Genomic DNA, 56,637 nt, shown 5'->3' on the forward strand with positions numbered 1-56,637 from the left:
CTGCTTGGACCGATGCCGCAGGACATGTCGGTGCCGTTCGGGCTCGGCGGAGCATTTTGTATGGGCCTGTGCTCGTTGCTTGCGCAGGATCGCCGTGCGCAGGTTTGATCCGTCCGGCGTCCGCCTTTCGCTTTGCGGGGCGTACAGGCGCTCGACCAGTGACGCTACCAGGCAAAGCAATTCAAAGGGAATGCTCATGCCTTCCACGCATCCCCCTGAAAGCGATGACGGCCGTGGGCATCCGGCGTCGCCGCGAAGAGCGCTCATGTTTGTGTTGCTGGGCCCCGTGTTCGGCGTCCTCCTGGCGTTTTACCTTGTGGGCGAGGGATACCGCGACCTCTACGGCGTCCCATTAGCGTTTTTCTTCACCCTGATGGTATGCATGATCAGCGGACCTGTTGATGGCATGCTGGCCCATGGCGTACCCGTTTGGTTGAGGGTGCCCACGATCGCCATCGTCGGTGCAGCCGCCTCTGTGGGAGTTGTCCTTGGGCTTGAGCTCTATGTGTCGAACCATCTGGGAAGAAGCATAGTGCTGCCGTCGCTGCATCGACTGATCGCGATCGCTGCCTTCGGCGCCTGCTGCACAGGCGTATGCTCCGTGCTGTCGCACGAATATGGCCGTAGCCATCTGCAATGAAGGGCTGACTTCAATGAATCGAACGCTGGTGTTCCTGCTATTGGGTCCGCTGTCGGTCGTCCTCACGACCTGGGTCGCGGTTGGAATGCCCTTTGAGAGCTTCGTCCTCTTCTTCGCGGTGCTGTTGATTCTTGTCACCTTTCCGGTATCGGCGATCGTGGGGGTCCTAGACGGACAGCTGGCTCGGGCGATCCCACTTCTGCTGAGAGCGCCCTTGACGGCGCTGGTCGGCACGACGGCGGCCATGGTGCTGCCGCGCGCGCTGCTTGGACCGATGCCGCAGGACATGTCGGTGCCGTTCGGGCTCGGCGGAGCATTTTGTATGGGCCTGTGCTCGTTGCTTGCGCACGACTATAACGCTCAAAAAACCCGGCCCGGCGACGTCAGCGGTTCCCGGTCGTGAATCATTTGAAATGGCCGCTCAATGTATCGTTTACCCTTGCGCAACCTGAGGGTGCTTTGATCATATCTCCTTAACTGGCGCGGGCGCAGGAGTCGGTGGCGGAGGTTCCGCAACGGGATTCACGTCACCGGGCCGGGACCGGTCCTTCATTTCAACCGCATCAGCAGGATGGCGCCATGAACCAGAATGTCCAACACCACAGCAACGCGTGGGTCACCTTCACCTACGTCTCGTTCGCGGCCTCGGCCTTCATGGTCGCCGTCGGCGTCTACTTCCTGCCCGTCGATCTCTGGATCAAGGGCTATCTAACGATGGGCATCCTGATGCTCGTGCAGTGCTGCATCACCCTGACCAAGACCGTGCGCGACATGCACGAAAGCGACCGGATGGTGAACCGTCTCGAAGACGCCAAGGCCGAGCGGCTGCTGATGGAAGTTTCCAAATCCACGTAATCGGTCCACGTAACCTGAGCGCCGTGGCTGGCGAAGGCAGACGGCGGGTGCCTCGGCATCCGCCGTTTGTCTGTCCGGCACGATGTCTGCCTCGATGTCTGCCTTGATGTCTTCCTTGCGGATTGTTTGACGCCGCGAACACATCGTTTACCCTCTCGCCACCGCAACGTGCGGCGCTCATGGCTCCTTAACGGGCTTGTTAATGGGCTTTGGCGCACAAACCGGTCGGGTGCGGGCAGGTGGCATGGCGTCTTTCTGGAGCGGCAATTCGGCGATCCGTCATGGTTTCGGGCAGCTCCGCGCTGCAGCCGGACGTCTGCCCGGCTACGCGGCGTTCTGGCTGAAGGCGTTCTCGCAGGAAACCATCGATCTCACCTTGCGCACCCATACCGGCCTGCAGACGCGGATCGTCGAAAGCCCCGGGCTTTCACTGTCGCAGCAAGACCTCGACGCACTGGTCGCAGATCTGCGCACCATCGCCGGCAAGACCCTGCCGGCCGGCAGCCTCACCTACGGCATCTTCTCCGGCGAACGCGAACGCCTGTCGCGCGCCATCGTCACGTTGATCCGCGAAGAAGCCACCGGTCGCCCGATCGCCTTCAACGCGCTGTCGGTGATGTCCGTCGAGCTCGACGGCGAGCCGCAGGAGGTCACCCATCTCGGCCTCGTGATGGTCGACCCCGACGTGCAGGGGCAGGGGCTGTCCTGGGTTCTGTACGGCCTGACCACGCTGGTGCTGTTCGCCCGCGACGGTTTTCGTCCCAAATGGATATCGAACGTCACGCAGGTGCCTTCCGTGTTCGGCATGGTCTGCGACACGTTTTCGGATGTGTACCCCGCGGCCGATGCCAGCGCGCGGCAGAGCTTTGCCCATCTGCAACTGGCGCGCGGCATCATGCGGCACCATCGCGCGGTGTTCGGCGTCGGCGACGAGGCCGGCTTCGACGAGGGGCGCTTCGTCATCACTGACGCCTATACCGGTGGATCGGACGCGCTCAAGAAGACCTACGACGTCGCGCCAAAGCATCGCGATGAGAGATACAACGCGTTCTGCCTGCGCGAACTCGATTACGCCAGGGGCGACGACGTGCTTCAGCTCGGCCGCGTCGATCTCGCCGGCGCGCGGCGTTATCTGCAGCGCGAGGTGCCGGCCGGCTCGATGCCGGCGCTGCTGGCGGCATCCGCCGTGCTGGCGCTGCAACGCCTGGTGCTGCCTGTGATGCACTGGATGGACGACACGCGCGCATTCGGCACCCTGCGGCCGCGAGGGAGCGGCCGATGAGCCCGATGTCATCAGGCGTGATCGCCGATTCCATCGTCAATCTCTGCGGCGCGCTCGGGCTTTGCGTCGCGATGTTCGCGCTCTACCGGCGCGATCCCAGGAGCCCACTGACCCTGCGCCTGCTCTTGCTGCTCGGCGTGGTCGCGCTGTTGTTCTTCACACGCGGCGTTGCATGGTGGACCGGCAGCGCGCTGCTTGATCGGCTGTCGCTTATTCCGGCAGCCCTGCTGCCGCTCGGCGCGCTCATTGTCACCGAAGGCATTTTGCGGCGTCACGCGCCGCGGGCGGCCAAGATCGCGGCATTGGCGGGCGCCGTCGTGATCGGTCTCGGCGGCGTGTTCGGGCTGGAGAGCTACACGAGGCCTTATGCGATCGCGCTGGCGATATTCCAGCTTGCGGGATTTGCCATTTGCGCGTGGCTGTTGGCGACGCGGGACCGTACCTCGCTGCTGGCTTCCGAAAACCGCAGCATCGGCCGGCTCGCGGCCGGCGCGCTGATCGTGATCCCCTTCATCGTCACGGATTATCAGGCGCTGGCGCCTTATATGCCGGTCCGGCTAGGTGCGCTCGGCGCGCTATTGGTCGTCACCGCCGTGCTGATCGCAGGCGGCGGCACCGAGACGCGGCGGCAGGGTATCCTGATGACGGCGCTGCGGCTGGTGAGTTCCGCATTGCTTGGTGCGGCAGCCGCTTGCGTGTCGCCGGATGTCGATGCCGCGCAAATCATGCGCTTTTGCGCGATCGCGATTGCGGGCGTGCTGACGATCGGCCTGATGACCGACACGTTGCGTGCGTTGTTCGAAGCCCAGGTGCCGGGTGTTTTGAATTCCGTGGCGGCGTCAAGTGCCCGTACCCGCGACGAATTGATCGCGGAACTGGCGCGCCATCCGATGTTCGAAAGCGCCCGGCGCCTTCGCGAAAGCGATCTTGCCGCCTACGATCCGCCATTGTTGCGGAACCTGCTGTCGACGCGCCGGGTGTTGCGCCGTCCCGAAGCGCCATGGGGCCTTGCCGCGGCGGATCCCGCGGTCGAACGGTTGATGTCGCTGATGAAGGCCGGCAATGCCACGCATGTGATTATTTTGTCGCACGAACCGGTCGATCTGCTGGTGCTGGCCGTTCCCGTCATTTCCGCCGATCCCGCCACCGAAACCGCGCTCGCGCTGGTGCGGCGCATCCTCGCATTGACGCCGGAAGCGGCGTGACGGCCGACATCTAAATGTGTTAGGTGCCTGACATCTTACGCGGCAAGCGTTCTTCATGACAGGTGCGGCTGATGGACAAGCAAGCGATGCGCGAGGAGGCCGAGCGCCTGATCCGCGAGACCATGGAAAAGAGAAACCTGACCATCAAGCAGGGCAATACGCGGATCGAGACGACTTGCGGCAAATGTGGCGCGCCAAACCGCCTGCAGGCCGAAAAGGGCGCCACCCGCGTCAAATTCGCCTGCAAGCAATGCGGCCACAAGCAAGAGACGCTTTGAGCGTCGTCGTTCTTCTCTGACAACGCGAACGGCCCGCCGGGCCATCGGCAGGCCGTTCCGACTGATGCATGGCGCGTTCGCTCGTCTGGCTCAGAACAGGCCCGGCAGCAGCATGGCGACCTGGTCGCGATATTTGCGATATTCGTCGCCGAAGAATGCGACCAGGTCGCGCTCTTCCAGCCAGATGCCGACGAAGATGTAGGCCGTCGTCACTGACGCGAACAGCAAGTGCCCCAGCGTCATGACAGGCGTTGACCAGAAGGCGATGATAAAGCCGAGATAGATCGGATGCCGGATCAGGCGATACAGCCCCGGCGTCCTGAACGCGATGGGCGCGGTCATGCGTCCGGCGAAATGCGCCACCACCTGCGTCAATCCGAACAGCTCGAAATGGCTGATCAGGAAGGTGCTGTAGAGCACGATAAGCCAGCCCATAAAGCCGATCGCGATCACGACGCCGGCGAAGACGGGCCCTTCGATGTTCCAGACCACCGCCGGCATCGGCTGCCATTGCCAGAACAGCAGGATCAGGCTGAGGCTGGCGAGCAGGACGTAGGTAGAGCGCTCGATCGCCGGTGAGGCGAAGCGCGCGAACAGTCTTTTGAAGCCCTGCCGCGCCATCCCGCTGTGCTGCACGGCGAAGATCGACATCAGGATCAGGTTGATCAGCAACGCCGTCGACAGCGAAGAGGTCGGGCCGGTGTTGATGGTCTTGGGGACGATCAGTCGCGAGACGAAGCCGACTGCGTACAGGAAAGTGCCGAGGAAAATCAGATAGGCGAAGCCGCCGTAACAGAGGGCGAGCATTCTCATCGCAAAGGAAGGGATGGCGGGAGGCATACCCGTTTGCATCGTAATCGACATCTTCAGTCTCCTCAAAATATGCAGTTGCTCGGAAATCGCTTCGTTCAAGCCGGTTCAGGCGGCGCGCTTGCGCTGCCTCGCTGCTGCCAGGACCTGGTCGATCGGGCCGCAGTAGATGCGCGTCTGGTCCGGTCGGCGTTGATCGAGCTTTCGCTGCGCGAATGACGCGGCCTCTCGCTCATGGTGGGCGATCGCGGCCGCCACCTGGCCATTGAGGAATCGCCTCAGGCGCGCGGCCAGGACGAGGATCTTCCTCAGCAGGGTTGGCGCCGTCGTGGACTGGAACGGCGCAAGCGCCCGCATTGCATGATGCTGGCCGCGTTGCCGTACGGCAACGGGCCGTCTGGCGGAATATCCGTAAGCGTGGAAATCAGACGAGCCGATCATGTGGCATCTCCGGTTGTATGATCATTGACCCGTCTGTAAATTGAGATGCGCCCTCACGCTTGGCGGACTCCTTCAGGAGACGTTGGTTTTTCCTCCGCCAGAGGTTGATTTCGATCTGCAACGCTGAGGATTGTGGCGTGGCCTCCGCCGAGGTGGTAATGAGATACCGATTTTCCAATTTCGAGATCGACCTTGGCCAACACGAGCTGCGCCGCGAGGGCGTGTCCGTCCACATCGAGCCTCAGGTCTTCGATGTCATCGTCCATCTGGTGCGCAACCATGACCGGGTCGTCAGCAAGGATGAGTTGATCGACACGGTCTGGAATGGCCGGGTGATCTCGGAAGCCGCGTTCTCCAGCCGCATCAATGGCGCCAGGCGCGTGCTTGGCGACAACGGAACGGATCAGCTTTTTATCAGGACGCTGCACCGGCGTGGCTTCCGGTTCGTCGGCGATGTTCAGGCGGTCGCAGCGTCGGATGCCGATGCGGTCCGGCTTGCGCCTGACGATACCGCTGCGGCGGGTGTCGTTCCCGCGCGGGTCTCGATTTCCACCGACGTGTCTCATCTCGACGATGTCGTCTCGGAAGCGGTGAAGGCGGAAGCCGTCACGCGATCGTCGATCGCGGTGCTGCCGTTTGGCAACATGTCGAATGACCCGGAGAACGACTATTTCAGCTACGGCTTGACCGAAGACATCATCCGCCTGCTGGCCCGCAATCGCTGGCTTTCCGTGATCTCGCGCCACTCCACGGTCGGATTCGGGGGGCGCGTGGTCGATGCCCGTGAGGTCGGTGCCCAGCTCGGCGTCAGTTATGTGATGTCCGGCAGCGTTCGCAAGAGTCGCGACGCGGTCAGGATCACGGCGGAACTGGCCCGGGCTGCGGACGGAAAACAGCTTTGGTCCGACAAATACGACCTTCAGCTCGAGAATATTTTCGATATCCAGGAGGAGATGGCGCGGCAGATCGCGGCCACGATTGAACCGGAGCTGTCGAAGGTGGAGCAGCAACTGGCTGCCCGCAAGGCGCCGGAAAGCCTGGATGCCTGGGATTGCTACCAGCGCGGCTTATGGAATCTATGGCGATTTACCACACCGGGGTTTGACCAGGCGGAGGCCTATTTTAGGCGCGCGCTCGAAGCCGATCCGGATTTCGCCCGCGGCCATGGCGCGCTCGCTTACGTCAATGTTCAGCGCTCGCTGTATGACGATCCCAGGGATCGCAAGGCGCGGCTGGAGACGGCGTTGCGCCAGGCGCGTGTCTCCGTGGCGCTCGACGACCTTGATTGTTTTTGTCACTGCGCCCTCGGCCGCGCGCTGTGCCTGACCCGTCAGAATGATGAAGCGCTGGCGGCGATCGACCTGTCGCTGGAACTCAATCCAAGCTTTGCGCAAGGATATTTTGCGCAAGGGTTCAATCTACTGTGGTACGGGCGGGAGATCGAAGCGGAAACGCTGCTCGATCGAGCGACCATGCTCAGTCCGCGCGACAGCCATCTATGGAGTTTCCACCACGTGCGCTCCTGGGCGCATTTCTCGCTCGGTGAATACGACATCGCCGTCGAGTTTGCCCGCAGGGCAACCCGGCAGCCCAATGCCACGTATCGGGCGTTTGCAACACTGGCGGCCTCGCTCGGCCGTCTCGGCGAGAAGGCGCAGGCCGAAGCGGTGGCCGCTGAACTGCTGCAACGCAAGCCGGGCTACAGAACGGATACCGCGCGGCAGGAACTCTTCTTCTGCAATGATCAGGGCTTCATCGACCGGTTCACCGCAGGCCTGCGTGTCGCCGGCATAACCGGCGGCTAAGGCAGTGGCGTCCGCCTTGATTATTTCACCCGCAACCTGAGCGGAATGATCTGCTTATCGGAGCAGGTCATGGTGCCGGTGTAGCCATCGGACAATGGTCCGCTGGCCGTGCATTCGGTGCCCGGCATCGACAATGTCGCGTTCAATTGCGACGAAGCCGAAATCTGCAGGCGCATTTCGCCCTTTTTCTCCACCGGGCCATCCTGGGTGCACAGCCCAATATGCTTCAGCACGAGCGGGCCACGGTAGTCCCTGATGCGGCCGGATGCCGTTTCCGTGACGGTGGCAGTCACTTCCCATTCCCCGAGAAAGCCGGAAGTGCCGCTCACCTCAAGCGCGCGCGCTGGCGACAGCGTCACCATGACGCCCAGCATGACAGCCAGACCGAATGCTTTCACAACCTGCTCCCGTGCGAGTTGGCCCGTCATGCTTACCACTTAAGGCTTGGTCAGGTAAGTGCGCGACGTCCCAACTCGTGATTCCGGGTTCTCGCTTCGCGAGCCCTCAGATGCGCAATTGCGCATCGGGGAATGACAGTTTAATTTGGATGTCCTCCTCCTCGTCATTGCGAGCCAACGGGTCGCGCGAATGCGCGCCCGATGACAGGCTCCGCGAAGCAATCCATACTTCCTCAGCGGCGCTATGGATTGCTTCGCTTCGCTCGCAATGACGGTTAAGTGCGACAAAACGACCCGACGGGCAAATCAATTCTGATTTACAGAAATGGCGTCAAGCCCCGAAACAAAAAATATTTCGCTTTTCCAGAAGCCAAATCAGGGGCATATATCTGCCCATCCCGTCCCACTCAGAAGGGCGTCGGCCGTCGTCACGGACGTTGGACGGGTTGCGGTGGACGCCGATGTTGCGAAGACGTAACGCGACAGAGGCGTACGGCGAAGTCGTGTGGTCCTGGCGCCCCGTTGCTGGCGTCAAGTTCCTGAGAAGCCAAACGCTGATCAGGGATGATGGTGGCAAGAAAGCCCGTTCACCAGGGAGAGCTCGATATAAGCCGTAAAGCCATTGCGCAGGGAAGGCCGGATGCTCTCCGCTGCCCTGTATGCTCGTGTGCACCTTGTTTTGTGCAAACCGCACACGAGACCGCGGGTGCAGCGCGCACCCGGTCTTCCCTGCGCCCTCTGTTTTCGAGGGCGGGAAATTTCTGGCAAAGCTCGGGCGCCATGCGTCGCGAGAATGCAAAAGTGCGTTTGGGTGATGGTGCAACGACAAACACTACCGTCGTCCCGGCCTTGAGCCGGGACCCATACGCCGCGGCTCATCGGTGAGAACGCAAGTGTCAAATACCTTCTGCAACAATGAGTATCACGCGGTATGGGTCCCGGCTCAAGGCCGGGACGACGGCGGAGGTCGCATTAACTGCCCTTCACAAACCGCGCAAACGCTTCCGCATAATCCTTGTGCCAGCGCGACAGCGCCGGGCGGTTTTCGACGATGTCGCCGGCGGCCCACAGCATGCGCCGTTCGTCGAGTTGCCGCGGCACGTCATTGTCAGGGCAGAGGATATAGAAGTCGCCGGCATCGATGCGTTCAATCATGAAGTCGATGGTCTGCTCGGGCGTCCAGGCGCCATCAGGTTTCTCGGTGCGGCCGCGGGAGGTGAGGGCGGTGAAGACGTGACCGGGGATCATCAGGTGCGCGCTGATCTGGCAGCCCTCGGTGTTGCGCAGCTCATGCTGCAACGCCTCGGTCAGCGCCTTCACGCCGGCTTTGGAGACATTGTAAGCGGGATTGCCGGGCGGCGTTGTAATGCCTTGCTTGGAGCCGGTGTTGATGATGAGCCCGGGCCGGCCGCGTTCGATCATGTGCGGCGCGAAAACCTGGGTGCCATGGATGATGCCCCAGAGGTTGACGTTCAGAATGCGCTGCCAGTTCTCCAGCGGCCCGAAGCTGTTACTGTCGGGGCCGATGCCGGCATTGTTCATCAGGATGTCGGTGCCGCCGAACCGTTTCTGGACCGCAGCTTCGAGCTTGGCGACGTCCTCAAACCGGCTGACATCGACCTCGGCGGTCATGACATCTGCGTCGCCACCCTTGGCGGCAGACGACAGTTTTGTGGCAGCCTCCACCAGCCGCGCGGCGCCGATATCGGCGATACAAACCTTCATGCCGAGGCCAGCGAACCGCATCGCGGCCGCAAGGCCGATGCCGGACGCGCCTCCGGTGATCACGGCGACATGATTGGTGGACATGGCAGGGTGGGGCATGCGGACTTCCTCCGGACACAAATCGGGTTAGACTACTTATCAGCGCTAATCTTCATCAGGACAATATCGACCATGCACGAACCGGCATGGCAGGTCTTCATTTCCCGTCCCGCTTCCGGAGGCTCGTTCCGCTTTACGGTTCGGCGCCAAACGATATAGTTATCCAGATATAACGATCTCACGCATCACAAGAACGGCTATCGATCCAAGGGAGTAAATACATGGCTGTATCACAGGCAATTCCGATCACGCGCCACCCCTATGCGGATGGTTCCTACAAGAAGATGCTGATCGACGGCCAATGGGTTGATGCGGCCTCCGGCAAGAAGTTCGAGACCCATAATCCCGCGACCGGCGAACTGCTCGCCACGGTGGCCGAGGGCGACGCCGAGGACATCAACCGCGCGGTGGCGGCAGCCCGCCGCGCCTTCGAGGGTCCGTGGAGCAAGGTCAAGCCGTTCGAACGGCAGAACCTGCTGCTGAAGCTCGCCGATCTCGTCGAGAAGAATTTCGAGGAGCTGTCGCAGCTCGATACGCTCGACATGGGCGCGCCGATCAGCCGCACCCGCGGCAACCGGCTGCGCGTGCTCGGCATGCTCAGGTACTATGCGGGCCAGGCGACCGCGCTCCATGGCGAGACCATCGAGAACTCGCTGCCCGGCGACATCTTCTCCTACACGCTGAAGGAGCCGGTCGGCGTCGTCGGTGCGATCATTCCCTGGAACGGCCCGCTCAGCGCCAGCGTCTGGAAGATCGGTCCGGCGATCGCGACCGGCTGCACCGTGATCCTGAAGCCGGCCGAGGAATCGCCGCTGACCTCGCTGCGGCTGGCCGAACTTTGCATGGAGGCCGGCATCCCGCCCGGCGTCGTCAACGTGGTGCCTGGGTATGGCGAGACCGCGGGCGCGGCACTGTCCTCGCATTCCGGCGTCGACAAGGTCGCCTTCACCGGCTCGCATGTGACCGGGCAGGCCATCGTCAGGGCCTCCGCCGGCAACCTCAAGCGCGTGTCGCTGGAGCTCGGCGGCAAATCGCCTGATATCGTGTTCGCCGACGCCGACCTCGATGCGGCGGTGCCGGGTGCGGCGATGGCGGTGTTCGCCAATTCCGGCCAGATCTGCAGCGCGGGGACGCGGCTGTTCGTCGAGCACAAGATCTATGACGAGTTCGTCGGCCGCGTCGCCGAATTCGGCAGGAAGCTGCAGGTCGGCAACGGCCTCGATCCGAATACCCAGATTGGACCCCTGGTGTCGGCGGAACAGATGAAGCGCGTCTCCGGCTATCTCTCGATCGGCCAGCAGGAAGGTGCCAAGGCGCTGACCGGCGGTGCGCCGCTGACCGAGGGCGCGCTGTCAAAGGGCTATTTCGTGGCGCCGACGGTGTTCGCCAACGTGCAGGACAATATGCGGATCGCGCAGGAGGAAATCTTCGGCCCGGTGATCTCGGCGATCTCGTTCAAGGACACCGACGAGCTGATCGCGCGCGCCAACGCCACCACGTTTGGATTGGGCAGCGGCGTCTGGACCACCAATGTCAGCAAGGCGCATCAAATTGCAAAATCGCTGCGCGCCGGCTCGGTCTGGGTCAATTGCTACCAGGCGATGGATCCGGCGGTGCCGTTCGGCGGCTACAAGATGAGCGGCTACGGCCGCGAGTCAGGCAAGCAGCACCTTGAGGAGTATCTCAACGTCAAGGCGGTCTGGATCAAGACGGGGTAGTGAAGATCGTCGTCGTCCCGGCGAAGGCCGGGACCCATACGCCGCGGCCTATCGGTGAGAGCGTCGGTGCTAGATGCCTTCTATAACAATGAGCGTCACGGAGTATGGGTCCCGGCTCAAGGCCGGGACGACGGCTGGAGCGAACTGCGCTCACCCCGCCCGCTTCTTCCGGCCGATCTCGCTGCGCAGGGCCTGCAATTCCTTGCGCGCCGCGCTCGCGGCGTTGCGTTCGATCTTGCGGTAGCGCTTGACCAGCGAGATGCCGAACGACGTCAGCACCGCGCCGCCGCCGTTCTTGCCGCCGGTCTGCCGTTCGACGGCGGCCTGCCGGCAGATGCGGTTGATCTCGTCGACCAGATCCCACGCCCGCTTGTACGACATCTCCATCGCGCGGCCGGCGGCCGAAATCGAGCCGCATGTGTGGATGTTCTCCAGCAGCTGGATCTTGCCCGGCCCGATCCGGGCGTTTGCATCCAGATCGATGCGAACGCTGAGCGAAGGAAGCGATTTGGCACTCGATTTCGGCATGAAATGCTTGCTCACTACATCGGTTCGAGCGGGCTACCGCTTCGCTTTCAAAACAAAAGCTGCTCCAGTCTTTTACGGGCAAGCGGAACCGGTTACATACTCGTATGAATACGGATAAGTTGGAGTTCCACACCGGCATGAATTACCCATCATTGTTTTCCCCGCTGCAGATCGGTCCCTACCAGCTCAAACATCGTCTCGCCCTGGCGCCGCTGACCCGGATGCGGGCGGAAAAGCCCAGCCTCGCGCCGCGGCCGCTGAACGCGGAATATTACGCCCAGCGCGCGACGCCGGGCGGATTGCTGATTGCGGAAGCCTCGCCCGTGATGGCGACGGGTTTTGGCAGTCCCGGCGTCCCCGGAATTTATACCGAGCAGCAGATCGCAGGTTGGCGAAAGGTCGTCGATGCCGTTCACGCCAAGGGTGGCGTGATCTTCCTGCAGCTCTGGCATGTCGGCCGCGTTTCGCATTCCTCGTTCCAACCCGGTGGCGTGCTGCCGGTGGCGCCTTCGGCGGTTGCGATCCCGCCCGATCTGAAGACCGGGACGGCCGACGGTAAAGCCGTGACCTACGAGACGCCGCGCGCGCTCGAGACATCCGAAATCCCTGGCGTGGTCGATGCCTACCGGCAGGCGGCGAAGAATGCGCTTGCCGCCGGCTTCGACGGCGTCGAGATCCATGGCGCCAACGGTTATCTGATCGAGCAGTTCCTGCAGTCGCACACCAATCTTCGCACCGATCAATATGGCGGCGGAATCGAAAACCGCACGCGCTTCCTCATGGAAGTGACAGAGGCCGTGGTCGAGGTCTGGGGCGCGAGCCGCGTCGGCGTGCGGTTGTCGCCGTACGGCATCGCCAATGGCAGCGGCGAGCCCGACCCGATGCCACTCTATACGCATGTCGTGCAATCGCTCAATCCGCTCGGGCTCGCCTATCTGCATTTCATCGAGCCGCGCTCCAGCGGCGCCGGCCGCGCCGAGGTCAACCATCAGAACGTGCCTGCGGCGATGGTGCTGTTCCGCCCCATCTGGAAAGGCGTGCTGATCACGGCCGGCGGCTTCACCGGCGAGACCGCAAATGCCGCGATCGCGGCCGGCCATGCCGACGCGATCGCGTTCGGACGGATATTCATCTCCAATCCGGATCTGCCGCGCCGCCTGCAACGCGGCTTCCCGCTGACGCCTTATAACCGCGCGACCTTCTATGGCGGCGATGTCGTCGGCTACACCGATTACCCCGCGCACGACGAGTTGGCGCAGGCGTGACCGTCATTGCGAGCGAGGCGACCTGTCCGCCGTAGCTCGAAGAGCGAAGGCGGAAGCAATCCACCTCGCCGCGTAAAGAAAGAATGGATTGCTTCGTCGCTTCGCTCCTCGCAATGACGAAATATGGGGACTTGATATGTTTCCCGAGCTCGACGCACCGGAAAAGAAAAAAGCAAAACCAGTGGCGGTGGGCAAACCCGCCGCCGGCCAATGCCTGTGCGGCAAAGTCTGCTTCGAGATCGACGTGCCGGCGCGCTGGGCCTGGCACGATCATACGCCGTCGAGCCGCCGCGCGCATGGCGCGGCCTACGCGACCTATGTCGGAAGCTGGCGCAAGCGCTTCCGCATCACCAAGGGCAAGACGTCAATCACGCGCTATGAAGACAAGGCGACCAGGACCGCGCGCAGCTTCTGCAGCAGTTGCGGCACGCCGATCGCCTATGAACGCCCGCGCTCGCCGCACATGGTCAACATTCCGCGCGCGCTGTTCACCGGCCGCACCGGCCGCCAGCCGCTCTACCACATCGCGATCGAGGAGCTGCAGGAGTGGGCCTACACCGGCGAGCCCTTGGTGCCGCTGAAAGGTTATCCGGGCGTGGTCTGGCAGCGCTCGAAAAAGAAAAAGCGGATTGATCGCGAGGGGATGTTCTGATCTGCAACGCTTCGCGCGATGCCGAGTCCAGTAACTCGGGGTGCGTCTTACGACTGATGTTCTAGAGGGCAAGATGTATGAAAAGTATACCTCCCATCCAATTGGTCCCCGAGCCGTTAACTGATGAGGCTCGAAACCTGCCAAAATTCAAATGGGCTTCCAAAGAAATCGGGACGCGGCATCGGCTTGGCGGCGAGCCGCAATTCCTCCAAAACGAACAATGGCCAGATTGTCCGGCCGGGCACGGAAGGATGACATTTTATGGCCAACTGGATTCCATAAATGACGACATCTGCATTGCTGACTGTGGCATGATTTACGTCTTCATGTGTTTCGATTGTTATGAAGCGACTTCGATAGTTCATTCAAATTGAGACCGGGGCACTGGCCGCGCAGGGCAGCTATGATCTGCCTCCATTGCGCGCCTCTCTCAAGTTTGGTCATCTGTCTTCACCCCGCAGGCCAACGAACCAGCGGGCAGGAGGGAATATGAAAAACAAGATCACCGGGCGCTCGGCCTTTCTCGCGCTGCTGAAGGACGAGGGCATCACGCATCTGTTCGGCAATCCGGGCACCACCGAACTGCCGATCATGCACGCCCTGAAGGATCATCCTGACCTCACCTATGTGATGGCGATGCAGGAGAGCCTGGTGGTCGCGATCGCCGACGGTTACAGCCGCGCCTCGGGCAAGCTTGTCGCCTGCAACGTCCACGTCGCGCCCGGGCTCGGCAACGCAATGGGCTCGCTGTTCAACGCGGCCTTCACCGGCACGCCGATGATCCTGACCGCGGGCCAGCAGGAGCAGGGCCACGGGCTGATGGAGCCGGTGCTGTATGGCCCGCTGGTGCAGATGGCGGAGCCGCTGGTGAAATGGGCCGTCGAGGTGACGCGGCTGGAGGATCTGCCGCGCATCGTGCGCCGCGCCGCCAAGATCGCGACCACGCCGCCGACCGGGCCGGTGTTCATCTCGCTGCCGGGCGACATCCTCAACGCCGAGGCCGGCATCGAGCTCGGCCGCTCCACCCGCGTCGATACCCGCGTCAAACCATCGGACGAAGCGCTGCAGGCGCTGGTCGCGCGCATCCTCAAAGCCGAGCGGCCGGTCATCATCACCGGCGACGAGATCGTCAAGAGCGACGCGCTGAAGGAAGCCGCGCAGTTCGCGGAGGCGCTGGGCGCGCCGGCCTATCAGTGTTCGACGCCCTACGGCGCGCACTTCCTGTCGGAAAGCCCGTGCTTCATGGGCGCGCTGTCGCGCCTGCAAAAGCAGGTTCGCGAAGTGCTGTCGCCGTACGACCTGATGATCGTGCTCGGCGCCGATCCGCTGCGGATGTCGGTCTACAGCGAAGTCGATCCGCTGCCCGATGGGCTTGGCATTGTGCAGATCGGCCTGGTCGACTGGGATCTCGCCAAGAACTACGGCGCCGAGATCGCGCTCAAGGCTGATGTGAAGGAAACCCTGCGCGCGCTGGTGCCGGCGCTGAAAGCGGCCGGTGGCGGCGCGCTTGAGACACGTGCGAAGCAGGGTGTGGCCGCGCTGGCGCCAAAGAACTGGACCGCGAAACGGAAGCCGCTGATCGAACAGATATCGAAGACCAGCACCAAATCGCCGATCGATCCGGACTGGCTGGCGCTGCAGGTGGTTGAGGCGATGCCGGACAACGCGATCCTGGTCGACGAAGGCCTGACGTCGTCGAGGCAAATCCTGGCGCTGCGGCCGCACCGCGACCGCTACGGCTATCACGCGCTGGCCTCGGGCGGCATCGGCTGGGGCCTGCCGGCTTCCGTCGGCGTCAGCCTCGCCAATCCGGAGCGCCCGGTGGTGTGCTATTCCGGCGACGGCAGCTCGATGTATTCGATCCAGTCGCTATGGACCGCGGCGAACCACAAGCTGCCGCTGACCTTCGTGATCGTCAACAATGGCGGCTACCGCATCATCAAGCAGCGCCTGCTCGCCTTCCACGGCGACGATCATTATGTCGGCATGGACTTCGTCGATCCGCCGGTGGATTTCACCGGGCTCGCCAAATCGCTCGGGCTGGAAGCGATGCGCGTCACCGATCCCGGCCAGTTGAAGTCCGTGCTGTCGTCAGCGATCGGCCGCCCCGGCACCAAGCTGATCGAGGTGATGGTGAGTAATTCGGTGAATTGATTGAATGCTGTCGTAGGGTGGGCAAAGGCGCACTTGCGCCGTGCCCACCATCTATCCAGATCTCGGTCTTCAATGGTGGGCACGCTTCGCTTTGCCCACCCTACGGACTACGGAGACGGTCTACTCCGCCGCCTTCACCCGCGCACCCGGCCGATACTGGCTCGCCGGATGCTGCGCCGTCAGCCTTGCGCGGCCCTCGCCGAACAGCTTCTCGCGCAGCGTGCCCTCGGCATACGCGCTCTTGTATCGCCCGCGACGCGTCAATTCCGGCACCAGCATGTCGGCGATATCCTCGAAATCGCCGGGCGAGGTCGCGAAGGCGACGTTGAGGCCGTCGACGTCGGTTTGCTCGAACCAGGCCTCGATATCGTCGGCGACCTTCTCGGGCGTGCCGACCACGACGGGCCCCGCGCCACCGATGCCGACATGCTCGACGACTTCGCGTACGGTCCAGACCCGGTCCGGATCGGCGCGGGTGACGTTGTCGAGCGCGGTGCGGCCGGCGTCGTTCTGGACGTGGCGGACCTGCTGATCGAGGTCGTAGCTGGAGAAATCGACGCCGGTCCAGCCCGACATCAGCGCCAGCGCGCCCTCGGGATTGATGTGCTTGCGATAGTCGGCGTATTTCGCCTTCGCCTCCGCCTCGGTGCGCCCGAGGATGATCGTCATCATGCTGAACATCAGGATCTCGGCCGGGTTGCGCCCGATCTCGCGTGCCAGGTCACGGATCGCCGCCACGCGCGGCCCGATGATCTTGGCCGACGGGCCCGACATGAACACGCATTCGGCGTGCCGGGCCGCGAACTGCCGGCCGCGCGGCGAGGTGCCGGCCTGGTACAGCACCGGCGTGCGCTGCGGCGACGGCTCGCTCAGATGAATCGCGTTGAGCCGGTAATGATTGCCCTCATGCGAGATGGGGTGCACCTTCGCAGGGTCGGCGAAGATGCCGCGCGCGCGGTCGCGCAGCACGGCTTCGTCCTCCCAGCTGCCTTCCCAGAGCTTGTAGACCAGCTCCATATATTCATCCGCAACATCGTAGCGGTCGTCATGCGCGGTCTGCTTGTCCTTGCCGGCGCCGCGCGCGGCGCTGTCGAGATAGCCGGTCACCACGTTCCAGCCGACCCGCCCTTCGGTGAGGTGGTCGAGCGTCGACATCCGCCTCGCGAACGGATAGGGCGGCTCGAACGACAGATTGCTGGTGACGCCGAAGCCGAGATGTTTCGTCACCGCCGCCATCGCGGGAATCAGCATCAAGGGTTCGTTCGCCGGGGTCTGCGTGGCGTTGCGCAGCGCCGCGTCGGGGCTGGAGCCGAACACGTCATAGACGCCGAGCACGTCGGCGAGAAACAAGCCGTCGAACCGCCCGCGTTCCAGCGTCTTGGCGAGATCCAGCCAATAGGGCAGGCGGTTATAGCCCAGGGTACGGTCGCGCGGATGGGTCCACAGCCCGGGCGATTGATGCGCCACGCAGTTCATGGCAAAGGCGTTGAGCCGGATCTGCTTCTTCATGATGGTGAGCCTTGGATGTTCCCGGGATACGCCCGTTGCTTCTGTCGGTCACCCGGTCGATGCCGGGTTGTTGGCCGAAATTGTTGCATTCCGGACGGCTTAGCAAGGCCATTTCGGTCGACTATTGCTACTTCCAGTAGACGGATTATCTGGCTACGTTGACGGGCCGATACGTTCACGAGCGCAAAAGGAAAGAGCATGGCAACGAGAGCCGACGCGATTGAAAATGTGCGTCAGCAGTTTCACTCCGGCGAATTTCTCGCCGAGCTCAACCGCCGGGTCGGTTTTCCTACACAGAGCCAGGAACCGTTGCCGGGCGATCCCTTGCGCGCCTATCTCGTCGAAGGACTGCAGCCTGCCTTTGAAGAGCTCGGGTTTTCGACCCGGCTGATCGAGTCGCCGATCGGCAAGGGCCCGTACCTGCTGGCAGACTATCGCGAGGATCCGTCGTTGTTGACGGTCCTCTCCTACGGCCATGGCGACGTCGTGGGTGGCATGGTCGGTGAATGGCGCGACAATCTCAATCCGTGGCAAACCACGACCAAGGGCGATCGCGTCTACGGCCGCGGCACCGCCGACAACAAGGGGCAGCACAGCATCAACATGGCGGCGTTGCGCGCCGTCCGCGAAGCCCGCGGCGGCAAGCTCGGGTTCAATGCCAAGTTCATCATCGAGACCAGCGAGGAGATCGGCTCGCCGGATCTGGCTGAGGTCTGCGAGTCGCTGCAGCAGGAACTTAAGGCCGACCTGTTGCTCGCTTCCGATGGTCCACGGCTTTCGGCGGATCGCCCCACCATCTTCCTCGGCTGCCGCGGCGGCGTGCGCATCCATCTCGACGTCAACCTGCGCGAAGGCGGCAATCATTCCGGCAATTGGGGCGGCCTGCTCGCCAACCCCGCGACCATCCTGGCCAACGCCATCGCCGCGCTGGTCGATCACCGGGGGCGGATGAAGCTCGACATCATGAAGCCGCCGCGCATCTCGAACCTGATCCGCGCAGCACTTGCCGATGTGGAGGTCGAGCCCACGGCGGATGAGCCGCAGGTCTCCGAGAATTGGGGCGAGGATGGCCTGTCGGCCGCCGAACGGGTCTATGCCTGGAACACGCTGGAAGTGCTGGCGATGTCATCGGGCAATATCGAGCAGCCGGCGAACGCCATCCCGGGGGTAGCTCGTGCCGTGCTGCAGCTTCGCTTCGTGGTCGGCACCGAATACGAAAAGGTCGTCGACGCTGTCAGGACCTATCTGCACGCCAATGGCTTTCCGATGGTTGATGTCAGCGGGCAGCAGAGGTTTGGCGCGTCGCGCACCGATTTGGATAGCCCCTGGGTCAACTGGGCGGCGAACTCGATCCGGCAGACCACCGGAAAGGCGCCGGCGATCCTGCCGAATATCGGCGGCTCGCTGCCCAACGGCGTCTTTGCCGAAGGGCTCGGTCTGCCGACGATCTGGATTCCGCATTCCTATCCCGGCTGCTCGCAGCACGCACCGGATGAACACATCCTCCTGCCGGTCACCGAGGAAGCGCTGGCCATCATGGCGGGCCTGTTCTGGGATCTGGGCGAGATGCCGCGTAAATCGTGATGCCGTTAATGGTTCGTGTGACGGAATAAGAACGATGCTGCGGCGCGAAAACGCCGTTTCACGCTATAAAATTTAGCTCCGCGTATCGTCAGGCGAAATAATGCTCTGTCGCGCGCGCGCCGCGCTCTCTAGGATCAGGGGAGCGCGATGCGGGGAAGGGCGGCATGAACGCGACGTCACCCAAGAAGAAGCCATCGCTGTCCGTCGCCGGGCAGCCGGCCAATTTCAACGCCATCCAGAAGGTCTGCGCGATCCTGCGCGTGCTGGCGCAGAACTCGCCGCTGCGGCTCACCGAGATCGCCGACGCCACCTCGCTGAACAAGGCGACGGCGCTGCGCATCCTCGGCTCGCTGATCGAGGAGGGTTTTGTCACCCGCGTGACCGGCGCAAAAACCTACGAGCTCGGCCAGGAGGCGCGGGTGATGGCGGTCAGCGCGCGCCGCACCGTCGACATCGCCGAACTGGCGCAGCCGAGCCTGCTGCGGCTTTCGGAGCGATCGGCCGATACCGCGCTGTTGTCGGTGCGCAGCGGCGTCGAGGCGCTGTATCTGGCGCGTTCCGTCGGCAGCCATCCGTTGCAGCCCAATTACCTGCAGATCGGCAGCCGCCGGCCGCTCGGCGTCGGCGCCGGCAGCCTTGCGCTGATGGTGTGGCTGCCGGATGCCGAGATCGACGCCATCATCGAAGTCATCATGCCGCGGCTGGCGAAATCGCCGCGCATCACATCGAAATATCTGCGCGAGCGGATCATAGCTGCCCGCAAGCATGGCCATACCGTGCAGATCGACGCCGCCCTTCCCGGCATGGGCGGGGTCGGCGTGCCGATCCGCGACGATGCCGGGCAGGTGATTGCGGCGCTGAGCGTCGGCGCCTCCAGCGACCGGATCAGGCGGCGCGAAACCGAGCTTGCGGAGATGCTGAAGAAGGAAGCGCTGATCCTGACACGGGCAATGGCGCAGCCGGCGAAACCGGGTGCGCTGAAGGTGATCAAGACGGGCTAGAGCGTTTTCGAGCGAAGTGGATACCGGTTCGCGTGAAGAAAACGCGTCAAAACTAGAGTCTAGAGATTCGGTTCTGATTCTATCAGAACCGAATGCTCTAGCGGGCTTGAGGGATCAAACCCCTTCATCCAGCGCGACCAGCTCGCGCTTCTTGCGCAGCGAGGGCAGTAGCGGTCCGACCAGCAGCACCACCGCAAGCGCCAGGCAGGTGGCCGAGATCGGCCGTGTCACGAAGGTCATCAGGTCGCCCTGGGAGAGGATCAGCGATTTGCGCAGGTTGTTCTCCAGCATCGGCCCGAGCACGAAGGCCAGCACCAGCGGCGCCGGCTCGTAGCCGAGCTTGCGCATGAAATAGCCGATCACGCCGAACGCGATCATGACGTAGACGTCGAACACGTTGTTGCTGGAGCAATAGACACCGATGATCGTGAACAGGACGATCAGCGGGAACAGGATGTTGTACGGCAGCTTCAGCAGCTGAACCCACATCCCGATCATCGGCAGATTGAGCACCAGCAGCATCACATTGCCGATATACATGCTGGCAACGATGCCCCAGAACAGGCCCGGGTTCTGGGTGATCAGCAACGGGCCGGGCTGCAGCCCGTGGATCACGAACGCCCCTAACAGTAATGCCATCACCACGTTCGGCGGGATGCCCAGCGTCATCAGCGGAATGAAGGCGCCGCCAGCCGCGGCATTGTTGGCGGCTTCGGGTCCCGCCACGCCTTCGATCGCGCCATTGCCAAAACGCTCCGGCGTTTTCGACAGCCGCTTCTCCAGCGCGTAGGACGCAAATGACGAGATCACAGCGCCGCCGCCCGGCAGGATGCCGAGGAAGAATCCGAGAACGGTTCCGCGTGCGACCGGCCCGGTGCTGACCTTCCAGTCTTCCTTGCTCGGAAACAGCTGCGTGATCTTGGCGTTGATGATGTCGCGCTTGATGGTCTGCTCGGTATTGAACAGCACCTCGGCGACGCCGAACAGGCCCATCACCACGGGGACGAGGCCGATGCCGTCGATCAATTCAATCCGGCCGAAAGTCAGGCGCGGCTGCGCCGTGATGCTGTCCAGCCCGACGAGGCCAAGCACGATGCCGATGCAGGCCATCAGCAGCGCTTTCGCCATCGATCCCTGCGTGAGGAAGGTCAGCACCACGAGGCCCAGCGCCATCAGGCTGAAATAGTCCGCCGGCCCGAACGCGATCGCGACACTGGCCAGCGACGGCGCCACCAGCATCAAGGCGATCAGCGCGAAGGTACCGGCGATGAAGGAGCCGAACGCAGAGATGCCGAGCGCCGGCCCGGCGCGACCTTGTTTCGCCATCTGGTGGCCGTCGATGCAGGTGACGACGGAAGCGGCTTCGCCCGGGATGTTGACCAGGATCGACGTGGTCGAGCCGCCATACATCGAGCCGTAGTAGATGCCGGCCATCATGATGATGCCGGATTCCGGCGTTCCCGACAGCGTGATCGGCAGCAACAGCGACATCGCCGAGATCGGCCCGATCCCCGGCAGCACGCCGACCAGCGTGCCGATGAAGACGCCGATGAAGCAATAGACCAGATTGACCGGCAACAGAGCGATGCCGAAACCGTGCGCGACGTTGATGAGCGTATCCATATCGCGGTCAACCGATTTCAAAGATGCCCGAAGGCAGCTGGATCAAAAGCAAACGTTTCAGAATCCACCACATGCCGAGCGGAGCGAGCACGGCAATCGGGATCGCCAGCGACCAGCGCACCGGATCGATCAGCCGCAACAGCAGCACCATCAACGGGATCGACGACAGCAGAAAGCCGAACGTATCAAGCGAGAAGGCAAATGCGGCGAGGCAGGCGATGACGATCAGCGGCTTGGTCCAGCGCGCATTCTCCCAGCGCGAACCGAAAGTCGGTCCGCCCTCGGTGAGCGACGCAATGATGATCGATGCCGCGAACAGGCACATCAGGATGCCGGTGTAGAACAGCACGTAGCCGGAGCCGGGATCGTTGATGGTGCCCAGTTTCAGCTTGAGCCCGGACCGGATGACGAAAAGGCCGAGCCCGAGCCCGATCAACCCACCCCACAATTCGGAATTGTTGAAGCGGAATTTGACGTTGCTGTTATTGCTCATGGATTGTTCTCTCAGCCGTTCCCCGGACGCTGCGCAGCACCATAAGCGCGTTTACGCGTGTCATCCACACGCGATGGTGATGCGCTGCAGAGCCGGGGTCCATCTTGCTGTGTTGTGGGTCCCGGCTCTGCGGGGCAGCGCTTCGCGCCGCACCGCGTCCGGGACACGAGGATTGTCTATTCTACTTCTTCGCCAGTCCCAGCGTTTCGATCACCTTGCGTTCGGAATCGGTGATCTCGGCGACGAATTTCTTGTAGTCCTCGGTGTTCTTGTAGTTCGGCACCATGTCGTATTTGGCAAGCGTCGCGATCACGGCGGGATCATCGAGCGCCTTCTTGAAGGCGTCGTGCAGCTTGGCGACGATCTTCGGATCCATGCCCTTCGGGCCCGCGATTCCGAACGGAGAATCATAGACCATGGGGTAGCCGAGCTCCTTCAGTGTCGGCACGTTGGGGAAATTCGGCGACCTCACCGAGGTCCACACCATCAGGAGACGTAGCTTGCCGGCATCGACCAAGGGGCGCCATCCGGTCGAATCCGCCTGCAGCATGGTGTGCTGGCCGAGCACCGCGGCGTTGGTTTCCGCGCCGCCCTTGAACGGCACCTGCGTCAGCTTGACGCCGGCCAGCGTTGCGATCTGTTCCATACCGATATGGAGCGACGTTCCGGCGCCCGGTGTCGCGTAGGTCACCTTGCCGGGATTTTGCTTGGCGAAGTCGACGACATCCTTCCAGGTCTTGAACGGCGATTCGGCACTGGTAGTGACGCCAAAGGTGTAGCCGGTGAGGTGAATGATGTAGCTGAAATCCTTGGCAGGATCCCACGACACCTCCTGCATCAGCGGCAGGCGGAAGACGGTGATCGGCAACTGCCCGATGGTGTAGCCATCCGGCTTGGCGGCCGCGGCCATGGTGGCCGGGCCGACCGTTCCGCTGCCGCCCGCCTTGTTGTCGATTGCGATCGGCTGGCCGAGAACCTTCGAGGCGCTTTCGGCGATTGCGCGCATCGTGAGGTCGGTCGATCCGCCCGCCGGCCACGGCACGATCAGGGTGATCGGCTTGGTGGGATATTCCTGCGCGCCCGCGGCAGCGGATATCAGCATGCCGACGGCGGCGACAGCGAACATCAAACGGCTTGGTCTCGACATCTCAAACTCTCCCTTGCAGCCCCGCTGGAAGCGAGGGCTCTTTGTTTCTCTTTGATGCCTTCAATCTTCCCTGAAAACGCAGGAGAAGAAAAGCGCGTTGACCGCGCTAACGTATGCAATCGGCTCAGCAATTGGCTGGAATTGACATCTGCGACAATTGGTCTGCCGCGGCATCCCGAGATACGGAATTTAATGGGTCGTCGTGTGCGGGAAGCATTGTTGCACGGCGTCAACGCCGTGCCGCAAACCTTGCGAGCAGGGAATGTTCGGGCCATCATGTCGCGATGTTTCCCCGATGCCGTTACTGCCGGAAACCTCCTGGAGCACATGAGTTCAGCGTTGAACGCGACTGACACTGCGGTTATCAAGGCATTCGCGACAATCCCCGCGCTGCTCGATCAGCCGCCGGCGCTGATCGTTCGCGGCCGGTTCCTCGATTGCGAATGTCTGCTCGGGCCAACCGGCCATCCTTTTCAGCCCCCATCCGTGCCGGCCGCATCGTCGACCTGACGCCCGCGCCGGTGCTGATGCGCTCCTGGCGGTTTTCCTATCGCACCTCGCCCGCGGCCTGGGCCGCGTACTGGCAACCCGCGCCGCGGCCGGGCTGGCATGATCTGCTCGCTCTGACCAAGCGCGGCGAGGCTACTATCGAGGGCGATCTGCATCCCTTCATGACGCATCTGCAATATTTCAAGGATGTGCTGGCATTGCCGCGGCAGCATTTCGCGGTGGCGGCATCATGAGCGCCTATGTCGAGCCGATGATCGGCCGCTATGTCCATGTCGACATCGGCGGCGAAATGCATCGGATCTATTTCGAGGAAAACGGCGCCGGCATTCCGCTGGTGTGCCTGCACACCGCGGGCTCCGATGCCCGGCAATGGCGGCATCTGCTCGCCGACGCGGAGTTTGCGAAGCATTTTCGGATCATCGCCTTCGACATGCCCTGGCACGGCAAATCGAATCCGCCGGCGAGTTGGACCGGCGAGGAATATCAGCTCACCACCGCGCGCTACACCGAAACCATCCGCGCCTTCTGCAAGGCGCTGAAACTGGACAAGCCGGTGGTGATGGGCTGCTCGATCGGCGGCCGCATCGTGCTCAATCTCGCGATCGATCACGCCGCCGAATTCCGGGCGCTGATTGGGTTGGAAGCCGCCGATTTTCAGGCTCCGTGGTACGATACCACATGGCTCAACCGCCCCGACGTTCATGGCGGCGAAGTCTGCGCCGCGCTGGTGTCGGGTCTGATTGCGCCTCAGGGCCCACAAGCGGCGCGGACCGAGACGCTATGGGGTTACAAGCAGGGCGGACCCGGCGTCTTCAAGGGCGATCTGTATTTCTATCGGGTCGACGGCGATCTGCGCGGCCGGGTCGAGAACATCGACACCGATGTGTGCCCGCTGTTTCTGCTCACCGGCGAATATGACTTCTCCTGCACGCCGGAAGATACCAAGCGCACGGCGGCCGCGATCAGGGGCGCCCATGTCACCATCATGGAGCAGCTCGGCCATTTTCCGATGAGCGAGAACCCCGAACAGTTTCGTCGTTACATTGAACCGGTGCTGGCCCAGATAGTCGCGTCGGCTAAAGCCACCGGCTAGCAGCCGTCGCCGCTTCAAGCCGCGCGGTGCAAGGCGAAGGGTCCGCCTTCGATCACCGGCGGCCTGCGATCAATCAAATCCGCCGTCAGCCGCGCGCTGCCGCAGGCAAGCGTCCAGCCGAGCATGCCATGGCCTGAATTGATGAACAGGCCATCAAGCGGCGACCAGCCGATGATTGGGCGGCTGTCGGGCGTCATCGGGCGAAGCCCGCACCAGGGCTGGACGTCGCCGCTCGCGTCGATACCGAGCAACTCGGCTGAAGCGTGGCGCAGCGTGTCGATGCGCCTGAAATCGATCCTGGCATCACCACTCTCGAGGTCGGCGATGCCCGCGACCCTTATCGTCGTCCGTTCGCCGGACGTGAGCGGCGCGAACACCAGCTTGCGTTCCATATCGGTGACGCTGTGGCGAAGCGCGTGGGTATCGTCAGGCGGTGTCAAGGTGATGCTGTAACCCTTGACCGGATAGATCGGCAGGTAGAATCCGCAAGCGCGCGCAAAGGCACGCGATGCCGCGCCCATGCACAGCACAAAGCGGTCCGCCTGCACACGCCCTTTTGTGGTCTCGACCGCGAAGAGGCGGCCGCCCGATCGAACCGGCCCAACCACCGGCGCGCCCAGCAGCCATTCGATGTTGCTTCGCTGCTTCATGCGGGCCGTGAGCGCGGCGCAGAACGCCGCACAATCGCCGACTTGCTCGGAGGCCGTGTAAACCCCGCCCGCGAGCTCGCGCACGTCGAGTTTGAGTCCAGGCTCCAGCGCCAGGCACTCGGCAGGTGTCAGAACCTGTTGCTGGTCATCACCGGTGCCCATCCTGGCAATTGCGGCTCGCGCCGTGTCGAATTCCTTCCGGGTCCGGAATACGACGAGCTTACCCGCAGTCTTCAATCCGAACGCGAGCCCAAGGGCCTCGGACAGCTGCGCCAACTCGCTCCGGCTCAAGGCGGCGAGCGCAAGTTGGGCGCCAATGGTCTCTTGCACGGCGTTCGAGCGGCAGGCGAGCAGGAAACGCGCGCCCCACGCCACCAAAGCAGGGTCCAAGCCGGGCCGAATGCGAATGGGCGAACCCTTCGACATCAATAGCGATGGAAGCTTCATCAACAGCGCCGGCGAGGCCAGCGGCGCCACGAAGGCGTAGCTGAGCTGGCCGCCATTCGCAGCGCTGGCGTCTGCCCCGGTGGAAACGTTGCGGTCGACGACGATGACATCATGTCCGGCTTCGGCGAGGCGCCATGCTGTGGTGAGGCCGATGACGCCGGCGCCGAGCACACAAATTTTCATTTCGATGTCTCTTTTTGAAACGGCCGCCCGATCGAAACGTAGCTTGACCGGGACGAATTGGATGGTGTGGACACCGCCAGACTAGGCCGTTCACTCGCCGCCACTGATGCGAAGGTCGCATAATGCAAAACTTGCATCATCGGCCGCGGCGTAGCACGCTAGCGATGGTGGTGGTTTTGGGCGGGTTGCGGGCCGAGTTATGACAGGGCGCCGATTGATCGGGATGGACCATTCGGCGACGGCCGGGCGCCGTGATGCAAAGCTTGCATTGGTCAAGGCGCATGCCGATTGGCTAGGTTCCGCGCATGGGGGATCACATTCTTGACCGGCAACGAGCACCCGACGCTGTTCGCTGCCTTGCGCTGCCTGGAGCGGCGCGGCAGGTCGGCGCGGCGGCGCCACGCGTCCAGGCAAGGTGCGTGATGGAGCTGCGCTGGCTGCAGGACTTCCTGATGGTGGCCGAGACCGGCAACTTTACGCGGGCGGCCGAGCGACGAAATACCTCGCAGGCCGCGTTCAGCCGCCGGATCAAATCGCTGGAGGCCTGGCTCGGCTTCGATCTGATCGACCGCAGCGTCTATCCGACACAATTGACGCCGCAGGGCGAGCGGTTTCGCGAGCATGCCGGCGAGTTGCTGCGGCAGATGCTGGACGCGCGCGTGGAGCTTGGCGGCAAGCCGGTTCGGCGTCACGAACATATAAGGATCGCGTTGCCGTTTGCGATGGCGACTTCCCGCCTGCCGCATTGGTGGCAGCTCTGGTCACAGGAACGGCGCCTGAGCTGCTCGGTCGTGGTCGGCAATATCCACGACCTCGTCACCTCGCTGGTCTCGAACAATGTCGACCTGATGATCTGTTACCACCACGCCCAGCAGCCGATCCATCTCGATCCGGACCGCTATGAACGTGCGATCCTCGGCACCGAATACCTGCGGCCCTATGCCAGCCAGGCGCTGGTGACGAAGGGGAGTGCCTCGCTGCCCGGCCGGCCGACGCATCCGGTGCCGCTTCTGATGTACTCGCCGGGCGTCTATTTTGCGCGCCTGGTCGATCTCATCCTGGAGAATGCCCCGGTTTCCGGCACCCGGGTGATCGAAAGCGATATGTCCGACGTGCTGTGCGAAATGGCGCTCGCCGGCCGCGGCGTCGCCTGGCTTCCCGAGAGCACCGTGGCGGCATCTGGCCGCAAGGGGCTGACGGCGGTCGGCGGCGACAAATGGGCGCTCCCCTTGTCGATGGTCGCGTTTCGCGATCGTATGAATAGCCAGCGGTCACTAAATCTGTTCTGGTCTGAATTGTGCAGGTATAGTGCCGGACACGATGGCGGCCATCAGGAAAGGTCCGCCGCGAGATCATCGGCCAAATCACCTTCCAGGTCGTCGAGATCGGGTAGATGAGAAATCTCAAACCCATAAGAGGGAGAACCTACGTGAAACACCGTCTGATTATCGGCTGTCTGCTTGCCGGCACGTTCTATGCCGGACCGGCGATGGCGCAACAACTCACCGGAACGTTGAAGAACATCAAGGATACCGGCGCCATCACGCTCGGCTTCCGGGACTCATCGATTCCCTTCTCCTATCTCGATGACAACCAGAAGCCGATCGGCTACGCCATGGACATCTGCTACAAGATCGTCGATGCCGTGAAGAAGGAGCTCAAGCTCGACAAGCTCGAGGTCAAGCTCAATCCGGTGACGTCGTCGACCCGCATTCCATTGCTGGCCAACGGCACCATCGATCTGGAATGCGGTTCGACCACCAACAACGCCGAGCGCCAGAAGCAGATCGCCTACACCAACACCCACTTCCTGACCGCGAGCCGTTACGTCTCGAAGAAGTCGAGCAAGATCAACTCGATCGACGATCTGAAGGGCAAAGCGGTGGTTTCGACATCGGGCACCACCAACATCAAGCAGCTGACCGAAGCCAATGCGGAGAAAAAGCTCGGCGCCAATATCATTCCGGCCAAGGACCACGCCGAAGCCTTCCTGATGGTCGAGACCGACCGCGCGGTGGCGTTCGTGATGGACGACATCCTGCTGGCGAGCCTGGTTGCCGGCTCGAAGGCGCCGGATGACTACGTGATCTCCAAGGACGCGTTCTCCAAGCCGGAGCCCTATGGCATCATGCTGCGCAAGGACGACCCGGCCTTCAAGAAGGTGGTCGATGCCGCCACCGCCGCGCTCTATACGGGCGGCGAGGGCCAGAAGATCTACGACAAGTGGTTCACCCAGAAGATCCCGCCCAAGGGCCTGAACCTGAACTCGCCGATCAGCGCGGAGCTGAAGAACCAGTACGCCAAGCCGTCTGACTCGCCGGATCCGGACGCCTACAAATAAGCAAATAGGTGCTTCTGCCCATGCAATGGCCCAACCATTGCATGGGCACGTTTCAGTGGCGCAGCGGACGGTAGGCCTACGTGAATTATAATTGGAACTGGAGCATCTTCTTCGACCCGGCCCCGGGCGGGACCGGGACCTATTTCCATATGCTGCTGTCGGGACTGTGGCTTACCATCCAGACCGGCATCTTCGCCTGGATCATCGCGCTGATATTCGGCTCGATTGTCGGCGTCTTGCGGACGCTGCCGTCGAAGACCGCCTACTGGATCGGCTTCGCCTGGGTCGAATTCTTCCGCAACATGCCGCTCCTGGTGCAGCTGTTCCTCTGGTTCTTCGTGCTGCCGGAACTGCTGCCGCGCAGCTGGGGGCTGTGGCTGAAGCAGATGCCCAATGCGCCGTTCTATACCGCGGCGATCGGGATCGGGCTGTTCATGTCGGCGCGCGTCGCCGTGCAATTGGCCGCCGGCATCGCCTCGCTGCCGCGCGGGCAAAAGCAGGCAGCGACCGCGCTCGGGCTGACCACGTTGCAGGCCTATCGCTACGTGCTGCTGCCGATTGCGTTTCGAATCATCATGCCGCCGCTGACCTCGGAGTTCCTCAACACCATCAAGAACACGGCGGTCGCGATCACCATCGGCCTGATCGAACTGACCGGCCAGGCGCGGTCGATGCAGGAGTTCTCGTTCCAGGTGTTCGAGGCTTTCACCGCCGCGACCGTGATGTATCTGTTGATCAACGTCATCGTCGTCACCGGCATGCGCTTCCTCGAACGCAGCCTGGCGATCCCCGGCTACATCACGGGGAAATAACCACATGTTCGCCAATTTCGATTTTGACGTCATCCGCCGTTCGCTCGGCTACCTGTTTCTCGACGGCATGGCGTTTACGCTGACCCTGACCGGGCTCTCTGCGCTCGGCGGGATCATCTTCGGCACGCTGATCGCGCTGATGCGGCTGTCCGGTTTCAAGGTGCTCGGCCGCATCGCCGGGCTTTACGTCGACTTCATGCGGTCGCTGCCGCTGGTGCTGGTGATCTTCTGGTTCTATTTCCTGGTGCCTTATGTCGGGCAATGGTTGACCGGCGCGTCGCGCCCGATCAGCGTCGGCGCCTTCACCTCCGCGCTCGTCACCTTCATCATGTTCGAGGCGGCGTATTTTTCCGAGATCATGCGCGCCGGCATCCAGTCGATCTCCAAGGGCCAGCCTGCCGCGGCCAATGCGCTCGGCATGACCTACGCCCAGACCATGCGCTACGTCGTGCTGCCGCAGGCGTTCCGCAACATGTTGCCGGTGCTGCTGACCCAGACCATCGTGCTGTTCCAGGACACCTCGCTGGTCTACGTGCTTTCGATGCCGGATTTCCTCGGCGCGGCGAGCAAGGTGGCGCAGCGCGACGGCCGGCTGGTCGAGATGTATCTGTTCGCGGCGGTGGTCTATTTCACGATTTCCTGCGTCGCCTCGTTCGCCGTCCGGCGCCTGCAGGCGCGTATCAGTATTGTCCGTTAGGGAACGCGCATGATCGAAATCAATCACGTCAATAAATGGTACGGGCCGACCTTCCAGGCGTTGAAGGATTGCACGACCAAGGTCGCCAAGGGCGAAGTGGTTGTCGTGTGCGGTCCGTCAGGCTCGGGCAAGTCGACGCTGATCAAATGCGTCAACGCGCTGGAGCCGATCCAGGAAGGCGAGATCATCCTCGACGGCATCAAGGTCAATGATCCCAAGACCGACCTGCCGAAGCTGCGCGCCCGCGTCGGCATGGTGTTCCAGCATTTTGAGCTGTTCCCGCATCTGAGGATCATCGAGAATCTGTGCCTGGGGCAGGAGAAGGTACTGGGCCGGTCCCATGACGAGGCGATGGCCAAGGGCGCCAAGCTGCTCGACCGCGTCGGATTGAAGGTTCATGCCAACAAATACCCGGCCGAACTGTCAGGCGGACAGCAGCAGCGTGTGGCGATTGCACGCGCGCTGGCGATGGATCCGATCGCCATGCTGTTCGACGAACCGACCTCGGCGCTCGATCCCGAAATGATCAGCGAAGTGCTGGACGTGATGGTCGATCTGGCCCGCGAGGGCATGACTATGATGGTCGTGACCCACGAAATGGGCTTTGCCCGAAAGGTGGCGCATCGCGTGATCTTCATGGATCAGGGCGAGATCGTCGAGGATGCATTGAAAGACGACTTCTTCGGCAAGCCGCGCAGCGACCGCGCGCAGAAATTCCTGTCGAAGATTCTGTCGCATTAAGCGCCACCGTCATTCCGGGATGGTCCGAAGGACCAGACCGCAGGTGCGCAATTGCGCACCGGGGAATCTCGAGATTCCGGGTTCGATGCTTCGCATCGCCCCGGAATGACCGCGAAGGTTTATCAGTACGAACAATTTGCGTATAAGGTCCGCCGCACTCACGTCATCGCCCTCAGGAGACTTCGCTTGGAACAGATCGCTTACGTCAACGGTTCATTCGTGCCCATGGCCGACGCCAAGGTGTCGATTCTCGACCGCGGCTTCCTGTTTGCTGATGGCATCTATGAGGTCGCAGCGGTGCTGGACGGCAAACTGATCGACAATGCGTCGCATCTGGCGCGGCTGGAGCGTTCGGTCGGCGAGATCGAGCTGGCACTGCCCGAGACCATCGAGCGGATTCAGGAAATCCAGAAGGAGCTGGTGACGCGCAACAATCTCGTCAACGGCATGGTCTATCTGGAAGTGACGCGTGGCGCCGACACCGGTCGCGATTTTGCGTTTCCAAAGGGCGTCAAGCCGACGCTGATCATGTTTACCTCCGTCAAGGACATCATCAACGCACCGTCGGCCAAAACCGGCATCGCCGTCATCACCGTGCCTGATCTGCGCTGGACCCGCCGCGACATCAAGAGCGTAGCGCTGCTGGCGCAAGTGCTGGCAAAGCAGGCCGCAGCCGTAGCCGGCGCCGGCGAGGCCTGGATGATCGAGGACGGCAAGGTCACCGAGGGCGGCTCGTCCTCGGCCTTCATCCTGACGCAGGACGACGTGCTGGTGACGCGACAGAACGGCAGCGAGATCTTGCCGGGCTGCACCCGCAAGGCGGTGGTCAAGCTCGCCCAAGAGCGCCAGCTCCGGATCGAGGAGCGCGCGTTTACGGTGGACGAGGCGCTCGCCGCGAAGGAAGCCTTCATCACCAGCGCCACCGTGTTCGTGCAGGCGGTGGTATCGATCGACGGCAAGAAAGTCGGGACCGGCAAGCCCGGCCCGATGACCGATCGCCTGCGCGAAATCTATGTCGAGTTCGCCAAGGCGACGGCGGTTTAGGCGCTGCCGGTCTTCGGCTTCAATATCGATGTGGGGCGCCGCCAGATTTACGGGCATACGGCCCTGATCGACCGCGAACTTTGGTGGATGCGAACATGAGAATTCGGCGCCACACGAAGAGCCTTGTTGCGTTGCTCGTGCTAGTCGCGGTTTCCGTCGTGTCGAATACGGACGCCTTCGCCGCCTATCCCGAACGGACCATCAGGATCGTGGTGCCGTTCGCACCGGGCGGCGGCACCGACGTGATCGCGCGGACGCTGGCGCAGGAGATGGCCAAGGATCTCGGCGCTTCCATTATCATCGAGAACAAGCCGGGCGCGGGCACCATCATCGGCACGCAGTCGGTCGCGGCCAGCGCGCCTGACGGTTACACGCTGTTGATGGGGACCTTTGCCAACGCGGTCAATCCAAGCCTGAACGCGAAGCTGCCTTACGATGCGCATAAGGATTTTGCGGCGGTTGCGTTGATCGCGCGTTCCTTCAACCTCGTCGTGGTCAATCCGGCGTCGCCGATCAAATCGATCGGCGACCTGATTGCGGTGGCCAGGGCCGAGCCCAATAAATTGTCGTACGGCACCTATGGCACCGGCACCTCGGCGCATCTGGCCGGCGAATTGTTCAAGCACATGGCCAAGGTCAACCTGACCACCGTGCCCTACAAGGGCGCGGCGCCCGCGATCACCGACCTGCTCGGCGGACAGATCCAGGTGATCTTCACCACGGTCGCCAGCGCCGCCTCGCTGGTCGCGGCCGGCCAGTTGCGCGCGATCGCGGTGACGTCGGCCGAGCGCTCGCCGGCCTTCCCGGAATTGCCGACGGTGTCGGAAGCCGGTGTTCCCGGTTACGCGGCCGAAGCCTGGTACGGCCTGTACGCGCCCGCCAAAACGCCGCCAGAGATCATCGACCTCCTGAACAAGTCGGCCGCCAAGGCCGTCCAGTCGGAGGCGTTCAAGAAACTCGGCGTCAACGAAGGCCTCGTCATGGTGGCAGAGCCGCCCGCAGCACTCGACCGCTATTTCAGCGTCGAGGAAACGCGCTGGCGCAAGGTGATAGAGGACGCCGGGATCAAGATCGAATAGGCGCCCTAGAGCCCCGTTCCGATGGAATTGGAACGGGGCTCTGGATTCTTGTTTTGACGCGTTTTCTTGACGCGAACCGGAGTCCACTTCGCTGGAAAACGCTCTAACGTTTATCCGCCACGAACCTGTTACGCAGGGTACCGATGCCGGTGATGTCGATCTCGACGACGTCGCCGGCCTTCAGATCCGGCGAGGCGCCGTCGGTGCCCATCCAGATCACGTCGCCCGGCCACAGCGTGAAATATTTCGTCAGTTCGACGATGAACGGCACGATGCCGAAGATCATCTCGTTGGTACGGAAGCGGCCGGTTTCCTTGCCGTTGACCCGGATCGCGGTTTCCATCCGGTCGAGGTCGACGTCGGTTTCGATCCAGGGCCCCATCGGCTTGAAGGTGTCGGCGTTCTTGGATCGCCACAGGCTGCGATCGGCCTTCTGCCAGGTCCGTTCGCTGACGTCGTTGCCGATGGTGTAGCCGAACACGCAGGACATCGCGTTGGCTTCGGTCAGGTGTTTTGCCTTCTTGCCGATGACGACGACGAGTTCACCCTCGTAATGGATTTTCTCGGTCGCGGTCGCCGGGATCACCACGTCCTCATCATGGGCGATCAGCGCGTTCTGCGCGCGATAACCGATCTCGGGGCGGTCCGGGACGTTCGGAACCGTGCCGGCCTTGTCGGCGGCTTCCTTGAGATGCTTCAGATAATTCAGGCCGACGCAATAGAACGTGCGCGGGATCAGCGGCAGTTCGATCTTCACGTCCTTGAGTGCATGGGTTTGCGCGCTGCGCTGCCATTCGCCGAACGGATCGCCGCTGACTGACATGACCTTGTCGCCCTCGACGAGGCCCCAGGATGTGTTGCCGGCGGCGGTGAATTTGAGCCAACGCATGAAGTGTCCTTTGCTTTATTCGGCTGCGGCCTGCGGCTTGGCCTTCCAGGCGCCGGCGGCGGTGCGCGGCAGGCCTAGATTCTCGCGCAACGTCTTGCCGGCATAATCCTTGTGGAACAGGCCGCGCCGCTGCAGTTCCGGCACGACATGCCTGACGAAGTCGGCGTAGGAGCCGGGCACGATGGTGGCGGCGATGACAAAGCCGTCGCAGCCGCGCTCGACGAACATCTCTTCGAGTTTGTCCGCGATCTCCTTCGGGCCGCCGACGATCGCGTCCTGCACCTGGCCGCGGCCGGAGAAGGTGACGAAGTCGCGCGCGCTGGGATTGGTCTTGCCTGAATTCTTGAGCACGCCGTCGCGAATGCCCAGGATGCCCTGCATGCTCTTGAGCTCTTCTGTTGTCAGGGGCTCGTCGAGCGGTTTGGAGGCGAAGTCGTAGTTCAACGCTTCCGCGAGCAGCGACAGCGCATCGATCTCCAGCGGCAGCTTGTTGATGATTGCCATCTTGTCTTCGGCTTCGGCCTTGGTTGCGGCGCAGACAGGCGTGGTGAGGTTGCAGAGGCGCATCTGGTCGGGGTCGCGGCCAGCCTTTACGGCTTCATTGCGAACCGCCGCATAACCTTCCTTGGCGGCGGCCACGTTGCGCGCGGCGGTAAAGATCACCTCGCCCCATCGCCCCGCAAAGCGCTGGCCGCGGCCGGACGCGCCAGCCTGGATGATGACGGGATGACCCTGCGCCGAGCGCGGCACGGTGAATGGACCGCGCGACTTGAAGAATTGGCCCTTGTGGTCGAGCCGCCTGACCTTGGCCGGATCGGCGAAGCGGCCGCTGTTCTTGTCCATGATCAGCGAGCCGTCTTCCCAGGTGTCCCAATGGCCGAGCACGACTTCCATGAATTCGTCGGCGCGGTCGTAGCGGAAGTCATGCTCGAGATGGGCATCCTTGCCCATGTTGTGGGCCTCGCCGTCATTGAGCGAGGTGACCACGTTCCAGCCGGCGCGTCCGCCTGTCATCAGATCGAGGGTGGCGAAGCGGCGCGCGACATCGAACGGCTCGAAATAGGTGGTCGAGCAGGTCGAGGCCAATCCAAGTTTCTCGGTGACCATGCCCATCGTGGTCAGTACCACGATCGGATCCATCTTCACGCAGCGGATGCCGTATTCGACCGTGTGGGCGTGGTCATTGCCGTAGCGGTCCGGCATTGCCAGGCGATCGTCGAAGAACGCCATGTGGAATTTGCCGGCTTCCAGAATCCGGGCGATCTCCTGATAGTAATCGGCCGACATCGAATCGTCGCGCGATTCCGGGTGCCGCCAGGAGCTCGGCAAATTGGTGCAGTTCTGCGCCTGCAGGAAGCCGACCATCGCCATTTGCCGTGTCATATCGTTCTCCCTGTATCGGCCAAGCGCGGCTTCATGTCAGATCGAGTTCGGCCGCGAGCTTGTACTCGCTGGCCAGCGCCCGCAATTTGTCCCAGGTCGCGTCCTCGATTTCGATGCCGGAAGCCTTGCGCTGCTGTTCGCGGATATATTCGACCTCGCCGGGATAGAACACGCCGGTGGAACCTTCGGACGTTGGCGTCTGCTTCAGATAGCGCGCGAATTCGGCGACTTCCTTCTTGAAATCCTTCAGCGGCCGGAACGCCGCGACGTTGAACACCGCCATGAAGCATCCGTCATTGTGGCGGCCGGTCGGCTCGACGCCGAAGCCCAGCCCGGTGAGCAGCCCGCACAACACCTCGACCATCGCGGCAAGGCCGCTGCCCTTGTAACCCTCGCTGCCGCCGAGCGGCAGCAGGGCGCCGCCCTTCTTGTATTCCCTGGGGTCGGTGGTGTGCCGTCCCTCGGCATCGACGATCCATCCCTTCGGGATTTCCTCGTGGCGCGACACGGCCAGCGCAATCTTGCCGGCGGCGACGGCCGAGGTTGCCATGTCAAGATAAAACGGCGCGTCGAGATCAGAGGGAACGGCAATCGAGATCGGGTTGGTGCCGAGCCGTGCCTCGCGGCCGCCGAACGGCGCCACGATCTTCGGCGAGCGGCCGGAGTCGGCGGTCGCAATGCCGATCATGCCCTCCTGCATCGCCATCAATGGATAGGCGGCGAGCCGACCGACATGGCTCTGGCGAAACACCGTGCAGGCCGCGACATTGGCGGTCTTCGCCTTCTCGATCGTCAGCGCCATCGCCTTGGCGTTGACGTGAAACCCGAAACCCCAATGGCCGTCGATCACGGTCGTGGTCGGCGATTCCTGCACGATGGTCCACTTCGCCCCGGGCACGATATGGCCGGCCTTGACGCGGTCGATATAGGTCGGGATCGCGATGATGCCGTGGGAATCGTGGCCGGCGAGGTTGGCGTTGACGCAGCCGACGGCGACCGCTTTGGCTTCCTCGTCCGATGCGCCGGCGGCCCTGAGCAGTGCCGCGCCGATGCGTGTGAGACGGTCGGCCTGAACGATCGGCATGGGTTTCCTCATCGAATGCCCGCGAGCAGCGGGTCTTGCTTGTTGTTGTCGAAGCATGGTCTCAAAGCGGTGGCGGGAGAGCAAGGGCAGAATATCCGTACCGGGCATGCCCGTGAGGCGGGCTCGCGCGGTTCGGATTTCATCTGACGAAAATTGGCTGCCGCGCCGCCCAGGCCGTTGGCCGCCGGAGGCACCGCCGCTGCCATGGCTGATAAATCGTGAACGGAACCGTAGTTCTTCGGAGGACGGCCTTGCGATGTTGGGCAGGCATTTACTCTGAATCGCAACTTCCACCCGCCAATAACGACCATTTAGGCCTCTCCCGCGCATAAAATCCCGTGGGGCAGCAGGCCCGTATTGTCTGCTGGGAGTTCGAGAGCCGTGAAGACCAGTATCGCGCGTACATTTGCGGCGTTGAATGCGACCAACGAAGCGATCCTGTACGCGAAATCACCGGAAGAACTGTACGAAAAGGTCTGTGAAGCCGCTTTCTCCAGCGGGGACTTCCTGGCGACCGCCGTCTTTTTGCTGGACCCGGATACCAATCTGCTTCGGTTTGCGGCCGGCTTCGGCGAAGACACCGCAAGGCTGCGCGGCATCGACATTTCGATCCTGGCCGATACCCCGGAGGGCTCGGGGGTTTGCGGTCAGGCCTTTCGCGATCAGAAGCTCTGCGTCAGCAACGATTATCTCAGCGACGCGCATTCGCTGGCCTGGCGCCAGGGCGCCGCGGCCGGACTGGTCGGCGCGGCCGCGGGGTTGCCGCTGACCTGCAACGGCCGCAGCATCGGCGTCTTCCTCGTCACGCGGCGCGAAGTCGGGTCGATCGACGCCCCGGTCGTCGCATTGCTCGAACGCATGTCGGCGAACATTTCATTCGCCCTCGACAATTTCGATCATGAAGCTGCGCGCAAGGACGGCGAGCGGACGATGCGGCGGCTGAACCGCATGTTCGGCGCCATCAGCGCGACCAACGAAGCGATTCTTCGTGCCAAGACCGAACAGGAACTTTATCAGCGCGTTTGCGATGCCGCCGTTTACAGCGGAAAGTCGGTCGCGACGGTGGTCCTGCTGTCAGAACCGGCTTCGATCTGGCTGAAGCCTGCGGCCGGCACCGGCGAAAGCCTCGATCTGCTGACCCGGACACGCTTCTCGATCGATGCCGACAATGACTACGGCAAGGGCGTTGCCGGTCAGGCGTTCCGGACGCAGCGGCTTTGCGTCAACCACGATATTACGCTGAGCCGAGTGTGGCAGCAGGTCGGACGCGAGGCCGGCGTCGTTGCCTGCGTCGCCGTGCCCCTGATCAAGGCCGGGCAAAGCGTCGGCGTCGTGATGTTCTTTGTCGGCAAGGCATGGGCGGCGGATGAGGAGATCATCGCGTTGCTGGCGCGGATCGGGGAAAACGTCTCGTTCGCCCTTGAAAACTTTGAACGCGCCAACGCCAAGGCGAAAGCCGACGAACAGAAGGAACGGTTGACGCGGATGTTCGCGGCGCTCAGCGCGACCAATGAAGCGATCATGCGGGCGAGGTCCCGCACCGAGATGTTCGAACTGGTATGCGCTGCCGCAGCACAGGGGGGGCGCTTCAATTCGACCAGCATCCTCCTCGTCAGGTCAGACAGCGATTCCTTCAACATGGTTGCCTCGGCCGGGCCGACGGCGGAAAACGCCCGCCGTCTGAAGGTCTCGATCAGCGCGGCTGTTGCGGAAGGCCGCGGGGTCTGCGGGACGGCGTTCCGTTCCCGGCAGGCCTGCATCAACAACGATTTCCTGGCAGGCCCGCGAAACAATGCGTTCGATCAGGTGATTAACAACGATGGCGCAAGGTCAGGCGCCGCGTTTCCGCTGCTGGTCGAGGAGCGGATCGTCGGTGTGATGCTGTTCATTTCCTCCCAGGCGGACACGTTTACCGCGGAGTTTGCCGAGCTGTTGCAACGGCTGGCCGACAATGTGTCTTTTGCGCTCGAAAGTTTCGATCGCGCCGACGAGAAAGCGAAGACCGAGCGCCAGAAGGAGAGCCTGACACGCATGCTCGCGGCGCTCAGCGCGACCAATGAGGCGATCGTTCGGGCGGGGTCACGCGACGAGCTGTATCAACTGGTTTGCGAGGCGGCGGCGACCGGCGGCAGGTTCACCTCCACCACCATCGCGCTGGCAAAGCCCGGCAGCGATTTCATGGAAATCGTGGCCGGCGCGGGTCCGACCGGCCAGAGCGCGCGGCAGGTCACCCTGTCGATTAATGAAGCGCATCCGGAAGGCCGCGGTGTTTGCGGGATAACGTTCCGCTCGGGCCAGGCCTGTATCTTCAACGACTATCTTACCGATCCGCGTGCCGCGGCATTTCACGCCAAGGCCCGCGAACTCGGCTCCAGATCAGCCGCCGGCTTTCCGCTCTTCGTGCGCGGGCAGGTGGTCGGCGTCATGCTCTACGTCTCCTTGCAAAGGGACGCGTTCACGCCTGAATTCACCGAACTCCTGCAACGGCTCGCCGACAACGTGTCGTTCTCGCTGGAGACGTTCGAGCGCGCCGACGAGAAGGCGAAGACCGAGGAGCAGAAAGAACGTCTGACGCGCATGCTCGCGGCACTCAGCGCGACCAATGAAGCCATCGTGCGGGCAAGTTCGCGCAACGAGTTGTTCGATCTGGTGTGCCAGGCCACCGCAAACGGCGGCAAGTTTACCGCCACTTCCATTGCGCTAACGAGAACCGACAACGATTACCTGGACATTGTCGCGGCCGCCGGACCGACCGCGGCCAGTTCGCGCGAGGTGCGGGTGTCCGCCAATAAGGCCCATCCGGAAGGACGCGGGTCCACCGGCATGGCGATCCGCTCGGGCAAGCCCTGCATCATCAACGACTACCTCGCCGACCCGCGCAGCCAGGTGTTCCATGCGCGCGCCCGCAGGGATGGGACCCGTGCGAGCGCAGCCTACCCGCTGCTGGTGCGGGGGCGGGTCGTTGGCGTCATGATCTTCGTTGCGATCGAGAAGAATACGTTCACGCCGGAATTCTCCGAACTGCTGCAGCGGCTCATCGACAATGTATCGCTGGCGCTGGAGAATTTTGACCGCGCCGACGAGAAGATGCGGGCGGACGAGCGGATCGAATATCTGGCCTCGCATGACAGCCTGACCAACCTTCCGAACCGCGAGATGTTCAACGGGATGCTGCGCCGGGCGATCGATGCCGCGGAGCGCTATCAGCGGTCGTTTGCGGTGCTGTTCATCGATCTCGACCGGTTCAAGGTCATCAACGACTCGCTGGGCCATGACGCCGGCGACATGCTGCTGGTGGAAATCGGGGGCAGGCTGCGTGACGCGCTGCGTACGAGCGACGTCGTGGCGCGGCTCGGCGGCGACGAATTCGTCGTGATTCTGGAAGAGGCCGCCGAACGTCACGAGGTCGAACGCATCGCCGGCGGGCTCTTGTCCGTGTTGAGCCAGCCCTTGCAGCTCAGCGGGCATGAGTGCCACACCACGGCCTCGATCGGCATCGCGATGTATCCGTCTGACGGCGCCGACATGCAGACGCTGACCAAGAACGCCGACATGGCGATGTATCTTGCCAAGGAGGGCGGCAAGAACAGCTTCCGCTTCTTCACCAGGGAGATCAAGGCGCAGTCGATCGAGCGTCTGACGCTGGAGAGCGCCCTGCGCCGCGCGCTGGAGCGCGACCAGTTCTCGCTGCACTACCAGCCGAAGGTCGATATGGCGAGCGGCCAGATCACCGGCGTCGAGGCGCTGTTGCGCTGGAACCATCCCGAACTCGGCCTGGTATCGCCGGGGCAATTCATTCCGCTGGCGGAAGAGACCGGGCTGATCGTGCCGATCGGGCGCTGGGTTCTGACGGAAGCCTGTGCGCAGAACATGGCCTGGCAACGCCGCGGCCTGCGGCCGGTGACGATGGCCGTCAACCTGTCGCCGCGGCAGTTCGCCGACGCCAATTTGTTGCATGATGTCGACGAGGCGTTGCTGGCAAGCGGCATGTCGCCGGTGCTGCTGCAGCTCGAAGTCACCGAAAGCATGGTGATGCGCAACGTGTCGCGGGCGATCAAGGTGCTCGACGCGATCCAGAACCGCGGCATCCGGCTTGCAATCGACGATTTCGGCACCGGCTATTCGTCGATGTCGCTGATGAAGCAATTCCCGATCGACACCATCAAGATCGACCGTTCCTTCGTCCGGGATCTGCCTGTTGATTCAGAGGACCAGGCCATCACGCAGGCGATCATCAGCATGGGCAAGGCGCTGGGGATGACCGTCATCGCCGAGGGCGTCGAGACCATCGAGCAGCAAACGTTCCTGCGCAATCATGCCTGCGATGAAATGCAAGGCTTCCTGTTCAGCAAACCGCTGCCACCGCGGCAGATGGCGGATATGCTTCGGACCGAGCCACTGCTGGCCTCGCCGCCGCTGCAACCCGACGCCGGCGATGCGCGTGAATCGGCTTCGCCTTCAAGGCTGGAAAGCACTGTCATCTGACGGCTGCGCATGCAAATCGCGCACGTCGGAATCCGTGGACCTCACCTTGCGCGAAAAGTCATAGGGCCAGGGCTGGATGACCTGGTCAGCCATGGAATGGAACAGGACGCCCGCGCCGTCGGCGTAAGTCGCGCCATCGGGCAAACCCAATCTGGCGCTCCAACGTTCCGGTAGCGTCAGGGCGATATCCCGTACCTCGACCGCCGGTCCCCACCACCAAGCCGGAGCGGGCGGCCGGTCATCCTCGGCGAGTGCCCGCCATCGCCCAAATTCGACGACAACGCGCTCAAATTGCAGTTTTGCCGCCGGATGCATCGGAAGGTCCTGTTACCTTGCCGATGATAACTTCATCCGCAGCCGGCGCAATACATGTCAGGGTCACTGCCTGCCGTGCTGCCAGTGTGACGTCACATCCGCACCGGACTTATTGAGGTGAACGTGCTGGTCGACATGATCGACCCAATCCACCGGAATGAAGTGATGGTGCTGGCCGTCCGGCGAACTCTGCTTGGTCAGCTTGATCTTGTCGGATCCCTCGAGGTGATCGACCTTTCCGACCGTCTTCTTGTCGGACGAGATGACATCCATATGTTCCTTGATCTGCGAAGCGACGGCCATGTTGCGTCTCCGTTGAATGAACAGGCATTGGAAACGCGCCAATTCCGGAAAGGTTGCTGATGCCTGTAACTGTTGAACAAAATGTTCCCAGGGGACTTTAACCGTTTGGTAACCATCGCTTTGCATATCGATGGTTCCGTCGGGTAACGAGCATCACTTCCGCGAAATTGACCGTTGCAATGTCCCGCTGGCGCTTCACGCCTTCGTCAGTGGGAGCAATCGCTGGCCTGATCAGTCACTGTTTATCTTAACGGCGAAGCGTTGTTTGAAGCGGTCAAGCGATGATCTATTATGTCAGCTGATCGGGATCGATCTCGATCGCCGGTCGCTCAGGACATCATGACGGGAAGTGGCGTGACTAAAAGCGTAGCATTGATGACCCCGACCTATCGCGGCGACCTCGATCGCTTCGAACTGCTCTGCGAGAGTCTCGATCGGTTCGTCAGCGGATACGAACGGCATTACGTCATCGTCAATGACGACGACCTGCCGTACTTTGCCCGATTCGAGAATAGCCGTCGCACCGTGCTGCCGAGCTCGCGCTTCTTGCCGTCCTGGCTGAGGGCGTTGCCGCCGTTTGTCTCACGCAAGGGGCGCAGGACATGGTGGTCGTTCCGGTCGGGCCCGCTCCACGGCTGGCATATCCAGCAACTACTCAAGATCGCGGGCGCCTTGCAGCTGCCGCATCAGCGCTATTGCATCGTCGATTCCGATAACACGTTCTTTCGTCCGTTCGATGTAGCCGCCTATGCCGGCGCGGATTTAACCCCGCTCTATGTCGATCGTCTGGCGATTCCGGCCGATAAGCCGTCGCATTCCGTCTGGGTCCGAAACAGCGATCGCCTCTTGGGCGGCGGCACCACCGCGTTCCCGGCCGACGACTATATCGGCAATGTGCTCGTCTGGGACAGATCGACTTTGCGCGACATGACCGCCACGATCGAAGCTGTCACGGGCATGCCCTGGGCGGTAGCGCTTGGCAAGACGCGCTCGTTTTCCGAATACATCCTCTATGGGTACTTTGTGAACCAGTCGCCGACCCACAGGGCGACGCATCGGCTGACCACGCAAAGCCTGGCGACTTCCTACTGGGAGCCGGATCAGCTGGACGAAAAAGCACTGCTCGCCATGGTCGATAGCTCACCGCCTGACGTCGTCGCACTTTGCATCGAGTCGTTCTCGGCAACCCCGGTATCGCTTATCCGCAAGGTCGCGGGTTTGTCGAATAACGACGCGCCGTTGCAGCCGCAAGGTCCCGCTTCGGCGCAAGGCGCGAACGCGATCATGACCAGGGAAGCTGTCTGAGGCGATTGGTTTCGTTGCAACGCGACGTCGGCGATCACTGTCCCTCTCCTAGACCTTTGCCGGCAATCCCAATAGCCGCGCGGCATTGCCGCCGGCCACCAGCGCCATGTCGCGTTCGCTGATGCCGTTGACGCGGCCAAGAAACCCGACGGGATCGGGTTCGGCCATGTCGAACGGATAATCGGTGCCGAGCATGATGTGATCGGCGCCCCAGATTTCGATCAGATGCTTGAGTTCGCGTTCGTCGAAAACGACCGTGTCGAAATAGAGCTTCTTCAGATATTCCGACGGCTTCTTCTTGATGGTGACACGGCAATCCTCGCGATGGGCCCAGGCGTGGTCGAAGCGACCCCAGTAGCCGGGGATGTAGCCGCCGCCATGGGCGATACAGATCTTCAGCTTGGGAAAGCGCTCGAGATAGCCGTCGAACACCAGCTGCCCGACGCACAGCGCGGAATCCAGCGGATGTCCGATCGTGTTGGGAAAATAGTGGTCCTCCATGCGCCCGACCAGGCTGGTGCCAAACGGATGCAGGAAGATCATCACGTCAAGCTCTTCGACGCGTGCGAAGAACTTTTCAAGGCCCGCGCGGGTCAGGTCGACACCCCTGACATTGGTGCAGAGTTCAACGCCGCGGAATCCGAGCTGCTTGACCGTACGGTCGAGTTCGGCAACGGCCATGCCGGGATCCTGCAGCGGCACCGTGCCCATGCCCATCAGCCGGTCGGGATGCTTGGCGACCAGGCCGGCGATGTGATCGTTGACCATGTGGCAGCTGTCGCGCGCCACCTCCGGCGGCGCCGCATAGACGAAACGGCCGGGATAGGGCGGGTCACCTGCATGTCGATGCCGTCGCGGTCCATGTCGGCGAGGCGGGTGTTGAGATCGGTCAGTTTCGGAAAGTCGATCTTGCCGCGCTGCGGCTGAATGCTTTTGGTCAGGTCGTTGACATGCGCATTGGCGTTGGGTGTTACGCCGCCGCCTTGAATGCCGGTGGCTTTCAGCACCATTGCATTGGCCTCCGGCACCATGCAGTGGCAATGGATATCGATGGTGCGCCACGGTTTTGTCTTTCCGGATCGGATCGGCGCACTGCCGTGATCGGTGGCGGGGCCGCAAGCTTTGCATTGGAACAGCATGGGCATCGCGCTTTCCATCTCGAATGAAATCAGTCGCCGGAATAGATTTGCAGCACTGCGGCTATTTCTCTTCCGCTCCAGTCGAGGTCGCCGGACCTTCGCCCATGATCAGGAGAACGGCATCTTCATCCTTGGCGCCGTCCCAATGCACTTGCTTGGCGAAATGCGTGACGAAACTGCCGGCCGGCATCGGCGTCGTGTTGGCGGGGTCGAATTTCGGGCCTGAACCGACCCACCAGGTACCCTGCAGCACCACGATGTAGCGGTCGTTGGGATGGAAATGCGGGCGGCTGAAATGATTGCCCTTGGTCCATTTACTGTAGACCACATAGAAGCCCGGCTTGCTCGGATCGCCAACGACGACGGCGCTTTGCGCGCCCGCGGCGTTGACCGGGCCCCACGGAATCTGGTCCGGCAATTTGTAAGTGACGGCGGCAGGATTGAGTTCAGCCGCGGAGGAGATGCTTAGCATCCCGGCGAGAGCAAGGGGCGTCACGAGGTATCGCCAAAACCGGTTGGTCGCCGTCATGGTTTGCTCCCTTTGTCATGCGTGAGCTGAAATGCGCTCATCTGTGTTGTCGTGGAAGCTAGCCGGTCTCGTTCCCACGGGGCAAGCCGCGTGCCTGCATGCGTGACAGGCGAGAGACGATGATCGCGGGCATACAGGGCGGCAGGGACAATGCCGCTTAGACCGATCGCACGTCGGTGCTTACTCACCCGTTTTGAGGGGGTGAGCTTTCTTGTGCCAGGCCCAGGCGGTACGGATGATGGTCGCAAGGTCCGAATAAGCGGGGCGGAAGTGCAATGTCTCGCGCGCGGCGGAAGCGTCCGCGACCAGATAGGTCGGGTCGCCGGCGCGGCGTGGCTTGACGACGTGCGGGACTTCGCGCCCGGTCTCGCTCGCGATCGCCGCGAGGATCTCCCGCACCGAAAATCCCTTGCCGGTGCCGAGATTGAAGACGCCGCCGGAATGCCCTTCGAGCAGGAGCTTCAGCGCCAGCACATGGGCGGCGGCAAGGTCGGTGACATGGATATAGTCGCGGATCGCGGTGCCGTCCGGCGTCGCGTAATCGTCGCCGAATACCGCGAAGTCCGGCACGTGGCCCTGCAGTGCCATCATCGCGCGGGGAATGAGATGGGTTTCCACCTCGCGCTGCTCGCCGATGCCGCCGGCGGGATCGGCGCCGCTGGCGTTGAAATAGCGCAGCGCGAACGATCCGAGCCCATAAGCCCCGCGATAATCTGAAAGCACGCGCTCGATCATCCATTTCGAGGCGCCATAGGGATTGATCGGCGCGCAGGGATAGTTTTCGGGCAGTGCCTTGCTGTCGGCATTGCCATAGACCGCGCCGGTCGACGAGAACACGAGGCGGCTGCAGCCGGCCTCGCGCATCGCATCCAGCAGCGCCAGCGTGCCGGCGAGGTTGTTGACGTAGTATTTCTGCGGGTCGACCACGGATTCGCCGACCAGGCTGGACGCGGCGAAATGCATGACCGCGACGATGTCGTGCTCGGCGAAGGCGCGCGCCAGCGTGGCCTTGTCGGCGATGTCGCCGGTAACCAGCGCGCCCGCGACGAAGCTGTGGTGGCCGGTCGAAAAATTGTCGTAGCAAACGGGGAGATAACCGGCCGCATCAAGCGCCCGGCAGCAATGCGCGCCGATATAGCCCGCGCCGCCCGTGACCAGGATGGCCGGACGATCGCTCGCCAGACCGGCGCCCATCAGTCCCGGATCCGTTCGGTGATCGAAGGCCGGCTCTTGTTGAACAGCAGATAGAGCGCGCGCGGATTGGTGGTGAAATAGCGCCAGAACAGCCGGCGCGGTTCCAGCCAGATGCGCCAGGCCCATTCGAGCCCCGTCGCCTGCATCCAATCCGGTGCGCGGGCCCGGCTGCCCGACAGGAAGTTGAACAGTCCGCCAGAGGTCTTGATCACGCCGACCTTGAACAGGCGCGAGGTGTATTCCTCGACAAAGGCCTGCTCATAGGGAACGCCGAGCGCTAGCCAGAGGTAATCGGGCGCCAGCGCGTTGATTTCGTCGACCTTGGCCCGCAGCGCGTCGCCGCGGAGGAAACCGTGCGAATGTCCGATGATCTTCAGGTCCGGATAGAGGTTGCGAACGTTGGCGACGGCGGCGGCGTTCTCCGCCTCATCGGCGCCGAACATGTAGAAGGTCAATCCGGCCGCCTGCGCCTTGCGGGCGACGACGTGGAACAGGTCGGTGGTCGCGACGCGCTCGGGCAGCGGCGTGGACGATTTCAACCGCGACACCGTCACGAGCGGCTGGCCGTCGGCATTGATCAGGTCGGCGGCGCGAAACAGCCGGTCGGTCATCGGTTCGGTGGAGCAGCGCGCCAGCACCTCGCCATTGGCGGAGGTCAGATAGAGCGGGCGAGCGAGCCGGCGTTGCGGGAACACCATCTCGATCATGAAGTCCGCGGTCTGCTCGAGGTCGAGCACGGCGAGCCGCAGCCCGCCCAGTGTGATTCGGGGAACGCCGGCAGTAGCGGCTCTCCCGAGGGGGTTTAAGCGACGCTCACGCATACTGTTTGTCTCGCTGACGGTTGACGGCCGTGGGGTTGAGTTCGTTGATGACGACACCGACCAGCTTGCACTCGGTCTCGCCGAGCGCGGTGATGATGTCTTCCATGCTCTCGTTGATGTCGAGTTTGACCGGCAGGATCGCGACCAGCCCATCGGTGGCGTCGAACAGCGCGTGGTCGGCCGGGCTCCACGGCATGGCGGGCCCGTCGAGGACCACCAGATCGTAGTCGCCGCCGATGCGCGCCTGCGCAATCGCCTTGCGGATGGTGTCGCTTGCCTTGGTATCCGAGGCCTTGAGGGCCGGCAGGATCGAAATGCCGTTCGCGCTCCTGATGGCGCGCTCAGCCTTGGCGCCAATATTGAGCCAACCGAGACGGCCGGTCTCTTCCTTGCCGAGGTGGGCCACCTTGTTCGACAGCGTATAGGTCTTTTGATCGGCATCGATCAGCAGCACCCTGGCGCCATCGCGGGCGGCCGAGAGCGCGACGTTGAGCGCGGCAATGCTGCGGTCCTCGCCATTGCCGGCGCCGATCACGGCTATGACGGGCGCGGTGTCCTTGGCCGCGCGCGTTGCCAGTGCGGTCCGAATTTCGCGCATGGTGTTGAGGAACGTCATCAGCGGGAAACCGGCGCGCAGCGTCGGCCAGCCGAGCCTGACGACATCGAGGGTGCCGCCCGTCGCCAGGATTCCGCCGAGGGTGCGCACCACGTCCGATTCCTGCAGTCGCGTGATCGACGGCTTCGCGATCAGGCTGACGGCGGGCAGCGGGGTGGCGGACGGTTGCCTCGTGGCCGCGGCAGGCGTCCGATTTTCCACGGCGGACGAGGCCGATGTCCTGACCGTCGTGTTGGGTCGAACCGGGTTGGCGCCAGGCGTCAACCGCTCGACAGCGATGATCCAGGCGGCCGAGGCGAGTCCGCCCAGCATAAAGCCGATCATGGCGAACAAGGCCATCCCCGGCGGGAAAGTACGCCGCTGCGGCACGGTGGCATCGCCGATGATGCGGGCGCTGGAGGTGTTCAGGGTTTCCTGCTCCTCGGTCTCGCGCGAGCGCTTGAGGAACGACTGGTAGACGTCGCGGCTGGCTTCCACGTCGCGTTCGAGCTCGCGCAGCCGGACCGCGGCCTGGCTCATCTGGACGCTCTGGCGCTTCTGGGTTTCGAGCGCCTTGTTCAGCGACGCTTCGTAATCCCGCGCGCGGGTCAGGTCGTTCTTCGCCGCCTGCAGAAAGCGATCGGTTTCCTCGCCGATGGTCCGGCGCAGATCCTCGACCTGCTTCTCCATCTGGCGCAAGGCGGGATGACGCGGCCCCAACTCGCTCTGCAATTCGGCCTGGCGCTTCCTGGCTTCGGCATATTGCGAACGCAGATTGGCGATGGTTGGCGATTGCAGTGCCTCGGGAATGGCGCCGGCGTCCGCCGATGTCTTGCGGCTGGCTGCGATCTGATCGTGTTTGGCCTGCGCGTCGAGCGTCAGCGCCCGCGCCGCGGCAAGCCGCTGGTTGCTGGCGGAGAGCTGCTGATCGCTGATCAGGGTGTCCTGCGTGCCGACGAAGTTGTTCTGCGCCTTGTAGACCGCGAGCGTGTTCTCGGCGTTGCGAAGCCGTTCCTGCAATTCCGTCAGCCGGCTGGAAAGGTCGCTGGTGGCGCGCCGGACCCTCGCGGCCTGCGATTGGGTGGTTTCGGCCAAATAGGCCTTGGCGATCGCATTTGAGAGCATCGCCGCTTTCGCCGGGTCAATCGACCAGACGTCGATGTCGACGATGAAGGTCTTGTCGGTCTTCTTCACGTTGATGTGGCGGATCAGGGTTTCCAGCGTCGCCATCTGAATGAGCTTCCGTTGCTCGGCGGTCGGACGCAGATCGATCCCGAACAGGCCGAGCAGCGTTCCGAACAGGCTCTTGCCGTCGCTGCCGCCAAACTCCGGATCTTTTTCGAGATCGGTCTCGCGGATCACCTGCAGCAGCACATTGTTCGAGGTGATCACGCGCGCCTGGCTCTCGACCACCATCGCAAGGCCGGACAGGTCCGGGGCGCGCGGCGTGAGTTCGCGATCGACCAGCTGCAATTCGCGGGGATCGACGTAGAGCTGGGCCGTTGCGGTGTATTTCGGTGTCAGGCTCTTGCCGATCGCCACCGCGATGCAGGCGCACAGTAGCGCCGCCGAGGCGATCGCGATCTTCCGCCGCCACAGCAGTTGAACCAGATCGAGCACGCTGAAGCCACCCAATGCCGGCGTTGCGGCGGGCCGGGGGTCAGGCTTGGCCTGGTTTATCGGCTCGTCATAGATAAGCATCGACCCCAGCTTCCATTCCAACTGCCGCACACATCGGCTGAGGGGTTACTCTTCGCTTTACGCCACGCGCGCCGGACTTCAACGCGCCAAAAACGCGACAGGGAAAATTAACCATACTCATCGGGGGACTATTCACCGAAATGGCAAACAAAGCGTTTATGCGCGGGCGCATCGCAATGCCTCCGCCATGGTCATAGCCGGGATTTTCCGGCGCGCCGCCGCCTCGAGGGCGTGGTTGAGCAGTGCTGGCGAGCAGCCCCAGGGGCTCGGCTGTTCAGCGACGTCGTGGCCGTAGAAAATTAACCATCCGTTATTGGTTTCGGCCTCGTCGAACATGCGTTCGATCCCGGCGCGGTCCATCTGGCCGTCGATCAGCGGCACGGCGCGGAGAAACTGCAGATCGATTTCGCCGCTGTTGATGCCCGGCACGATGCTGCGGCAGGTCTGAAACTGGTCCTTGAGCTGGTTCTTCCGTCCAAACGATCCGTAGCCGTAGGGATATGCAAAGGTCTCGGTTTCGATAGAGGCGTCCAGCGCGCGGAGGTATCCGCGGTTATGCAGGATCTCGTTGGCAAGGGAGGCCACGTCCAGATCGCTGGCACGCCGGTGCGAGAATGTATGACAACCGATCTCGTGGCCCCGGCGGTAGAGCGACAGCAGGTCGTCGGCGTCACCGGCCGGCCATTCCGGCGTTTCGACGCCCACCAGGCCTCCCGATACATAGAACGTGCCCCGCGCACCGTGCGCCTCGAGCAAATCCGCGCCGGTCGTAGCCGCGCTTTTGGGAAGATCGTCAAAGGTAAAGCTGACCATCGGCCTGGCATTGCGCATCTGGAAAGGATTGGCGTGCAAATGCATCGCCAGCCGGTGGCTCACCTTCACTCGTGCCTCTGACAACATCGCGTTCATCTTCAGCGCTTTCGCAAGATCACATGATAGTCGCCGTGCCGCACGTCGGTCTTGCCGGGCAGGAAGACGTTCATCACCTTGGCGGCCGCGTCGATCAGGCTCGCGAACAGCGGCTTGCGCCGGCGCATCTCCGGATAGCGCGGGCTCTCATACTGCTTGCAATAGATCATCTGCAGCCCGTGGCTGTCGGCGAAGGCTTCCAGGTTGGCCAGCGTGACAAGCGGATGAAAATGAGTCGGGAACGGCGCGCAGCCGGGCAGGCCGGCGTTCTTGTCGCCGCGGATATGGCGGTAGAACCAGACATGGAACCAGTGCGGCGAATATTTGGTGACGACGCCGGACAGCGACCGTGGGTTCGGCGCGCCGATCAGGATCAATCCGTTTTCTTTCAGCGCCTGGCAGAAGCCAAGCAGCGCCGCTTCCACATCGGGCACATGCTCGATCACGTTGTAGCAGATCACGAGATCGAAACTGCCGGGCGCGAAGCGATGGGTCTGGATGTCGCCGAGGATCGTCTCCTGCGCGTAGTCGTTGTTGCGGATCTGGTCTTCGTCGATGTCGACCACGGTGACGTGGGCGCGCTTCAGCACGCTGAGCGGCAGGAAGCTGGTCGAGCCGCCACCGGCCTCATAGAGATTAAGGTCGGTCGCGGGCAGTTTCGCCTCGAGGATGCTGTGAACGGTGAGCAGGCTCTGCCGGGCCTCGCCGGGCGGCAGGTCAAGCAGCGACTGCGGATGCTGCGCGGCCGGCCTTTCGGCGGCGTCAGTGAAGGCCGAATGAAGGGGATCGAGGGCAAATGTCCTGGTCATTTGTTCTTATCCGTTGATGTTTGCGAATTTGGCCCGGAACATCGCGAACCCGGTTTTCAGGCGGCCGCGAATCCGGGAGATGTCGAACAACCAGCACAGGGCGGCGTAGGTGATGAGTCCGGCGCTGGCCAGCACGGCGCAGGCGGTGAGGTCAGCGACATGCAGGTTTCTGTCGAGCGCAGCGACGGTCAGCGCCATCACCAGTCCGGCGATCATGATCAGCGCCAGCCGGCCGAGCGGCAGCGGGACCTTGAAGGCAAAGCGGCTGAGGATCAGCGCGCAGGAAAATCCAACCACGTCGGCACCGAGCCGCGCCCAGGCCGCGCCGACCGTGCCGTAATGGCTGACCAGGACGTAGGACAGGATCAAATTGGCCGCGATGATCGAAGCCGTATTGATCAGATAGAACGAGTTGCGCCCGGAGAGTAGGAAGCTGGCGTGCAGATATTGCTGGGTCAGGATCTGGAAGACCACGGCTACCGCGATGATCGGCATGGTCTGCGCCGCCAACTCGCGGAAGTCCGGCCCGAGAATGATATTGGCGACATGGGCGGAAATGACCGCGAAGCCGAGGCAGGCCGGCAGCGTGATGCTGAGCAGCAACTCGACACAATCCGAAAGATGCGATCGCACCGCCGCGTCGCCCTTGCTGGCATGAATCTGCACCGCCATCGGAAAGAATGCGGCGGCGGCGCTCATGGCCGGCATCATCAGGGTCTGCCGGACCAGATCGAGCGCGGCGACATACTTGCCGGCGTCCGCTGCGCCGACCAGATTGGCGATCATGAAGCGATCGGTGACGCTGGAAATCGCGAGCAGGGTAAGTGAAAGGGTGAGGGGCAGGCCGGCCTTCGCCAGCGCCGCAAGCCCGGTGCCGTCGAACTTGACCTTGGTGCCGCGCCAGGCGGTGCGCGACTGGACCAGCACCGCAAGCAGGTAGGCGAGCGCGGACGACAGCAGCAGCAGGAAGCCGCTCGGGCTGACAAGTGCCACGACAGCACCGAGGCCGAGCACAGCAACGGCGCGGACCAGCGTGGCCTTCATGACCGAAAGTGCCATCAGCCGGGCGCGGACCAGATCCTGGGTCAGTTCGAACAGCCCGATCGCGACGGAAAGCACGACCGCCGCCAGCGCGGCATTCGTATCCAGTCCAACCAGCCGTCCCAGGACATAGGCGATCGGCGCGGTGAGACAGCAGATCAGGTAACCCGAGATCACGCGGCCGCGCACGTCGGGCCCGTCGTCGCGGGCGTGTCCGCTCAGAATGAGATTACGGAACCAGCCGACGAGGAAAACGCTGATGACGGACGCGAAACCGATGCCCAGCAGATAGACGCCGTAATCATGCGGCGAGAACAGCCGCGTGAAAATGAACACGCTCAACAGCCCCAGCACTGCCGAGAGGATGTTGGCGGTCAGGTTGATGCTGGCTTGTCCGATCAGCATGGCGCTGCGAGCCCCGCGGGCTTGCCCGTGACTTCGCGCCCGAGCATGGCGTCGCACGACGCTACTCGGTTGATGTCGGAAATCTCGCTGGCGATGACGTTCAAGGCGGGCGCTTTCTGGACTCGGAATCCCATTGCCAGACCATTGAGCAAGATCGGTGCCGGACGGTTCCGCTAACGGTTGCGGCGATTTGATGTGGTTAATTCTATGTTTCGTTCACCGTCGCAAGCGGGTTAACCGCTCGCGGTAACCACGATGCAAACGCAATTCGTGCGCGAAGCGGCGGTTTTGCGGAGCTTGCCCGGATATTGCAGAGCACGATTCCACATCGCCGATGTTCATCGCCATGAGTGTTACCCATGACAGATTGCTCGCCATTCCAATCCAATTTCGCGGCGCCCGGTGAGGTCGCCGAGGCATCAAGCCGTTTCGGCACACCTGAACTGTCCAGAGTGTCCGCTTTTGAAACGGTAACGGCCGGTCGCGGCTACGGCGGCGTCGCGAGGGCTCGGCAATGAAGTACCGCGCGGATATCGACGGGCTGCGGGCCCTCGCTGTGGTTCCCGTGGTTCTTTACCATGTCGGTGTACCCGGATTCGCTGGCGGCTTCGTCGGCGTCGACATCTTCTTTGTCATCTCGGGTTATCTGATCTGCGGCATGATCGATGCGGATATCCGCAACGGGTCGTTCTCGCTCGGAAATTTCTACAAGCGCCGGATCCTGCGAATCCTGCCGGCGCTGTTTGTGATGTTCCTGGTGACGAGCATTTTTGCCTACATCTATTTGCTGCCGGCCGAACTGATCGGCTATTCCAAGAGTCTTGCCAGCGCCATCGGCTCGATTTCCAACGCCTATTTTGCCCAGACCGCCGGATATTTCGATGCGCCGGCCGAAACAAAGCCTCTGCTGCATACCTGGTCGCTCAGCGTGGAGGAGCAGTTCTACTTCATCGCGCCGTTGTTGATGCTTTTTGTCTATCGCTGGGTCCCGAAGGGCGCCAAATTCTTGTTCGCGGTTGTCGCTGCGCTGTCGTTTGCGGCTGCCATCGCCATGAGTACGAGAAATCTCACCTTTACATTCTATCTCACGCCTTTCCGCGCCTGGGAGTTGGCGCTGGGTGCGATGCTGGCGGTCAAATTTATCCCGGTGCCGGAAACCAGATTCTGGAAGAACATTTGCGGCGGAGCCGGGCTGCTACTGCTGCTCGGCGTGATCCTGCTTGGATCGGCATCAGTGCCGCTTCTGCTGATGACGTCGCTCGCCTGCCTCGGCGCAGCCCTTGTGATCGCTTCCAGCGAGAGCGGGGTATCGATGGCCGGACGATTGCTGTCGCTGTCGCCCTTGGTCGCCATCGGGCTGATATCCTATTCGCTCTATCTTTGGCATTGGCCGCTGATCGTGTTCCAGCGTACCGACATGGTGTTTGGCGCGGAATCGGCGGCGTCGACCAAATTGACGTTGATCACGCTGTCGGTGGGGCTCGCCTATCTGTCGTGGAAGCTGGTCGAACTGCCGTTCCGTTCGATGGCGCGGGAGACATCGAAGGGTGCCGTCTTCGGCGCCGCATCAGCCGCGATGGGCTCGACGTTTGCACTGTGCGCACTGGTATTCTTCGCGAGCGGCGCGCCATACCGCTTTCCGCAACGCGTCGTGGATATCGGTGCCTATCTTGCCTACGATTCGTCCGCTGCGTTCCGGACCGGACGCTGCTTCATATCGGCCAACCGCCAGCGGTTTGACGCCGAAACCTGCCTGAAACTGGATCCGGCGCGGCCGAACTATCTGCTCATTGGCGACAGCCATGCCGCGCATCTCTGGTCCGGGCTATCCGCCGCCATGCCGCACGTGAACATCATGCAGGCAACGGCTAGCGAATGCCGCCCGGCTGTTCCGGCGGGGGCTCGGGTCGAAATGAAAGCCTGTCGCGATCTGATGGAGCTCGCGTTCAACGATTTCCTCGTCAACAACCATGTCGACAAGGTCATTCTCTCCGCGTCATGGAAGGATGAGGATCTGCCGAACCTGTCGGCCACGCTGGATAGCCTGAAATCCAGAGGGGTCGATGTCATCGTGCTTGGACCGATCGTCGAATACGATGCCCCTCTGCCGCGGCTCCTGATCGACGGGATTTTGCGCGACCATCCGTCCCTTGCCAGCACAAAGCGCACACCCGGAATTCGGGAACGCGATCTCGCCATGAGCGCTTTGGTAAAGGCTCGCGGCGCGATCTATTCATCCGTTTACGATGCGGTCTGCCGGGATGGTCGTTGCGACGAGTTCGTCGAAGCCGATATTCCGATGCAGTTCGACGCGGGCCATCTCACCGACAAGGGCGCAGCCGAGGTCGGCCGAAGGCTGTCTGCTGTCTTCAGCAACAAATTGACAAGGACGTCGAATGTTTCGAACTGAGCGCCCCGCGCCTCGCCGCCGGGTTGGCCTGAGGCGGCTGGTATTTTTCCTGGTGGCCTTTGTGTTGAGCCTGCTGTTGCTGGCCCGCGTCGACACCAACGCCGCTCCGCGCGTCAATTCGAGTCATGTCAATTCCAGTCCTGCGAAATTTGCCGGCGCGTTCGTCGATTGGGGTCCCGTTGGGCGCGAGCATACCCTGCAGGCCTGGGAAAAATGGCTGAAACAGCCGCCATCGTCGGTGGTGGGCGTCGATTTCTACGGCCAGGCGAATTGGGAAGATTTCCACAAGCTGACCTGGGTTCCCGGCATCTGGAAGAAGCTCAACCCGTCACGGAATGTCGTCTGGTCGGTGCCGCTGACCGTTCCGGGAACGCCGCTCGCCGACGTCGCCAATGGCTTGCACGACGGCGAGTTCGAGGCAGCGGCGCGTGCGATCGCGGAAGCGCAGCCAAGGGCGATCATCCGTCTCGGCTGGGAGATGAATCTGTCCCAGATGGCGTGGTTCGCCAAGGACCATGAGGCCGACTACATCGCGGCGTTCCGGCGCGTGGTCGGGATCTTCCGTCGCCACTCCGACACGTTCAAATATGATTGGTGTCCGGGATGGGGAACGCAGGATACGCCGGCGGACCAGGCCTATCCAGGCGACGATGTCGTCGACTATATCGGTCTGGACGTCTACGATTTCAAACTTGAGGGTTCGCCGGAGGAGCGGTGGAACACCTTCTATCTCAAGGCGCCGTTCGGTCTGGAGTGGCACCGCGACTTTGCCGCCAAGCATGGCAAGCCGATGAGCTATCCCGAATGGGGCGTCGGCAATTTCGGTGACAATCCGTACTTCATTCAGCAGATGCATGACTGGTTCGTGAAGCATCGGAACAACATCGCCTACGCCGCCTATTTCGACGTCGACGGATTGTGGCCCACGCGGATCTCCAACGGGCAGTTCCCCAAATCCCAGAAGCTGTTCGGCAAGCTGTTCAGCCGCTGAGCCCGGAGTCTGAACCTGATTTAATTCAAACTTAACCCCGTCCATTAACCGTCGGGAACAATTCGCCACCACCAGGCATCCTGTCGGACCGGATATTGCAGCAATGCTCTTGTATCGTCTGCACCCATAGCAAACGTCATGCGCCAGAGTTTGAACGGATTGCCCGCCGATGGAAACCGCTGACACCATGCCGAACGCTGCCCGCGCCCTGGCGGCGATCTCGCCGGCCCTCGATCCTGCTTCGATCGGGATCGTCGTCTGCATTCCCTGTTTTCGCCGGCCGCAGCATCTGCGGCAGACGCTGGAATCGCTCGCCCGCCAGCGCACCGGTCACCGCTTTGCCGTTGTCATGGTCGAGAATGATGCGCTGCGGAGCGAGAGCGTCCCGGTTGCGACCGAGTTCCTGGCATCGAACAAGTTTCCCGGTCTTTGCGTGGTCGAGCCGCGCCAGGGCAATTGCCATGCGATCAACGCGGCGTTCGAGACGGCGCTGGCAACCTTCCCGGCAGCGTCAAGTTTCCTGATGATCGACGATGACGAAATTGCCTCGCCGGACTGGCTGGAGCGCATGATCTTGACCGCCGAAGCCACCGGGGCCGACATCGTCGGCGGGCCGGTCATGCCTGACTTCGATGACGCGCGAAAGCGCGGGCTGCGTCGTCACCCGGCCTTCGCCCCGGCCTACGACACTTCCGGACCGGTTCCGGTGATCTATGGCTGCGGCAATTGCCTGATCAGGCGCTCGGTGTTCGAGCGCGTCGACGCCCCGGCGTTCGATCTGCGTTTCAATTTCCTCGGCGGCGGCGACACCGATTTCTTTTACCGCTGCCTGCGTCTTGGCATGCGGTTTCACTGGGTGGCGGAGGCCACGATCAGCGAGACGGTGCCACCGAGCCGGACCAAGCTGAGCTGGCTGATCAGCCGCGGCCTGCGGATCGGCGCGATCAATTATCACGTCCAGCGCAAGGCGACGCCGACACTCTGGTTGCGCGCCAGGCTGACGCTGAAATTGCTGGCAGCGTTTCCGCTTTCGTTTCTCCACGCCGCGCGGGCGGGACTGATGGAGCGCGACCGGATCATTGCGATGCATCCGATGACGGTAGCGATCGGTAGCGTGCTGGCCGCAATCGGCATCGAACCTCAACCCTACAAGGCCTCGAAGATCACGTGAGCCAACTCGCCATCGCGTCTCAGCTTCGTATCGTCGCAGGAGGGGTTTGGCGGCAGCAGGTGCTGCATGTCGTTCGCTGCGCCGCGTTCGTCGGAGCGCTGGTGCTGGCATGGATTTCGTTGCGGCCGTTCACCGATCTCGGCGAAATACAAATCGGTGAAGTCAGTACCGGCAATGAAGCGCCGACCTATCTGGTGTTCGGCGGCCTCGCGGTGCTGATGATTACGCTCGCGGCGCGTAACAACATGCGCGGGCTGGCCACGTTGCTGACGCCATCGTTCCTGCTGTTTGCCGGTTGGGTCTGTGTGACGGTGGTTTTGTCGGTCGACCCGGCCACGTCGATGCGGCG

At 62.7% G+C, this 56,637-nt stretch carries 51 protein-coding genes (1 of these 51 only partly in view); 28 read left to right on the forward strand and 23 right to left on the reverse strand.

From position 1 onward, the window contains the following. Window positions 1-265 precede the first annotated feature (265 nt). The 6 genes from JQ567_RS27110 (at window position 266) to JQ567_RS27135 (ending at window position 4,260) form a co-directional block, all read left to right on the forward strand. A complete protein-coding gene (locus JQ567_RS27110) occupies window positions 266-640 on the forward strand; it encodes a hypothetical protein (protein ID WP_212441647.1) in 375 nt (124 codons plus the stop codon). Window positions 641-653: 13 nt separating this feature from the next. Next, entirely contained in the window at window positions 654-1,043 is a 390-nt protein-coding gene (locus tag JQ567_RS27115) for a hypothetical protein (protein WP_212441648.1), read from the forward strand. 176 nt (window positions 1,044-1,219) lie between these two features. Beyond that, window positions 1,220-1,495 carry a YiaA/YiaB family inner membrane protein gene (locus JQ567_RS27120; RefSeq protein WP_212441649.1) on the forward strand — a complete coding sequence of 92 codons (276 nt, stop codon included), beginning with the start codon at window positions 1,220-1,222 and terminating at the stop codon, window positions 1,493-1,495. Window positions 1,496-1,739: 244 nt separating this feature from the next. After that, window positions 1,740-2,777: a hypothetical protein gene (locus tag JQ567_RS27125; protein ID WP_212441650.1), complete on the forward strand. Its 1,038-nt coding sequence runs from the start codon at window positions 1,740-1,742 to the stop codon at window positions 2,775-2,777. Between the two features lie 5 nt (window positions 2,778-2,782). Continuing rightward, window positions 2,783-3,982, forward strand: coding sequence for a hypothetical protein (locus tag JQ567_RS27130; protein WP_212441715.1), 1,200 nt, complete (start codon window positions 2,783-2,785; stop codon window positions 3,980-3,982). A gap of 71 nt (window positions 3,983-4,053) precedes the next feature. Next, entirely contained in the window at window positions 4,054-4,260 is a 207-nt protein-coding gene (locus JQ567_RS27135; RefSeq protein WP_192740350.1) for a hypothetical protein, read from the forward strand. Window positions 4,261-4,350: 90 nt separating this feature from the next. Here JQ567_RS27135 and mddA read toward each other — a convergent pair whose 3' ends face one another. Both mddA and JQ567_RS27145 read right to left on the reverse strand, forming a co-directional pair. Continuing rightward, complete coding sequence (mddA, locus tag JQ567_RS27140) at window positions 4,351-5,073, reverse strand: methanethiol S-methyltransferase (protein WP_409363634.1); 723 nt, start codon at window positions 5,071-5,073, stop codon at window positions 4,351-4,353. Window positions 5,074-5,178: 105 nt separating this feature from the next. Continuing rightward, window positions 5,179-5,511, reverse strand: a complete 333-nt coding sequence (locus tag JQ567_RS27145; protein WP_212441651.1) for a hypothetical protein — start codon at window positions 5,509-5,511, stop codon at window positions 5,179-5,181. 158 nt (window positions 5,512-5,669) lie between these two features. Here JQ567_RS27145 and JQ567_RS27150 point away from each other — a divergent pair, with 158 nt between their 5' ends. Next, the gene (locus JQ567_RS27150; RefSeq protein WP_212441652.1) at window positions 5,670-7,316 is read left to right on the forward strand and encodes a winged helix-turn-helix domain-containing tetratricopeptide repeat protein; all 1,647 of its coding nucleotides are present in this window, start codon (window positions 5,670-5,672) and stop codon (window positions 7,314-7,316) included. A gap of 20 nt (window positions 7,317-7,336) precedes the next feature. Here the strand turns inward: JQ567_RS27150 and JQ567_RS27155 are convergent, their stop codons facing one another. After that, window positions 7,337-7,714, reverse strand: a complete 378-nt coding sequence (locus JQ567_RS27155) for a hypothetical protein (RefSeq protein ID WP_212441653.1) — start codon at window positions 7,712-7,714, stop codon at window positions 7,337-7,339. 972 nt (window positions 7,715-8,686) lie between these two features. Then, entirely contained in the window at window positions 8,687-9,538 is an 852-nt protein-coding gene (locus tag JQ567_RS27160) for an SDR family oxidoreductase (RefSeq protein ID WP_212441654.1), read from the reverse strand. 221 nt (window positions 9,539-9,759) lie between these two features. Between JQ567_RS27160 and JQ567_RS27165 the strand changes: the two genes are divergently transcribed. Next, complete coding sequence (locus tag JQ567_RS27165; protein WP_212441655.1) at window positions 9,760-11,256, forward strand: aldehyde dehydrogenase family protein; 1,497 nt, start codon at window positions 9,760-9,762, stop codon at window positions 11,254-11,256. Between the two features lie 150 nt (window positions 11,257-11,406). Here the strand turns inward: JQ567_RS27165 and JQ567_RS27170 are convergent, their stop codons facing one another. Further along, window positions 11,407-11,784 (reverse strand): winged helix-turn-helix domain-containing protein, encoded by a 378-nt coding sequence (locus JQ567_RS27170; protein ID WP_212262959.1) that lies wholly within the window; start codon window positions 11,782-11,784, stop codon window positions 11,407-11,409. Between the two features lie 137 nt (window positions 11,785-11,921). Between JQ567_RS27170 and JQ567_RS27175 the strand changes: the two genes are divergently transcribed. From JQ567_RS27175 to JQ567_RS27190, 3 genes are all read left to right on the forward strand, one after another. After that, a complete protein-coding gene (locus JQ567_RS27175; RefSeq protein ID WP_212441656.1) occupies window positions 11,922-13,049 on the forward strand; it encodes an alkene reductase in 1,128 nt (375 codons plus the stop codon). A 136-nt stretch (window positions 13,050-13,185) separates the two neighbouring features. Continuing rightward, window positions 13,186-13,701 carry a GFA family protein gene (locus JQ567_RS27180; RefSeq protein ID WP_249165746.1) on the forward strand — a complete coding sequence of 172 codons (516 nt, stop codon included), beginning with the start codon at window positions 13,186-13,188 and terminating at the stop codon, window positions 13,699-13,701. Between the two features lie 489 nt (window positions 13,702-14,190). Continuing rightward, window positions 14,191-15,855 carry a thiamine pyrophosphate-binding protein gene (locus JQ567_RS27190; protein ID WP_212441658.1) on the forward strand — a complete coding sequence of 555 codons (1,665 nt, stop codon included), beginning with the start codon at window positions 14,191-14,193 and terminating at the stop codon, window positions 15,853-15,855. A 120-nt stretch (window positions 15,856-15,975) separates the two neighbouring features. On the opposite strand, the gene JQ567_RS27195 is transcribed toward JQ567_RS27190, so the two are convergent. After that, a complete protein-coding gene (locus tag JQ567_RS27195; protein WP_212441659.1) occupies window positions 15,976-17,364 on the reverse strand; it encodes an LLM class flavin-dependent oxidoreductase in 1,389 nt (462 codons plus the stop codon). 198 nt (window positions 17,365-17,562) lie between these two features. Here JQ567_RS27195 and JQ567_RS27200 point away from each other — a divergent pair, with 198 nt between their 5' ends. Beyond that, window positions 17,563-18,948 (forward strand): M20 family metallopeptidase, encoded by a 1,386-nt coding sequence (locus tag JQ567_RS27200; RefSeq protein ID WP_212441660.1) that lies wholly within the window; start codon window positions 17,563-17,565, stop codon window positions 18,946-18,948. Window positions 18,949-19,112: 164 nt separating this feature from the next. Then, a complete protein-coding gene (locus JQ567_RS27205; RefSeq protein WP_212441661.1) occupies window positions 19,113-19,949 on the forward strand; it encodes an IclR family transcriptional regulator in 837 nt (278 codons plus the stop codon). 114 nt (window positions 19,950-20,063) lie between these two features. On the opposite strand, the gene JQ567_RS27210 is transcribed toward JQ567_RS27205, so the two are convergent. The 3 genes from JQ567_RS27210 to JQ567_RS27220 form a co-directional block, all read right to left on the reverse strand. Then, window positions 20,064-21,572, reverse strand: coding sequence for a tripartite tricarboxylate transporter permease (locus tag JQ567_RS27210; RefSeq protein ID WP_212441662.1), 1,509 nt, complete (start codon window positions 21,570-21,572; stop codon window positions 20,064-20,066). Window positions 21,573-21,579: 7 nt separating this feature from the next. Continuing rightward, complete coding sequence (locus tag JQ567_RS27215) at window positions 21,580-22,065, reverse strand: tripartite tricarboxylate transporter TctB family protein (protein ID WP_212441663.1); 486 nt, start codon at window positions 22,063-22,065, stop codon at window positions 21,580-21,582. Between the two features lie 181 nt (window positions 22,066-22,246). Continuing rightward, a complete protein-coding gene (locus tag JQ567_RS27220; RefSeq protein WP_212441664.1) occupies window positions 22,247-23,212 on the reverse strand; it encodes a tripartite tricarboxylate transporter substrate binding protein in 966 nt (321 codons plus the stop codon). Window positions 23,213-23,655: 443 nt separating this feature from the next. Here JQ567_RS27220 and JQ567_RS27225 point away from each other — a divergent pair, with 443 nt between their 5' ends. Continuing rightward, a complete protein-coding gene (locus JQ567_RS27225) occupies window positions 23,656-23,955 on the forward strand; it encodes a hypothetical protein (protein ID WP_249165747.1) in 300 nt (99 codons plus the stop codon). Then, a complete protein-coding gene (locus tag JQ567_RS27230) occupies window positions 23,952-24,815 on the forward strand; it encodes an alpha/beta fold hydrolase (protein ID WP_212441665.1) in 864 nt (287 codons plus the stop codon). The genes JQ567_RS27225 and JQ567_RS27230 overlap by 4 nt, the downstream gene beginning before the upstream one ends. Window positions 24,816-24,829: 14 nt before the next feature. On the opposite strand, the gene JQ567_RS27235 is transcribed toward JQ567_RS27230, so the two are convergent. Continuing rightward, a complete protein-coding gene (locus JQ567_RS27235) occupies window positions 24,830-26,095 on the reverse strand; it encodes a D-amino acid dehydrogenase (RefSeq protein ID WP_212441666.1) in 1,266 nt (421 codons plus the stop codon). 422 nt (window positions 26,096-26,517) lie between these two features. On the opposite strand from JQ567_RS27235, the gene JQ567_RS27240 reads away from it, so the two are divergent. From JQ567_RS27240 to JQ567_RS27270, 7 genes are all read left to right on the forward strand, one after another. Further along, window positions 26,518-27,492 (forward strand): LysR family transcriptional regulator, encoded by a 975-nt coding sequence (locus JQ567_RS27240; RefSeq protein WP_212441718.1) that lies wholly within the window; start codon window positions 26,518-26,520, stop codon window positions 27,490-27,492. A gap of 92 nt (window positions 27,493-27,584) precedes the next feature. Next, window positions 27,585-28,436 carry an amino acid ABC transporter substrate-binding protein gene (locus tag JQ567_RS27245; protein WP_249165752.1) on the forward strand — a complete coding sequence of 284 codons (852 nt, stop codon included), beginning with the start codon at window positions 27,585-27,587 and terminating at the stop codon, window positions 28,434-28,436. 80 nt (window positions 28,437-28,516) lie between these two features. After that, window positions 28,517-29,248 carry an amino acid ABC transporter permease gene (locus JQ567_RS27250; protein WP_212441668.1) on the forward strand — a complete coding sequence of 244 codons (732 nt, stop codon included), beginning with the start codon at window positions 28,517-28,519 and terminating at the stop codon, window positions 29,246-29,248. Window positions 29,249-29,252: 4 nt separating this feature from the next. After that, window positions 29,253-29,945 carry an amino acid ABC transporter permease gene (locus JQ567_RS27255; RefSeq protein WP_212441669.1) on the forward strand — a complete coding sequence of 231 codons (693 nt, stop codon included), beginning with the start codon at window positions 29,253-29,255 and terminating at the stop codon, window positions 29,943-29,945. 9 nt (window positions 29,946-29,954) lie between these two features. Beyond that, window positions 29,955-30,686, forward strand: a complete 732-nt coding sequence (locus JQ567_RS27260) for an amino acid ABC transporter ATP-binding protein (RefSeq protein ID WP_212262949.1) — start codon at window positions 29,955-29,957, stop codon at window positions 30,684-30,686. Between the two features lie 186 nt (window positions 30,687-30,872). After that, window positions 30,873-31,730 carry a D-amino-acid transaminase gene (locus JQ567_RS27265; RefSeq protein ID WP_212441670.1) on the forward strand — a complete coding sequence of 286 codons (858 nt, stop codon included), beginning with the start codon at window positions 30,873-30,875 and terminating at the stop codon, window positions 31,728-31,730. Between the two features lie 95 nt (window positions 31,731-31,825). Then, a complete protein-coding gene (locus JQ567_RS27270) occupies window positions 31,826-32,809 on the forward strand; it encodes a tripartite tricarboxylate transporter substrate binding protein (protein ID WP_212441671.1) in 984 nt (327 codons plus the stop codon). 103 nt (window positions 32,810-32,912) lie between these two features. On the opposite strand, the gene JQ567_RS27275 is transcribed toward JQ567_RS27270, so the two are convergent. The 3 genes from JQ567_RS27275 to JQ567_RS27285 are packed head-to-tail and all read right to left on the reverse strand — an operon-like array spanning window position 32,913 to window position 36,165. Continuing rightward, on the reverse strand, window positions 32,913-33,698 hold the full coding sequence (locus JQ567_RS27275; protein ID WP_212441672.1) for a fumarylacetoacetate hydrolase family protein: 786 nt from the start codon (window positions 33,696-33,698) through the stop codon (window positions 32,913-32,915). A gap of 15 nt (window positions 33,699-33,713) precedes the next feature. After that, window positions 33,714-35,081: an LLM class flavin-dependent oxidoreductase gene (locus JQ567_RS27280; RefSeq protein WP_212441673.1), complete on the reverse strand. Its 1,368-nt coding sequence runs from the start codon at window positions 35,079-35,081 to the stop codon at window positions 33,714-33,716. 31 nt (window positions 35,082-35,112) lie between these two features. Then, window positions 35,113-36,165, reverse strand: a complete 1,053-nt coding sequence (locus JQ567_RS27285) for an Ldh family oxidoreductase (RefSeq protein WP_212441674.1) — start codon at window positions 36,163-36,165, stop codon at window positions 35,113-35,115. A gap of 381 nt (window positions 36,166-36,546) precedes the next feature. On the opposite strand from JQ567_RS27285, the gene JQ567_RS27290 reads away from it, so the two are divergent. Continuing rightward, window positions 36,547-40,650, forward strand: coding sequence for a GAF domain-containing protein (locus JQ567_RS27290; protein WP_212441675.1), 4,104 nt, complete (start codon window positions 36,547-36,549; stop codon window positions 40,648-40,650). On the opposite strand, the gene JQ567_RS27295 is transcribed toward JQ567_RS27290, so the two are convergent. Continuing rightward, entirely contained in the window at window positions 40,624-40,965 is a 342-nt protein-coding gene (locus tag JQ567_RS27295) for a hypothetical protein (RefSeq protein ID WP_212441676.1), read from the reverse strand. The genes JQ567_RS27290 and JQ567_RS27295 overlap by 27 nt on opposite strands. A gap of 63 nt (window positions 40,966-41,028) precedes the next feature. Then, on the reverse strand, window positions 41,029-41,268 hold the full coding sequence (locus tag JQ567_RS27300; protein ID WP_212036880.1) for a DUF2171 domain-containing protein: 240 nt from the start codon (window positions 41,266-41,268) through the stop codon (window positions 41,029-41,031). 354 nt (window positions 41,269-41,622) lie between these two features. Here JQ567_RS27300 and JQ567_RS27305 point away from each other — a divergent pair, with 354 nt between their 5' ends. Next, window positions 41,623-42,573, forward strand: coding sequence for a DUF6492 family protein (locus tag JQ567_RS27305; protein WP_312017471.1), 951 nt, complete (start codon window positions 41,623-41,625; stop codon window positions 42,571-42,573). Between the two features lie 48 nt (window positions 42,574-42,621). Here the strand turns inward: JQ567_RS27305 and JQ567_RS27310 are convergent, their stop codons facing one another. The 8 genes from JQ567_RS27310 to JQ567_RS27345 form a co-directional block, all read right to left on the reverse strand. Further along, on the reverse strand, window positions 42,622-43,701 hold the full coding sequence (locus JQ567_RS27310; protein WP_249165749.1) for an amidohydrolase family protein: 1,080 nt from the start codon (window positions 43,699-43,701) through the stop codon (window positions 42,622-42,624). 72 nt (window positions 43,702-43,773) lie between these two features. Continuing rightward, window positions 43,774-44,241 carry a cupin domain-containing protein gene (locus JQ567_RS27315; protein ID WP_249165750.1) on the reverse strand — a complete coding sequence of 156 codons (468 nt, stop codon included), beginning with the start codon at window positions 44,239-44,241 and terminating at the stop codon, window positions 43,774-43,776. Between the two features lie 180 nt (window positions 44,242-44,421). After that, window positions 44,422-45,435, reverse strand: a complete 1,014-nt coding sequence (galE, locus tag JQ567_RS27320) for a UDP-glucose 4-epimerase GalE (protein ID WP_212441679.1) — start codon at window positions 45,433-45,435, stop codon at window positions 44,422-44,424. Next, window positions 45,435-46,256, reverse strand: coding sequence for a WecB/TagA/CpsF family glycosyltransferase (locus tag JQ567_RS27325; RefSeq protein WP_212441680.1), 822 nt, complete (start codon window positions 46,254-46,256; stop codon window positions 45,435-45,437). The genes galE and JQ567_RS27325 overlap by 1 nt, the downstream gene beginning before the upstream one ends. After that, window positions 46,249-48,552, reverse strand: a complete 2,304-nt coding sequence (locus tag JQ567_RS27330; RefSeq protein WP_212441681.1) for an exopolysaccharide transport family protein — start codon at window positions 48,550-48,552, stop codon at window positions 46,249-46,251. Before JQ567_RS27330 ends, JQ567_RS27325 begins: the two co-directional genes overlap by 8 nt. Window positions 48,553-48,708: 156 nt before the next feature. Next, window positions 48,709-49,461, reverse strand: coding sequence for a polysaccharide deacetylase family protein (locus JQ567_RS27335; protein ID WP_249165751.1), 753 nt, complete (start codon window positions 49,459-49,461; stop codon window positions 48,709-48,711). A 2-nt stretch (window positions 49,462-49,463) separates the two neighbouring features. Then, the gene (locus JQ567_RS27340; RefSeq protein ID WP_212441682.1) at window positions 49,464-50,270 is read right to left on the reverse strand and encodes a bifunctional 2-polyprenyl-6-hydroxyphenol methylase/3-demethylubiquinol 3-O-methyltransferase UbiG; all 807 of its coding nucleotides are present in this window, start codon (window positions 50,268-50,270) and stop codon (window positions 49,464-49,466) included. 6 nt (window positions 50,271-50,276) lie between these two features. After that, window positions 50,277-51,716: a lipopolysaccharide biosynthesis protein gene (locus tag JQ567_RS27345; RefSeq protein ID WP_212441683.1), complete on the reverse strand. Its 1,440-nt coding sequence runs from the start codon at window positions 51,714-51,716 to the stop codon at window positions 50,277-50,279. A gap of 514 nt (window positions 51,717-52,230) precedes the next feature. Between JQ567_RS27345 and JQ567_RS27350 the strand changes: the two genes are divergently transcribed. From JQ567_RS27350 to JQ567_RS38925, 4 genes are all read left to right on the forward strand, one after another. Further along, entirely contained in the window at window positions 52,231-54,126 is a 1,896-nt protein-coding gene (locus tag JQ567_RS27350; RefSeq protein ID WP_212441684.1) for an acyltransferase family protein, read from the forward strand. Further along, window positions 54,113-55,117: a glycoside hydrolase family 26 protein gene (locus tag JQ567_RS27355; RefSeq protein WP_212441685.1), complete on the forward strand. Its 1,005-nt coding sequence runs from the start codon at window positions 54,113-54,115 to the stop codon at window positions 55,115-55,117. Before JQ567_RS27350 ends, JQ567_RS27355 begins: the two co-directional genes overlap by 14 nt. A gap of 169 nt (window positions 55,118-55,286) precedes the next feature. Next, window positions 55,287-56,288 (forward strand): glycosyltransferase family 2 protein, encoded by a 1,002-nt coding sequence (locus JQ567_RS27360; RefSeq protein ID WP_212441686.1) that lies wholly within the window; start codon window positions 55,287-55,289, stop codon window positions 56,286-56,288. Continuing rightward, window positions 56,285-56,637, forward strand: partial view of an O-antigen ligase gene (locus tag JQ567_RS38925; protein ID WP_212441687.1) — the beginning only. Its footprint extends 961 nt past the window's final position; 353 of the gene's 1,314 nt are visible here — the first part of the coding sequence; it begins with the start codon at window positions 56,285-56,287; its stop codon lies beyond the right edge, outside the window. The genes JQ567_RS27360 and JQ567_RS38925 overlap by 4 nt, the downstream gene beginning before the upstream one ends.

Origin of the sequence: Bradyrhizobium sp. AUGA SZCCT0431, from assembly GCF_018131065.1 — a bacterium.
Classification (GTDB): domain Bacteria; phylum Pseudomonadota; class Alphaproteobacteria; order Rhizobiales; family Xanthobacteraceae; genus Bradyrhizobium.

What these genes read in the sequence shown, in the direction of transcription:
- JQ567_RS27110 (WP_212441647.1), top strand. Translation starts at nt 266, where the DNA reads ATGTTTGTGTTGCTGGGCCCCGTGTTCGGCGTCCTCCTGGCGTTTTAC.
- JQ567_RS27115 (WP_212441648.1), top strand. Translation starts at nt 654, where the DNA reads ATGAATCGAACGCTGGTGTTCCTGCTATTGGGTCCGCTGTCGGTCGTC.
- JQ567_RS27120 (WP_212441649.1), top strand. Translation starts at nt 1,220, where the DNA reads ATGAACCAGAATGTCCAACACCACAGCAACGCGTGGGTCACCTTCACC.
- JQ567_RS27125 (WP_212441650.1), top strand. Translation starts at nt 1,740, where the DNA reads ATGGCGTCTTTCTGGAGCGGCAATTCGGCGATCCGTCATGGTTTCGGG.
- JQ567_RS27130 (WP_212441715.1), top strand. Translation starts at nt 2,783, where the DNA reads ATGTCATCAGGCGTGATCGCCGATTCCATCGTCAATCTCTGCGGCGCG.
- JQ567_RS27135 (WP_192740350.1), top strand. Translation starts at nt 4,054, where the DNA reads ATGGACAAGCAAGCGATGCGCGAGGAGGCCGAGCGCCTGATCCGCGAG.
- mddA (WP_409363634.1), bottom strand. Translation starts at nt 5,073, where the DNA reads ATGAGAATGCTCGCCCTCTGTTACGGCGGCTTCGCCTATCTGATTTTC.
- JQ567_RS27145 (WP_212441651.1), bottom strand. Translation starts at nt 5,511, where the DNA reads ATGATCGGCTCGTCTGATTTCCACGCTTACGGATATTCCGCCAGACGG.
- JQ567_RS27150 (WP_212441652.1), top strand. Translation starts at nt 5,670, where the DNA reads ATGAGATACCGATTTTCCAATTTCGAGATCGACCTTGGCCAACACGAG.
- JQ567_RS27160 (WP_212441654.1), bottom strand. Translation starts at nt 9,538, where the DNA reads ATGCCCCACCCTGCCATGTCCACCAATCATGTCGCCGTGATCACCGGA.
- JQ567_RS27165 (WP_212441655.1), top strand. Translation starts at nt 9,760, where the DNA reads ATGGCTGTATCACAGGCAATTCCGATCACGCGCCACCCCTATGCGGAT.
- JQ567_RS27170 (WP_212262959.1), bottom strand. Translation starts at nt 11,784, where the DNA reads ATGCCGAAATCGAGTGCCAAATCGCTTCCTTCGCTCAGCGTTCGCATC.
- JQ567_RS27175 (WP_212441656.1), top strand. Translation starts at nt 11,922, where the DNA reads ATGAATTACCCATCATTGTTTTCCCCGCTGCAGATCGGTCCCTACCAG.
- JQ567_RS27180 (WP_249165746.1), top strand. Translation starts at nt 13,186, where the DNA reads ATGTTTCCCGAGCTCGACGCACCGGAAAAGAAAAAAGCAAAACCAGTG.
- JQ567_RS27190 (WP_212441658.1), top strand. Translation starts at nt 14,191, where the DNA reads ATGAAAAACAAGATCACCGGGCGCTCGGCCTTTCTCGCGCTGCTGAAG.
- JQ567_RS27195 (WP_212441659.1), bottom strand. Translation starts at nt 17,364, where the DNA reads ATGAAGAAGCAGATCCGGCTCAACGCCTTTGCCATGAACTGCGTGGCG.
- JQ567_RS27200 (WP_212441660.1), top strand. Translation starts at nt 17,563, where the DNA reads ATGGCAACGAGAGCCGACGCGATTGAAAATGTGCGTCAGCAGTTTCAC.
- JQ567_RS27205 (WP_212441661.1), top strand. Translation starts at nt 19,113, where the DNA reads ATGAACGCGACGTCACCCAAGAAGAAGCCATCGCTGTCCGTCGCCGGG.
- JQ567_RS27210 (WP_212441662.1), bottom strand. Translation starts at nt 21,572, where the DNA reads ATGGATACGCTCATCAACGTCGCGCACGGTTTCGGCATCGCTCTGTTG.
- JQ567_RS27215 (WP_212441663.1), bottom strand. Translation starts at nt 22,065, where the DNA reads ATGAGCAATAACAGCAACGTCAAATTCCGCTTCAACAATTCCGAATTG.
- JQ567_RS27220 (WP_212441664.1), bottom strand. Translation starts at nt 23,212, where the DNA reads ATGTCGAGACCAAGCCGTTTGATGTTCGCTGTCGCCGCCGTCGGCATG.
- JQ567_RS27225 (WP_249165747.1), top strand. Translation starts at nt 23,656, where the DNA reads ATGTCTGCTCGGGCCAACCGGCCATCCTTTTCAGCCCCCATCCGTGCC.
- JQ567_RS27230 (WP_212441665.1), top strand. Translation starts at nt 23,952, where the DNA reads ATGAGCGCCTATGTCGAGCCGATGATCGGCCGCTATGTCCATGTCGAC.
- JQ567_RS27235 (WP_212441666.1), bottom strand. Translation starts at nt 26,095, where the DNA reads ATGAAAATTTGTGTGCTCGGCGCCGGCGTCATCGGCCTCACCACAGCA.
- JQ567_RS27240 (WP_212441718.1), top strand. Translation starts at nt 26,518, where the DNA reads ATGGAGCTGCGCTGGCTGCAGGACTTCCTGATGGTGGCCGAGACCGGC.
- JQ567_RS27245 (WP_249165752.1), top strand. Translation starts at nt 27,585, where the DNA reads ATGGCGCAACAACTCACCGGAACGTTGAAGAACATCAAGGATACCGGC.
- JQ567_RS27255 (WP_212441669.1), top strand. Translation starts at nt 29,253, where the DNA reads ATGTTCGCCAATTTCGATTTTGACGTCATCCGCCGTTCGCTCGGCTAC.
- JQ567_RS27260 (WP_212262949.1), top strand. Translation starts at nt 29,955, where the DNA reads ATGATCGAAATCAATCACGTCAATAAATGGTACGGGCCGACCTTCCAG.
- JQ567_RS27270 (WP_212441671.1), top strand. Translation starts at nt 31,826, where the DNA reads ATGAGAATTCGGCGCCACACGAAGAGCCTTGTTGCGTTGCTCGTGCTA.
- JQ567_RS27275 (WP_212441672.1), bottom strand. Translation starts at nt 33,698, where the DNA reads ATGCGTTGGCTCAAATTCACCGCCGCCGGCAACACATCCTGGGGCCTC.
- JQ567_RS27280 (WP_212441673.1), bottom strand. Translation starts at nt 35,081, where the DNA reads ATGACACGGCAAATGGCGATGGTCGGCTTCCTGCAGGCGCAGAACTGC.
- JQ567_RS27285 (WP_212441674.1), bottom strand. Translation starts at nt 36,165, where the DNA reads ATGCCGATCGTTCAGGCCGACCGTCTCACACGCATCGGCGCGGCACTG.
- JQ567_RS27295 (WP_212441676.1), bottom strand. Translation starts at nt 40,965, where the DNA reads ATGCATCCGGCGGCAAAACTGCAATTTGAGCGCGTTGTCGTCGAATTT.
- JQ567_RS27300 (WP_212036880.1), bottom strand. Translation starts at nt 41,268, where the DNA reads ATGGCCGTCGCTTCGCAGATCAAGGAACATATGGATGTCATCTCGTCC.
- JQ567_RS27310 (WP_249165749.1), bottom strand. Translation starts at nt 43,701, where the DNA reads ATGCAAAGCTTGCGGCCCCGCCACCGATCACGGCAGTGCGCCGATCCG.
- JQ567_RS27315 (WP_249165750.1), bottom strand. Translation starts at nt 44,241, where the DNA reads ATGACGGCGACCAACCGGTTTTGGCGATACCTCGTGACGCCCCTTGCT.
- galE (WP_212441679.1), bottom strand. Translation starts at nt 45,435, where the DNA reads ATGGGCGCCGGTCTGGCGAGCGATCGTCCGGCCATCCTGGTCACGGGC.
- JQ567_RS27325 (WP_212441680.1), bottom strand. Translation starts at nt 46,256, where the DNA reads ATGCGTGAGCGTCGCTTAAACCCCCTCGGGAGAGCCGCTACTGCCGGC.
- JQ567_RS27330 (WP_212441681.1), bottom strand. Translation starts at nt 48,552, where the DNA reads ATGCTTATCTATGACGAGCCGATAAACCAGGCCAAGCCTGACCCCCGG.
- JQ567_RS27335 (WP_249165751.1), bottom strand. Translation starts at nt 49,461, where the DNA reads ATGAACGCGATGTTGTCAGAGGCACGAGTGAAGGTGAGCCACCGGCTG.
- JQ567_RS27340 (WP_212441682.1), bottom strand. Translation starts at nt 50,270, where the DNA reads ATGACCAGGACATTTGCCCTCGATCCCCTTCATTCGGCCTTCACTGAC.
- JQ567_RS27345 (WP_212441683.1), bottom strand. Translation starts at nt 51,716, where the DNA reads ATGCTGATCGGACAAGCCAGCATCAACCTGACCGCCAACATCCTCTCG.
- JQ567_RS27350 (WP_212441684.1), top strand. Translation starts at nt 52,231, where the DNA reads ATGAAGTACCGCGCGGATATCGACGGGCTGCGGGCCCTCGCTGTGGTT.
- JQ567_RS27355 (WP_212441685.1), top strand. Translation starts at nt 54,113, where the DNA reads ATGTTTCGAACTGAGCGCCCCGCGCCTCGCCGCCGGGTTGGCCTGAGG.
- JQ567_RS27360 (WP_212441686.1), top strand. Translation starts at nt 55,287, where the DNA reads ATGGAAACCGCTGACACCATGCCGAACGCTGCCCGCGCCCTGGCGGCG.